Annotated in this window: 65 protein-coding genes, 1 tRNA gene and 1 other RNA gene; 45 read left to right on the top strand and 22 right to left on the bottom strand. The window is 54.0% G+C overall.

The annotated features are described in order from the left end of the window. Positions 1 to 16: 16 nt before the first annotated feature. The 4 genes from DESPIG_RS04820 to DESPIG_RS04805 all read right to left on the bottom strand — a co-directional run bounded on the left by DESPIG_RS04820 (position 17) and on the right by DESPIG_RS04805 (position 2754). Positions 17 to 388, bottom strand: coding sequence for a hypothetical protein (locus DESPIG_RS04820; RefSeq protein ID WP_006005696.1), 372 nt, complete (start codon positions 386 to 388; stop codon positions 17 to 19). Further along, positions 319 to 1584: a hypothetical protein gene (locus tag DESPIG_RS13660; protein WP_006005695.1), complete on the bottom strand. Its 1266-nt coding sequence runs from the start codon at positions 1582 to 1584 to the stop codon at positions 319 to 321. The genes DESPIG_RS04820 and DESPIG_RS13660 overlap by 70 nt, the downstream gene beginning before the upstream one ends. A 15-nt stretch (positions 1585 to 1599) precedes the next feature. Continuing rightward, positions 1600 to 2313: an ERF family protein gene (locus tag DESPIG_RS04810; RefSeq protein WP_006005693.1), complete on the bottom strand. Its 714-nt coding sequence runs from the start codon at positions 2311 to 2313 to the stop codon at positions 1600 to 1602. Between the two features lie 99 nt (positions 2314 to 2412). Next, positions 2413 to 2754 (bottom strand): helix-turn-helix domain-containing protein, encoded by a 342-nt coding sequence (locus DESPIG_RS04805; RefSeq protein ID WP_040369284.1) that lies wholly within the window; start codon positions 2752 to 2754, stop codon positions 2413 to 2415. Between the two features lie 140 nt (positions 2755 to 2894). Between DESPIG_RS04805 and DESPIG_RS12780 the strand changes: the two genes are divergently transcribed. Both DESPIG_RS12780 and DESPIG_RS04795 read left to right on the top strand, forming a co-directional pair. After that, positions 2895 to 3215 carry a hypothetical protein gene (locus DESPIG_RS12780; RefSeq protein ID WP_006005689.1) on the top strand — a complete coding sequence of 107 codons (321 nt, stop codon included), beginning with the start codon at positions 2895 to 2897 and terminating at the stop codon, positions 3213 to 3215. A gap of 93 nt (positions 3216 to 3308) precedes the next feature. After that, positions 3309 to 4019: a lysozyme inhibitor LprI family protein gene (locus tag DESPIG_RS04795; protein ID WP_040369282.1), complete on the top strand. Its 711-nt coding sequence runs from the start codon at positions 3309 to 3311 to the stop codon at positions 4017 to 4019. 52 nt (positions 4020 to 4071) lie between these two features. Here the strand turns inward: DESPIG_RS04795 and DESPIG_RS04790 are convergent, their stop codons facing one another. Next, positions 4072 to 4578 (bottom strand): MucR family transcriptional regulator, encoded by a 507-nt coding sequence (locus tag DESPIG_RS04790; RefSeq protein WP_006005684.1) that lies wholly within the window; start codon positions 4576 to 4578, stop codon positions 4072 to 4074. Positions 4579 to 4759: 181 nt separating this feature from the next. On the opposite strand from DESPIG_RS04790, the gene DESPIG_RS13175 reads away from it, so the two are divergent. After that, positions 4760 to 5002 carry a DUF4160 domain-containing protein gene (locus DESPIG_RS13175; protein WP_006005682.1) on the top strand — a complete coding sequence of 81 codons (243 nt, stop codon included), beginning with the start codon at positions 4760 to 4762 and terminating at the stop codon, positions 5000 to 5002. Next, positions 4986 to 5234 carry a DUF2442 domain-containing protein gene (locus DESPIG_RS04785; protein WP_006005680.1) on the top strand — a complete coding sequence of 83 codons (249 nt, stop codon included), beginning with the start codon at positions 4986 to 4988 and terminating at the stop codon, positions 5232 to 5234. The genes DESPIG_RS13175 and DESPIG_RS04785 overlap by 17 nt, the downstream gene beginning before the upstream one ends. A gap of 162 nt (positions 5235 to 5396) precedes the next feature. Here the strand turns inward: DESPIG_RS04785 and DESPIG_RS04780 are convergent, their stop codons facing one another. The 5 genes from DESPIG_RS04780 to DESPIG_RS04765 form a co-directional block, all read right to left on the bottom strand. After that, on the bottom strand, positions 5397 to 8042 hold the full coding sequence (locus tag DESPIG_RS04780) for a TnsA endonuclease N-terminal domain-containing protein (protein WP_006005678.1): 2646 nt from the start codon (positions 8040 to 8042) through the stop codon (positions 5397 to 5399). Continuing rightward, positions 8042 to 10045: a site-specific DNA-methyltransferase gene (locus DESPIG_RS04775; protein ID WP_040369281.1), complete on the bottom strand. Its 2004-nt coding sequence runs from the start codon at positions 10043 to 10045 to the stop codon at positions 8042 to 8044. Before DESPIG_RS04775 ends, DESPIG_RS04780 begins: the two co-directional genes overlap by 1 nt. Before the next feature lie 14 nt (positions 10046 to 10059). Then, the gene (locus DESPIG_RS04770) at positions 10060 to 10569 is read right to left on the bottom strand and encodes a hypothetical protein (protein WP_006005674.1); all 510 of its coding nucleotides are present in this window, start codon (positions 10567 to 10569) and stop codon (positions 10060 to 10062) included. 254 nt (positions 10570 to 10823) lie between these two features. After that, positions 10824 to 11123, bottom strand: coding sequence for a hypothetical protein (locus DESPIG_RS13655; protein WP_147589087.1), 300 nt, complete (start codon positions 11121 to 11123; stop codon positions 10824 to 10826). Between the two features lie 105 nt (positions 11124 to 11228). Further along, positions 11229 to 14120: an ATP-dependent helicase gene (locus DESPIG_RS04765; RefSeq protein ID WP_006005667.1), complete on the bottom strand. Its 2892-nt coding sequence runs from the start codon at positions 14118 to 14120 to the stop codon at positions 11229 to 11231. 184 nt (positions 14121 to 14304) lie between these two features. On the opposite strand from DESPIG_RS04765, the gene DESPIG_RS13170 reads away from it, so the two are divergent. Both DESPIG_RS13170 and DESPIG_RS04760 read left to right on the top strand, forming a co-directional pair. Continuing rightward, complete coding sequence (locus tag DESPIG_RS13170; RefSeq protein ID WP_147589085.1) at positions 14305 to 16503, top strand: AAA family ATPase; 2199 nt, start codon at positions 14305 to 14307, stop codon at positions 16501 to 16503. Positions 16504 to 16661: 158 nt separating this feature from the next. Next, a complete protein-coding gene (locus tag DESPIG_RS04760; RefSeq protein ID WP_006005662.1) occupies positions 16662 to 17234 on the top strand; it encodes a recombinase family protein in 573 nt (190 codons plus the stop codon). A gap of 126 nt (positions 17235 to 17360) precedes the next feature. On the opposite strand, the gene DESPIG_RS14230 is transcribed toward DESPIG_RS04760, so the two are convergent. From DESPIG_RS14230 to DESPIG_RS04735, 10 genes are all read right to left on the bottom strand, one after another. After that, positions 17361 to 17642 carry a hypothetical protein gene (locus DESPIG_RS14230; protein ID WP_081446821.1) on the bottom strand — a complete coding sequence of 94 codons (282 nt, stop codon included), beginning with the start codon at positions 17640 to 17642 and terminating at the stop codon, positions 17361 to 17363. Then, positions 17639 to 19129 (bottom strand): Y-family DNA polymerase, encoded by a 1491-nt coding sequence (locus tag DESPIG_RS04755; RefSeq protein WP_040369279.1) that lies wholly within the window; start codon positions 19127 to 19129, stop codon positions 17639 to 17641. The genes DESPIG_RS14230 and DESPIG_RS04755 overlap by 4 nt, the downstream gene beginning before the upstream one ends. A gap of 387 nt (positions 19130 to 19516) precedes the next feature. Continuing rightward, a complete protein-coding gene (locus tag DESPIG_RS13650) occupies positions 19517 to 20026 on the bottom strand; it encodes a hypothetical protein (protein WP_147589083.1) in 510 nt (169 codons plus the stop codon). Positions 20027 to 20036: 10 nt separating this feature from the next. Continuing rightward, a complete protein-coding gene (locus DESPIG_RS13160; protein ID WP_006005653.1) occupies positions 20037 to 20636 on the bottom strand; it encodes a YagK/YfjJ domain-containing protein in 600 nt (199 codons plus the stop codon). A gap of 689 nt (positions 20637 to 21325) precedes the next feature. Further along, positions 21326 to 22498, bottom strand: coding sequence for a HipA domain-containing protein (locus DESPIG_RS04745; protein WP_006005651.1), 1173 nt, complete (start codon positions 22496 to 22498; stop codon positions 21326 to 21328). Positions 22499 to 22975: 477 nt separating this feature from the next. Further along, on the bottom strand, positions 22976 to 23992 hold the full coding sequence (locus DESPIG_RS13645; protein WP_147589081.1) for a hypothetical protein: 1017 nt from the start codon (positions 23990 to 23992) through the stop codon (positions 22976 to 22978). Positions 23993 to 24901: 909 nt separating this feature from the next. Beyond that, positions 24902 to 26272: an AAA family ATPase gene (locus DESPIG_RS04740; RefSeq protein WP_040369277.1), complete on the bottom strand. Its 1371-nt coding sequence runs from the start codon at positions 26270 to 26272 to the stop codon at positions 24902 to 24904. A 240-nt stretch (positions 26273 to 26512) separates the two neighbouring features. After that, positions 26513 to 27043 carry a hypothetical protein gene (locus tag DESPIG_RS13640; RefSeq protein WP_006005643.1) on the bottom strand — a complete coding sequence of 177 codons (531 nt, stop codon included), beginning with the start codon at positions 27041 to 27043 and terminating at the stop codon, positions 26513 to 26515. A gap of 250 nt (positions 27044 to 27293) precedes the next feature. Continuing rightward, a complete protein-coding gene (locus tag DESPIG_RS13155) occupies positions 27294 to 27515 on the bottom strand; it encodes a helix-turn-helix domain-containing protein (RefSeq protein ID WP_081446820.1) in 222 nt (73 codons plus the stop codon). A 332-nt stretch (positions 27516 to 27847) separates the two neighbouring features. Further along, complete coding sequence (locus DESPIG_RS04735; RefSeq protein ID WP_040369275.1) at positions 27848 to 28507, bottom strand: XRE family transcriptional regulator; 660 nt, start codon at positions 28505 to 28507, stop codon at positions 27848 to 27850. Positions 28508 to 28794: 287 nt separating this feature from the next. On the opposite strand from DESPIG_RS04735, the gene DESPIG_RS04730 reads away from it, so the two are divergent. The 25 genes from DESPIG_RS04730 (at position 28795) to DESPIG_RS12770 (ending at position 44388) form a co-directional block, all read left to right on the top strand. Further along, positions 28795 to 29139: a hypothetical protein gene (locus tag DESPIG_RS04730; RefSeq protein WP_040369274.1), complete on the top strand. Its 345-nt coding sequence runs from the start codon at positions 28795 to 28797 to the stop codon at positions 29137 to 29139. Between the two features lie 67 nt (positions 29140 to 29206). Further along, complete coding sequence (locus tag DESPIG_RS04725; protein WP_040369273.1) at positions 29207 to 29632, top strand: hypothetical protein; 426 nt, start codon at positions 29207 to 29209, stop codon at positions 29630 to 29632. Further along, positions 29629 to 29877 (top strand): helix-turn-helix domain-containing protein, encoded by a 249-nt coding sequence (locus DESPIG_RS04720; protein ID WP_006005634.1) that lies wholly within the window; start codon positions 29629 to 29631, stop codon positions 29875 to 29877. Before DESPIG_RS04725 ends, DESPIG_RS04720 begins: the two co-directional genes overlap by 4 nt. A gap of 14 nt (positions 29878 to 29891) precedes the next feature. After that, entirely contained in the window at positions 29892 to 31985 is a 2094-nt protein-coding gene (locus tag DESPIG_RS04715; RefSeq protein ID WP_006005632.1) for a Mu transposase C-terminal domain-containing protein, read from the top strand. A gap of 118 nt (positions 31986 to 32103) precedes the next feature. Continuing rightward, on the top strand, positions 32104 to 32841 hold the full coding sequence (locus DESPIG_RS04710) for an AAA family ATPase (protein WP_006005629.1): 738 nt from the start codon (positions 32104 to 32106) through the stop codon (positions 32839 to 32841). A gap of 3 nt (positions 32842 to 32844) precedes the next feature. Further along, positions 32845 to 33384 carry a hypothetical protein gene (locus DESPIG_RS04705; protein ID WP_006005626.1) on the top strand — a complete coding sequence of 180 codons (540 nt, stop codon included), beginning with the start codon at positions 32845 to 32847 and terminating at the stop codon, positions 33382 to 33384. Next, complete coding sequence (locus tag DESPIG_RS04700; protein WP_006005625.1) at positions 33377 to 33694, top strand: hypothetical protein; 318 nt, start codon at positions 33377 to 33379, stop codon at positions 33692 to 33694. The genes DESPIG_RS04705 and DESPIG_RS04700 overlap by 8 nt, the downstream gene beginning before the upstream one ends. After that, positions 33688 to 33912 carry a hypothetical protein gene (locus DESPIG_RS04695; RefSeq protein WP_006005623.1) on the top strand — a complete coding sequence of 75 codons (225 nt, stop codon included), beginning with the start codon at positions 33688 to 33690 and terminating at the stop codon, positions 33910 to 33912. Before DESPIG_RS04700 ends, DESPIG_RS04695 begins: the two co-directional genes overlap by 7 nt. A gap of 15 nt (positions 33913 to 33927) precedes the next feature. Further along, positions 33928 to 34542, top strand: coding sequence for a DUF3164 family protein (locus DESPIG_RS14340; protein WP_006005621.1), 615 nt, complete (start codon positions 33928 to 33930; stop codon positions 34540 to 34542). An 11-nt stretch (positions 34543 to 34553) separates the two neighbouring features. Then, entirely contained in the window at positions 34554 to 34847 is a 294-nt protein-coding gene (locus tag DESPIG_RS14335; RefSeq protein ID WP_006005619.1) for an HU family DNA-binding protein, read from the top strand. Between the two features lie 2 nt (positions 34848 to 34849). Further along, the gene (locus tag DESPIG_RS04680; RefSeq protein WP_006005617.1) at positions 34850 to 35170 is read left to right on the top strand and encodes a hypothetical protein; all 321 of its coding nucleotides are present in this window, start codon (positions 34850 to 34852) and stop codon (positions 35168 to 35170) included. Then, complete coding sequence (locus DESPIG_RS04675) at positions 35167 to 35370, top strand: hypothetical protein (RefSeq protein WP_006005615.1); 204 nt, start codon at positions 35167 to 35169, stop codon at positions 35368 to 35370. The genes DESPIG_RS04680 and DESPIG_RS04675 overlap by 4 nt, the downstream gene beginning before the upstream one ends. Further along, positions 35371 to 35436: hammerhead ribozyme type II (locus tag DESPIG_RS13150), an RNA gene on the top strand. A gap of 8 nt (positions 35437 to 35444) precedes the next feature. Beyond that, a complete protein-coding gene (locus tag DESPIG_RS04670) occupies positions 35445 to 35639 on the top strand; it encodes a hypothetical protein (RefSeq protein WP_006005613.1) in 195 nt (64 codons plus the stop codon). Further along, positions 35636 to 36031: a phage protein GemA/Gp16 family protein gene (locus tag DESPIG_RS04665; RefSeq protein WP_006005611.1), complete on the top strand. Its 396-nt coding sequence runs from the start codon at positions 35636 to 35638 to the stop codon at positions 36029 to 36031. Before DESPIG_RS04670 ends, DESPIG_RS04665 begins: the two co-directional genes overlap by 4 nt. Before the next feature lie 32 nt (positions 36032 to 36063). Continuing rightward, positions 36064 to 36576, top strand: a complete 513-nt coding sequence (locus DESPIG_RS04660; RefSeq protein ID WP_169304809.1) for a Mor transcription activator family protein — start codon at positions 36064 to 36066, stop codon at positions 36574 to 36576. Between the two features lie 86 nt (positions 36577 to 36662). Further along, positions 36663 to 37187, top strand: coding sequence for a hypothetical protein (locus tag DESPIG_RS04655; protein ID WP_006005606.1), 525 nt, complete (start codon positions 36663 to 36665; stop codon positions 37185 to 37187). Positions 37188 to 37371: 184 nt separating this feature from the next. Further along, entirely contained in the window at positions 37372 to 38064 is a 693-nt protein-coding gene (locus DESPIG_RS12775) for a glycoside hydrolase family 108 protein (RefSeq protein WP_006005603.1), read from the top strand. Beyond that, entirely contained in the window at positions 38061 to 38441 is a 381-nt protein-coding gene (locus DESPIG_RS04645; RefSeq protein ID WP_006005601.1) for a hypothetical protein, read from the top strand. The genes DESPIG_RS12775 and DESPIG_RS04645 overlap by 4 nt, the downstream gene beginning before the upstream one ends. Then, positions 38428 to 38598, top strand: coding sequence for a hypothetical protein (locus DESPIG_RS13635; RefSeq protein WP_006005597.1), 171 nt, complete (start codon positions 38428 to 38430; stop codon positions 38596 to 38598). Before DESPIG_RS04645 ends, DESPIG_RS13635 begins: the two co-directional genes overlap by 14 nt. Beyond that, entirely contained in the window at positions 38591 to 39283 is a 693-nt protein-coding gene (locus DESPIG_RS04640) for a phage holin family protein (RefSeq protein WP_006005596.1), read from the top strand. The genes DESPIG_RS13635 and DESPIG_RS04640 overlap by 8 nt, the downstream gene beginning before the upstream one ends. Next, positions 39283 to 39792, top strand: a complete 510-nt coding sequence (locus tag DESPIG_RS04635) for a DUF1804 family protein (protein ID WP_006005595.1) — start codon at positions 39283 to 39285, stop codon at positions 39790 to 39792. Before DESPIG_RS04640 ends, DESPIG_RS04635 begins: the two co-directional genes overlap by 1 nt. 1 nt (position 39793) lies before the next feature. Next, on the top strand, positions 39794 to 41470 hold the full coding sequence (terL, locus tag DESPIG_RS04630) for a phage terminase large subunit (protein ID WP_006005593.1): 1677 nt from the start codon (positions 39794 to 39796) through the stop codon (positions 41468 to 41470). 4 nt (positions 41471 to 41474) lie between these two features. Then, complete coding sequence (locus DESPIG_RS04625) at positions 41475 to 43085, top strand: DUF935 domain-containing protein (protein WP_040369271.1); 1611 nt, start codon at positions 41475 to 41477, stop codon at positions 43083 to 43085. Continuing rightward, positions 43066 to 44388: a phage head morphogenesis protein gene (locus DESPIG_RS12770; protein WP_006005588.1), complete on the top strand. Its 1323-nt coding sequence runs from the start codon at positions 43066 to 43068 to the stop codon at positions 44386 to 44388. Before DESPIG_RS04625 ends, DESPIG_RS12770 begins: the two co-directional genes overlap by 20 nt. Before the next feature lies 1 nt (position 44389). Here the strand turns inward: DESPIG_RS12770 and DESPIG_RS13630 are convergent. Then, positions 44390 to 44470, bottom strand: a tRNA-Ala gene (locus DESPIG_RS13630). A 34-nt stretch (positions 44471 to 44504) separates the two neighbouring features. Between DESPIG_RS13630 and DESPIG_RS12765 the strand changes: the two genes are divergently transcribed. The 8 genes from DESPIG_RS12765 (at position 44505) to DESPIG_RS04575 (ending at position 50633) form a co-directional block, all read left to right on the top strand. Next, positions 44505 to 45053: a phage virion morphogenesis protein gene (locus DESPIG_RS12765; protein ID WP_006005585.1), complete on the top strand. Its 549-nt coding sequence runs from the start codon at positions 44505 to 44507 to the stop codon at positions 45051 to 45053. Between the two features lie 295 nt (positions 45054 to 45348). Beyond that, positions 45349 to 46404, top strand: coding sequence for a phage protease (locus tag DESPIG_RS04605; RefSeq protein WP_006005581.1), 1056 nt, complete (start codon positions 45349 to 45351; stop codon positions 46402 to 46404). Continuing rightward, entirely contained in the window at positions 46405 to 47358 is a 954-nt protein-coding gene (locus DESPIG_RS04600) for a Mu-like prophage major head subunit gpT family protein (protein WP_006005579.1), read from the top strand. A 12-nt stretch (positions 47359 to 47370) separates the two neighbouring features. Beyond that, on the top strand, positions 47371 to 47676 hold the full coding sequence (locus DESPIG_RS14030) for a hypothetical protein (protein ID WP_006005576.1): 306 nt from the start codon (positions 47371 to 47373) through the stop codon (positions 47674 to 47676). Continuing rightward, on the top strand, positions 47669 to 48265 hold the full coding sequence (locus DESPIG_RS13145; protein WP_006005574.1) for a DUF1320 domain-containing protein: 597 nt from the start codon (positions 47669 to 47671) through the stop codon (positions 48263 to 48265). The genes DESPIG_RS14030 and DESPIG_RS13145 overlap by 8 nt, the downstream gene beginning before the upstream one ends. A 15-nt stretch (positions 48266 to 48280) precedes the next feature. After that, positions 48281 to 48955 carry a phage protein Gp37 gene (locus DESPIG_RS04585; RefSeq protein ID WP_006005572.1) on the top strand — a complete coding sequence of 225 codons (675 nt, stop codon included), beginning with the start codon at positions 48281 to 48283 and terminating at the stop codon, positions 48953 to 48955. Positions 48956 to 48965: 10 nt separating this feature from the next. Then, the gene (locus DESPIG_RS04580; protein WP_006005570.1) at positions 48966 to 49172 is read left to right on the top strand and encodes a hypothetical protein; all 207 of its coding nucleotides are present in this window, start codon (positions 48966 to 48968) and stop codon (positions 49170 to 49172) included. After that, complete coding sequence (locus DESPIG_RS04575) at positions 49173 to 50633, top strand: phage tail sheath subtilisin-like domain-containing protein (RefSeq protein WP_006005568.1); 1461 nt, start codon at positions 49173 to 49175, stop codon at positions 50631 to 50633. It begins immediately after the preceding gene. Between the two features lie 97 nt (positions 50634 to 50730). Here DESPIG_RS04575 and DESPIG_RS13625 read toward each other — a convergent pair whose 3' ends face one another. Further along, positions 50731 to 51336 carry a hypothetical protein gene (locus DESPIG_RS13625; protein ID WP_147589077.1) on the bottom strand — a complete coding sequence of 202 codons (606 nt, stop codon included), beginning with the start codon at positions 51334 to 51336 and terminating at the stop codon, positions 50731 to 50733. A 173-nt stretch (positions 51337 to 51509) separates the two neighbouring features. Here DESPIG_RS13625 and DESPIG_RS13620 point away from each other — a divergent pair, with 173 nt between their 5' ends. The 6 genes from DESPIG_RS13620 to DESPIG_RS14025 form a co-directional block, all read left to right on the top strand. Then, on the top strand, positions 51510 to 51671 hold the full coding sequence (locus DESPIG_RS13620) for a hypothetical protein (RefSeq protein ID WP_006005560.1): 162 nt from the start codon (positions 51510 to 51512) through the stop codon (positions 51669 to 51671). 72 nt (positions 51672 to 51743) lie between these two features. Then, complete coding sequence (locus tag DESPIG_RS12760) at positions 51744 to 52424, top strand: Rha family transcriptional regulator (protein ID WP_006005557.1); 681 nt, start codon at positions 51744 to 51746, stop codon at positions 52422 to 52424. Continuing rightward, positions 52417 to 52617 carry a hypothetical protein gene (locus tag DESPIG_RS04560; protein WP_006005554.1) on the top strand — a complete coding sequence of 67 codons (201 nt, stop codon included), beginning with the start codon at positions 52417 to 52419 and terminating at the stop codon, positions 52615 to 52617. Before DESPIG_RS12760 ends, DESPIG_RS04560 begins: the two co-directional genes overlap by 8 nt. 233 nt (positions 52618 to 52850) lie before the next feature. Beyond that, a complete protein-coding gene (locus DESPIG_RS04555) occupies positions 52851 to 53228 on the top strand; it encodes a hypothetical protein (protein ID WP_006005549.1) in 378 nt (125 codons plus the stop codon). A 2-nt stretch (positions 53229 to 53230) separates the two neighbouring features. Then, positions 53231 to 53572 (top strand): hypothetical protein, encoded by a 342-nt coding sequence (locus DESPIG_RS04550; RefSeq protein ID WP_006005547.1) that lies wholly within the window; start codon positions 53231 to 53233, stop codon positions 53570 to 53572. Between the two features lie 168 nt (positions 53573 to 53740). Continuing rightward, the coding region (locus DESPIG_RS14025) for a phage tail tape measure protein (RefSeq protein WP_006005543.1) at positions 53741 to 55344 on the top strand (1604 nt) is incomplete at its 3' end.

Raw genomic sequence — 55344 nt, 5'->3', positions numbered from 1 at the left:
AGGAAAGGTGTACAGATCACGCTTCAATAGCTTCTCTCATGGAGATGCCACGGGACACCTCCATTTCAAAAGGATTCTCGCACCAGCTACCGTCTGTCTCCACATCATCGAATTCCTCTCCAATCCGAATGAAGTAGAAGTCCTGGGCATCGAGTTCGTTGAGCTGTGCTTGCAGCCAGTTGATCTCGGGAAACGTGCTGTACCACTTGGTCCAGTTCCAGAACCAGAGCTGATCGCCTTCTTTGCTCGTGTAGTGGGTATCCGCATGCGCCAACAGGTTTTCGACAACTGTGCGCAGTTCCGAATCTTCCAGCGTTGTCAGTTTTCCAGTGAGCTGCTTGTAGCCTGCGGCAGAAATGGTGAGGCCAACTTCAGAGTAGTATCCCATGATGTCTCCTTACAGAATGAGGGGTTGCAGTGGATGGAAGTGATGGACAAACGGGCAACAGGCTTTCCTTCCTGCTCATGCCGCTGGAACAATGCGTCCACATCGATATGATCAAGACCTTCCTCATGGAAGATATGCGCCAATTCCTGTGCCAAACCCTTGCGATCCAGAGTACGTCGGCCAGATGACATACCCAGACGAAAACGATGCTGTCCTGTACTTATCCAATCCGTAGTGGATGCGAGTTGATGCGCCTGTTTGAGAGCGCTTTCGATCTCCTTGATACGGATATCCAGGGTGGAACGTTCTTCCTTGAGCTGTTCAAGTCTGGTCACAGCAAGTTCCCATTGCGGTTGAAAATCCCCCTGACGGAACTTGGGACATCCCTCATTGAATGCGCAGGTAGCGCACAGAAGATGGAATCCCCTGGCATAACGGAGAGCATCCAGTTCACGCTGCTGTTGTCTGCATGAACAGGTATCCATCCAGAATTGTTCAGCTATTTTGCCTACAGCTTCCAGAGTCCCTTTCCCCGGAACAAATGGGCCAAATGCCCGACAATCTTTCATGGACAGGTAGAGCAACCAGCCTTCCAGATCGATTTCCTCTGGAGTATCCGGTATGATCAGTCCCCATTGCAGCTTGCATATCTCCGGAAAGGTTCGGGTATGGCATATCTGTTCCCCGGAAGTGTTCCTCACGGAGAAAACAGGTTGATGCCACAAGGCAGCCAGAAGGCTCGTTTGTCCTTTGACCTGGATCAGGTGTGATGGGTATGGTTCTGTAGGAATGTTTTCCGTACTTTTTACCTCCAGAATACGAACCGCCTTCCTGGGGGAATCCCATACCAGGGTGAAATCCAGATGTGCCCGGATGGGTGTATCCTTGTATATCCAGTCGATCTCCAGCTGAGGGAGAACACGCAGGCCAAGCGCAGATAATCCTTCCCCGATACCCTGTTCAAACCAGTGACCACGTTGCAGAGGAAGCAGGCGATCAAGGTTTTCCGGCTCAGGAAAGATCCTGGAAGCCACCGCAGCCCGGGGACATTCCAGATACTTGCCCACATCGCTCATACCGACATATGAGGTACGATCTCCAAGCATGGTATGCGTCTGGGAACGTGAAGAAACGAGAAAGCCCTGCCGAATCACTTCCAGCAGGGCTTTCTCTCGTACAAGAGATGAGGGGGTCATGTCCTCTCCTTCAGGTTAGGCAGTTCCGGCATACTTCCACCAGAACTTGCGCTGTGCGTTCCAACGAAAACCCGCTCCCGCTAATATTTCACTACGAGTCTGGGTATCTCCTGTAGCCACGATGCACTCCCTTCCATCCTGTGAGCTGACTATCTGATAGCTCACGCCATCCAGCTGGGGGAGATCAGCGAAATGTCCATATTGCCGTTTTGAGGTGCCTGAAACTTTATCCGCCTGTGTTCGTCTGTCCTGAAAGCTTTTTTGCACCTGAGCCCCATTTCTAGGCTGTTTCACGCGTCCAGATGTTTTCGGTTGCATTTTTGCGGCTTCTCCATCGTCATCCTCCTCTGTGATTATGCCCAGCATGGCTGTCAGAGCATACCGTCTGGCATAGGTGATGGCACTGCCCATCCCCTGCGGATCAGCTTTTGGCAGAGGAACGACTGCCAATGAGCTTTGCCACTGACCGGATTCCGCATGTGTGAGTTTCGTCAGCAAACCGATATGTCCCGGACCAAGCTCCACAGGTGCAGGAACAGGAAGCTGGGTCATCCAGATACCATGTGCGAGAAGGACATCACGGCAAGCCTCCATGACCGAGTTGAGCGTGGCGTAATTGCTTCGGGTGAAAGGATTGGTGCCATCTCTGGCCGCAGGCAACAATTCGCGCTGTACCGCGATAAGAGCCTTGGCCAGTTCCGATATTTCAGCAGAACAGTATTCCAGCATGAGACCTCCCTACGGAAAAAAAGAAGCCCCGGAAGATGAATCCTCCGAGGCCACATGTGTTTCTTTTTGATAATATATATGTGAAATTTTTTGATTTATTTATTTCAGACGCTGGATGATCTTTTCCGCAAGGAAAATGATTTCACTCCTAGTGACGGTCGGCAGTTCTTCCTGCTTTGGGGACGAAAAGTTGATCCGGTACTTCTCCAGATCTTCCTGGGTCATAAACAGCTCGGCGACAGAACATTCCAGGATTTCAGCGATCTCTTCCAACCGTTGAAAGCGAGGAGCGACAAGGCCACGTTCGATTCTGGAAAGCGAATCTGCTCCCATCCCCAAACGTTCGGCAAAGGCCGCCTGATTCCATCCCAGCAGTTTTCGTCGTGCGGTAATGTTCGCACCTACTATGACCGCGAGTCGCTGCTTTTTCGTCCCAGCCACGTATCCCTCCATTTTTGCGTACAAAAATAAGGGAAAGCGCTGGCTTCAAAAACAGCATAAAAACCAATTCTTGACATTTTATGCAATTATCACTACCAAAAATTGCTGGACCTCATTTTCCTCAATCAAAGGAGAAGTGTATGAAGACCCTTTACGCGATTCTCGCTGTCCTGTTTGCTTTTGTTTGTGCGTATGCTGGGGGGGATCACATGCGTCCCCCTGTTCATGTCAATATGCTTGGTCGCATCGGCATTTTTATCCTTGCTGCCCCCTTGGCCTACATCGGTGCCCTTATTGGCGATTTCATCAGGCAACTGGCAATACCCGACAGCATCATCACAACTGGTGGCATGGCCAGTATCTTAAAGGAAAAATTTTTCTGGTTCATCGTACCTCAATTGGTTGGATGTGTTATTGGTGGGGCTCTTGGCGGAGTGATCATCATCAAGGTTTTCTTTTAATAAATAAAAAAGGAAGCAGGTCAGCAGACTTGCTTCCTTTTTTTAACCTTGATATATTAATGATTACCATTTATCAGGCAAAAGGAGGTTACAATGAAACATCTATTTGCCATTTTGATTTTCTGTCTTTCGACAACGTTTTTTCCAACAAAATCGCATGCATTAACAGAAAATGAATACAATGATTTATTACAAGTTCCCTACTTCAAACAGGCAGACCAAGAGCTCTCAGCTGTTTGGAAAGAAGTCTATAATAAACTTAGCGGTGCGTATAAAAAACAAATCTTGAATGACCAGCGTCAGTGGTTGAAGTCTGGGCGTGACACTAGCGCGAAAGCCTTGATGGAGGAAGAAGGATTCACCGTAGAGGACGCCTATACCATAGCTGTTTATCTGAGAATAGGAGACTTGTATGTCATTCAACATAACAACTCCCTATCTCCAGACCAGTATGGCAGCGCAAAAGCTGATGGCTATTACTATGACACGATGTATGAAAAAGCAGTCAATTTAATCAAACAGCATAAAAATTCTGACAGTCAAATTTTGGCAATCCAAAGTACACAAGGGGAATATCTTGGTTTCGTGGAGGAAGAAGGCATGATGGTCGGCTTTACCATTCGGAAACCAAGCTATGCACAAGTTTTTATCAGCTGCCCAAAAGAAAAAACTCTTGATTTTTTTGGCTCGCTTTCGGCTGGTGGTAAGGTAGAGGCCACATACCAAATCACCTATGTCGAAGAAGGCCCTGACGGCCCAGAGGTATATCTTTCATGCAAGGCTGGCAGAAGACTGGCAAACTAATCCATCACTAAAAGAGCCCGACTGGTCATCCCAGCCGGGCTCTTTTAGCAACTTATCCTTCCTGCCCCTCTTTCTCCATACGCTTCGCAGCTCTGGCTTCCTGGGCACGTCTGGCATTATCCGTCATCTTTGCGAGATATTCCCGAGCCATGAGTTTTTGCGTCGGCTCATAGCCACAAAGTTTTTTGTAGTCCTCTACGCTGATCTCGTGGTGGGCCAAGTGACGAGCAGTCAAAGTCAGAGCTTGCTTACCGCAAAGGCAACAGGTGATGCTTTTATCCGTAATGGCCGTAGCAGGAGCGAACTTCAGATCCGCCTGCGTATACTGCTTCTTCTGAGGAACAGGCTTCTTCTCGATTTCAGGGATCAATGCCACCTGCTTGACCGGAGCAGCCACAGGCTTAACAGGCGCTACAGGTTCAGCCTGCTCCATGAGCCTTTTTTCGATCTCCATATTGAGACGTTTGGCCTTCTCGTATTCAGCCATGACGTATTCGATGGGTTGATTACCATGTTTTGCAAAAATCGCTGCAAAAATATCCTTATCATCGAGTGCCATTTTTGTCTCCTTCCAAGTAAAATAGAGCTGCCAGCTTTTATATAAAAATTTTAATAAAAATATACTAAGCGCAGACAATTAGCAATGAAAAAAGAAAGCTATCCCCTTGCTTAAATCTCTGAAGAGTAGGCAGTGGACGGCCAGAGAAAAAGTCGGTATCCTTGCAAAAACAGGAGAAAGGATGCCAGTTATTTTAAATATAGGAGCATATCGATTTTTCTTCTATTCGAATGAAGGAAATCCGACAAAAGCTCCGCATATCCATGTAAGAAGCCAGAATGGCGAAGCGAAAATTTCTCTTGTTGAGCCCTATGCTGTGATGCTTAATGCAGGATTTTCAGCACAGGAGCTGCGAAAAATTTGCAAGCTTGTCCAAGAAAAACAAGAGATCCTGAAGGGAGCCTACCATGACTATTTCGCCTAAAACAGTTTGGTTCGATGAGGATTCTATGTGGGTCGGCTTGAATGATGCCAGAGTAATCGGCGTTCCACTGGCCTGGTTTCCTCGTCTGCTTAATGCGACAAAGGCAGAACGGGACAAATATGAGTTAAGTGCTTTCGGGATTCATTGGGACCACTTGAATGAGGATATCTCTGTGGAGGGACTTCTTGCTGGGCAGGGTGATCTCACAAAGACTCCTACCAAAGTAGCTTAAGAATTCGCCAGGAACGACATTAATAAGACACCGGGATGAGGAGTCCTCAGCCCGGTGTCTTGCTTTATTTGTCTTGAAGCACCTTGTAGAGAGTAGTCTTGCTTACCCAAAAATGAGCTGCAACTTTCGTTTTACTACACCTCAGTAATGCGACGCCAACTATTATAGGTTGTGCTTCCACCTTGCCGCTTCAGTATGGGCAACCATATAGTATTTTATCTTGCTGGCCTTTAGCATACTTTCGGCAAAGGATTGCTTTGCCAGGACATCTTGGTCATCCATCTTGTTTTTAGCCTTAACCTCAACCACAAGCCAGTCGCCAGTTTTTGTCAGAATGAGGAAGTCCGGATAATAGCTCCGCACACCATGCGTATCGGGATCGATATAGTTGATGCGAAAATCTGTCTGACCATGAGTCAGCATTCCTGTGAAGTAAACTTCCTGAATGTCATCCTGACGGATGACATTCAGGAAGAAATCCTGTTCTGGGTCAGAGTCAAAACAGTATGTATCAAGATGGAAACTTTTGTCAGTTAGTGTACGACACTGATTATCGGCATTCCATACAGAGAAAAGCTGTGTCTTGTGTGGATCACCGTGTACAGTAAAGAATCCTTTTTCCGGCTCATTGATAAGATCAACGTCTATATGCTCCGGCTTATCGTAGTTTGTCACTTCATACAGAGCTTCAAACAATACAGGGATAACCTTATCATAAAGCAGCTCGTTGAATTGATTGACTTTGGCGACAAGGGCATCCAGACCTTCACGGCTATCCCGAAGCAATGCTTCAATCTTTAACGGAGAGGCACAAAGATACCTGGCGATCTCGGCAACCAGCGTATAGGGGCTCCATGTACGCTGTTCCCTGATGTAGCTGATATCTGTTGTTCTTTGCTGTGTCCCTTTTTTTCCTGGCTGGAGAACAGTTCGCTCCTCGGTGTGAAGGATGCGATAGCGCTCCACGTCCCAGCTATCCAGATTGAAATCAATGGGCTCTCCCAGTTCCTTTTCCTTGCAATCGTACAGGTGGCGAACACGAGTCAGGGAGATTTTTTTCTTCTTTAGGATGCGGACTTCGTATTCCTGACTATCTAGCTTGGAACGCTTCAGATCCTCTACAGTCAGCCGGAAGTTCTGCTGTAGTTCATCGTTAAGGATTTCAGCATTTTCATTGGTCAGATAGACCTGGCCCTCCTCCTGCTGGTCACCAATGGCCCGCAAGCAGCGCATCGATGCCTGAAGCACAAAAACACGAGACTTTGGCTGACGGAACATGGCTACGCCACAAAGAGAGCGACAGTTCCACCCTTCCTTGCCCTTGTTCACTAAAATAAGAAAACGTTTTTCAGATGCTGGACTATCAAGATCATTGAAAGCCCGGATATCATCATTGCTGGTAACTTTAGGGTCGCCAACATTGATAAGCATCTGGGAAGTGGCTATGCCGCGCTTGCTTAGCTCTTCTTCCAGAATGGGCCGTAGGGTTCCTGTAGCGTCCTCGATGCTGGGAGAAAAGAAGACCAGCTTAGGTTGCATGCCTTCGAGCTTGCGCCCGTCGAATTTTGTAAGGAAATCGTCCAACACCGCCCGTACGAATTCTTTGTCACGGGTATTGGAAAATTTATGCAGTAGTAGCGTTTTCAGATAACTGTTATCGATGGCAGCCTTGAGGCTATATGAATAAACAACTTCTGGAAGTACCTCGTTCTTCACATAGGGAGTCCCCGTGAAGTTGTAGCAGGCAACCATCGAACTACCTAACCGTTTGATGCCCTGGGCCAAGGCATTGATGGTGAAGCGCAGAGAAGTTTCCTTCTTGGGGTCGAGCAAATCCTTTTTCAGCGTATCTCCAAAGGCATGGTGAGCTTCATCCACAAATATACCCAATTGAGGAAGATTGCGCAGTTTGAGAAAACGCTGGTTGATGGTCAGATCGGCTTCATCTTCCGGGGAATCAAAACCATACAGGTCTGCGATATCGTCATATACGGACTTCGCATCGGCGCTTTTATTTTCCCCTGTCATCAGGAAAAGCTGTTCCGCACTGCTGGGAGCCTTGCTCTTGCGTTTGAGCAAAATTTTTTGGGTGTTGGAAATAATCAGATTATAATCGGAGTTATTGACGACATTGAGCGTAGCACCTGCTTCATCCAGATATTGCAATTTGAGATTTGCCTGAAGCCAATTGGCATGTTCTAGAGGGAGGACTTTGGCAAAGTCGAAGCTCTCGATTTCACGTAAAGATTGCAGAACAGTCTTGTCTGGTGCAAAAATCAGAGCATTATGGCAATACAACGAATCGTTGGGGAATTTACGGGCAAGAACAAAGTCATAAAAGATACAGGTGGCCATGAGCAGGGTTTTCCCTACTCCCATTGTCAGTGCAAAGATATAGTTGGGGTAGTCCTGGCGAGCTGCCTTCATACGTTTAAAAACGGCAGCATAGGCCTCGTCATTGAAGGTGAGCGACTCATCCAGGACATGCTGTTCTCCCATGCCCAGTACGTCAGATCGTTTTTCAAAGCCATTGCGACGGTTATACCAATCAGCAAAGATATCGTGCACCGGGCGCAGCTTGAGATATTCCTTAAGGAAAATATAGATCTCAAGAGCTTCAAACTGGGGACGCCGCAAAAATTGCCCCACACGAGGCTTGTCCGGGTCATTATAGTCCAGCAAGCTACGTGTCAGTACATGGTAGTGGGCACGAATCAATCCCTTGTTCTCACGGTAGAAACGGAACAGCTCCCGATAAAATGTCGTATCAAGGCCGACAAGGGACTGAGACTTCCTGCCTCTGGCCATTACTCTCCCTCCAGCGTCATTTCCAGACTCTCAGACAGCAAATCCGTAATCTTGACCCGTATGATGCCGTAATCTTCCGGAACAACATAACGCCCCTGAACAAGCTCATTCTTGCTAGGATTGTCGTAAACAGCAGGTTGCAGTACGTCACCATTATAATTCCAGTCGATAGCAATAGTTTCCACAAGCTGCCTCCAGTCTTCCACATTCTCGTCGAGGATAGAGAGCTTTTGCAGGAGATTGCGGGGATAGAACTGACGGATGACCAGCTCGCCCTTTTCTACAACAATGTCCGCCTCTGAATCATATTTGAACGTCAGATCGTTACGGTCGCGCAAAATATCCACGACCTTAACATCTATCCGGTACTGGCTACCGATATCCATTTTGAGACTGGCGGTCAGATCCGGCTCATGCCCCATGCATACCAGCATGATGCGCTCCGCCGGACTGCCCGGAGAGAGTTCCATCTGCCGGTCCAGTTCCCGATAATTGATACCGTTAAGCAAAGGATTGAGATCAGCTCGGGTGGCAATACGATTGACCGGCATAATTTTGACCTTATAGCCATCCTTCATACCATCAAATACGTCAGTGGATTCCAGCGGGTCGATCTCCAACGCCTGAAGTAGCAGCTCTCGAGCTTGCACCGGATTACGGAATACGTCGTAGTTGTTGACGTTGTAGACCTCAAAATTCAGATACAGCTTGCTGCCATCATCCAGCAGGGAATGCTGGGCCTGCTTTTTCTCGGCGATGATGCCGTTCAAGCGTTTTGTGGTCGTCTGAATGGCTCCTAGGTTGATGTCAGCCCCGATGAAACGCCGTCCCAGTTTCATGGCCACAGCCTGCGTAGTGCCGGAACCCATAAAGCAGTCGAATACTATAGAGCCAGGGTTGGAAGAGGATTTTATAATACGCTCAAGAAGAGCTTCTGGCTTTTGAGTAGGATAGCTTGCAGACTCTAAAGCATTACTAGATAGAGCAGAAAAATCATTCCATATGGATTGAATTTCAACACCTGGTAAATCATCGATATATTGTATGGCGTTTGGTCTTCCTTCTCCATTTTTTGCCCATACAATCCTATTAGACTGATATAACTCTTCAAGCGCACTGAGAGTAGATTTTTTTGAGTCTGCGGAAAGATATTTATCTAAAAAACTTGGAATTGCCCAATGTCTACCTTTACCAATCAATGAAGGATTCACCCCTCGCCACTCTTTTCCTGATTCACCTAAACGTAAACCTGGTGCTGTCAAAGGAGTTTCTCTGAACAATCTATTATTGTTATCACTTTTAAAATTAGCCCTTATATATTCTTCTGAATACTCTGTATATTGCTGATTCCATATAAAGTTTTTACTTTTTGTATAAAAAAGTATAGTATCATGAATGTGATTATAAGAAGCTGTCCCAGCTCTCGAAGTCGTTCTTTTCCATACAATCTCATTTTGGAAAAAATTTTTTCCTAATATTTCATCAGATATGCATTTTATATAATGAGACCTTTTATAATCGCAATGTATATATATTGAACCATTATCTGAAATAAGTTCTTTCAACAATATCAATCTTTCATAAACAAACTGAAGATATTCATCATTAGACCATATATCAGTATACTGCTTTTCTTCAAAACTTGTACTGTCAGAGTTTGCAGTTTTGCCATGTAAAGTAATCGTCTTTTTATAATCAGCCTTTGAATCAAAAGGTGGATCAATATATACTAAATCAACCTTTCCACGGAACTCCTTGAGTAGGTGACTCATGACCTGCAAATTGTCACCCCAGTAGATGCGGTTCATCCAGCCATCCACAGGATCCCCATAGCGTTCCTTCAACTGGGCCGGATAGTAATGCGTAGACGTGAAGGGATGCTTCCCTGTCCAGCGTAGCTCAGGAAAGCCTTTGATAGGCTCTGGCTGCGGGAGAGAAAAGGTCATATCTTCTACTTTCTCTTCCTTCGTGGGGGAAGTGCCGGGGAGGTTGTGCTGGGACATGGAAATTCCTTTCCTTATTTGATAATGCCAGAAAGCAGTCCACCAATAATCGTGTTCAGAAGCGGATTTTCAGTAACTTGTTGCAACAAACCCTTTGCTTTTTTCTTTTCAGCGTCAGAGACTTGAGAATTGTCAATCATACTTTCAATAGTTAAAAGATAATTTGCAAAGTTCTGAGTATTTCCATCTCCAATTTGCGTAGGGCCATTAATCGTTAATTGTCCTATATTCATACCAAACCCTCCTTGTTGCTTTTTCTTTGATAAGGCTTGCTCCTGCCCCTGCTGTGTGAGTGCAATATCATCAAAGCCTAGGCTAAGCGTTTTTTTGGCAATCAACTTTCTTGTCATACATCGGTTAAGGAGAGAACAAAAATATTCATACTCAAATCCGAGCGTAAGAATAATTTCATTTTCTCGATCGTCAAAGTTGAAATAGGGGAAATCGATAGGATATCCCTCCTGTTCCAATACTTCATTCATAGCTTCAAGCAATTTCTGTATATCTTGCTCTATCTGAGACATGCTCTAGTCTCCCATTGTAAAATCCTGTACGGCTAATTCTCTATTTTCCATGCAGTCCACACGTCACTGGGCGACATTCAGACTGCGAAGGCGCGCAACACAGCGATTCAGGCTGGGAGAACGCCGCATGGCAGCCTCAATATCCCAGCCTTCATTAATAAATTTTTCCATTTTTGACAGGTAGAGCGTGCTGCCTGCCAGTTGCGGAAATCAGATCCGCCTTGATGCCCTTTTGCGGAGAACGGCGCACCAATTCAGCAATATGCTTTTTGGGGTCCGGCAATATATCCGGCTGAGATGAAATTTTGTCCGCCCGTACTCCAAGCAGTCTGGCAAAATTCTTGTGATCCGCCAGCAACCGGACAAGGGCTCTTGCTATCCATGAAGTCCGTCAGGACAAGCACGGCTGTTTCGTTATCTGCAAGACAGGCATAGGTTGTGGCCGCTTTCCCGATGTTGCCGAATCCTTTTACCGGATAAACCATTCCCACGCCATCCTCCACAACGTCGCTCATAAACCGAAAGGCATCAAGAAAAGGATTTCCCGGCAGCATTGACGCCCACCAAAAACATATGGGAATGCAGCGCTACATCCACATCCTGAAAAATTTTTCCAGTTCTTGAGCTGAATTTTTGTTACCCGCATAGACAGTCCTGTTTCATTCGCACCTATCGCAAAATGATTGCAAATCGCATTCCTTGCATAATTTAGCAGGCCTCTCCTGTACGGCAAATTCCCTGCGCTCCATGCAGCCCACCACCGCATCCACGGCAGCAATGGTTTTATCTACAGACGTGCCATCATAGGGGAAACGGTAAGTAGGCACACCGGATTCTTCGCCTGTATAGTAGAGGTTCATGGCGCTGACCTCAAGCCCTTGGCGCTGCTCTACAAGGTATGCATAAATTTCCAACTGGCGCCGGTAGCGTTCCAAGAGGTGACGTTCAGCGTACTGGTTGGGTTTGGGCGTTGCTTTAAAATCCACGATCTCCACGGTATTTCCCTTGCCCTGAATAAGGTCGATTTTCCCTGTCAAAATGTATTCGTCCCGGATAAGGGATACGTCTACTTCCGTTCCGCGAATATCATCCCAGCGCCCCTGCTTGCGCTCAACATAGCGCAGTACATGTCCAAGGGCTACCTCCCGAATTTGCGGAGCCAAATAGACGCGCTCCTTCTGGCTCAGGTTGGCATAGTTCACGTCGAACCAGAGGCGGATATTGTCTTCTGTCACGGTTTCCGACTGTTCACGCAGTACTGCCTTATGGATATCCTCGATAGTTTGATGCACAAGCTGACCAAACAACATGGGACCTTCCCGCACAGGACTGAAGTCCCAGTATTTGAAAAACTGGTACTGTCGGGGACAGCCTTCATAGATGAGGATATGAGAGGTATAGGAATAATGTCCCTTGATGCCCCCAGGGCGAACGGTATCCACTTTCAGCTTCGAGAAATCAGCCTCTCTCCAAGAAGGAAGATTCGCATAGAAAGCATGGAAAGGATGAGAAGGTATTTTAAATTTTCCCCTTGCGGTGAGTTCTTCCTGGCAACTTAGAATCAGCAGATTCTTTGCACGAGAGAATGCGGTATAGTACAGACGCTTAAAATCAAATTCTTTAATCCGTTCCAACGGCTCAAAGGCTGGGCGCTCATAGTGCCTAGCCTCCAAAAGTTCGTCCAGATCTGTATGCTGCTTACGAGGAACAGCATGAAGAGAGCCGACAACAGTAATTGGAAACTCAAGCCCCTTTGCCTGATGTATCGTCATAAAGGAAACGGCTCCCTGAGGAGTGCTGTCCCCCGGGTCTTCAAACTCTGTTATACCGCCATCTACGATATAACGAAGGTAGTGATTGAAAAAATCCCCGATATTCTTTTCCAGATAGGCAGGATGCAAGACTTGAATATGATGCAGATATTCAAATTTTACAATAAGTTGTGAAAATATAGCCAAATTTCTTGCCGGGCGTTCATCTCTGGAGGACGTACCAAGTTCCAGGTAGTCTGAAAATAGCGGGAACTGAATCAGCTGATAAAACAGGCTAGAAAAACCCCAGTCCAGAGGCGTATTGCGAATGCGCATCCCTTGAACTTCCCGCACAAGACGTACACACCAGTCTTTTAATTCCTTGTTGTCTGGCTGGCGTAGCTTTTCCGCAAACAGAAGAAGGCAGGTATCATAAAAATCCCAGATTGCCAGAGCTCCAAAGTTCTTCTGCCACTGCTCACGTATGTCCCTGAAAACAGGAAAAAGGAAAAGCAGCGCCCCTATCATGAGACGGACCTCTTCCCTCTCAAAGTACAAATCAGAGCGAGGCGCATAGATCGGGATACCATGTTCTTCCAGATAGCTTGCCAGCGCCTTTGCCTTATCCCAGCGCACAGAGCGGAAGAGGAATGCCACCTGGTTCCAGTCTGTCAGATGCCGCTCCTTCATCTTTTTCAGAAACTCCAACACCTCTTCATGCCAGTTTTCCGTACTAGCACTGCCGGAAAGGCGCAGCACAGGCGTTTTCAGCGAGATCTTGCCCTCTGGAGGGCTAATCCGCTTGGGATGACGAAATACCGTACCACCATCTCCTTGCCAGGAGAAACCGTCCACACTACCGCTCATCCAGTCATTGTAAAAGGTGATGATACCCGGATCGGAGCGGTAATTGACCGTTAGCGTATACACAGCACAGCGGCCTTTAGGGAAACGCCGGGGAAATTCCAAAATATTGCGAATTGTTGCCCCTCGGAAGCGGTAAAGCCCTTGGTCATCATCGCCTACAACACAAATATTCTGCTTGTCGTCCAGCAATGTAAACAGCAGCCGCTCCTGAATGGTATTTGTATCCTGATATTCGTCCACCATCACATAACGGATCTTTTCCCTCAATGAAGTAAGTACCCTGGGATTGTTCTTCAGGAGCTTAAGCGCCTCAAGCTGAATAACGGAAAAATCCAGCAGGTTTTCCTTCTCCAACAGCGATAGATACAGGGCATACCATTTGCCGAGCGCCTGTATGACCTCGTCTGGGTCTGCTTGCAGCGCATCGGCAGAAAGCACTTCCTCTGAAAGTTTGTTCATCCAGCCACACAGCAGCGTCGCCCTTTTCCAGCGGCCGACATTCACATTCCCCCTAACAAGCAGCGACAGAGGAGCCAGCTCCTCAAACTGGCGTAAATGCTGGAAGAAAAAATAACTTTGATCGAACTGATCCATCAAAGTGAAATTCTTTCTCAACCTAGTGAACTCTCTGTGCTCTTCAAGTAAACGTAGGCAAATGGAATGCAGTGTACCGACGTACATTTCATCTACGTTGGCCTGAACGCCTTCCTGCATCAGACGACGAGCAATGCGTGAAGTAAGCTCATTGGCGGCTTTTTCAGTGAACGTCGCTACCAATAATTGCTCCGGCTGAATCCCCTTATGCGCCACAAGATGCACTATCCGCTCAACGAGGGTGAACGTTTTGCCTGCTCCAGGTCCGGCAATAACTAAAACCGGGCCTTCATCATGATTGATGACAGCTTGCTGCTGTTGAGTTGGCTGGAAGTCCATTTCTCCCTCCCATCAAAAATTGTCATATCTTACTGAGTGTTATATGCTGAATTTCAATTCTTCCCTCAATATTAGCAGTGGAATATAGTTAAAGCAATCCCATCAAGGTAGCTCCTTGGTGGGATTGACTTTTTTATACAATCGAGAATATTTACTATTTTTATGATATTTGATATGTAATAAATTGAAAGCCAAAAATAACCAACTTAAAACAAGTGAATTGACTATGCCAAACTTTCCTACATTGTTTTCCTCTGACATGATTCCTTTCTTAAAAGATATTTATACAGACACGCACAGGTATTTACATTTTAATATATACGATAATCTTAATATACGCTGTTTAAATTATATAGAATTTTATATTGACGTTCAAAACATAACTGCGGAACTTATTAATAAAAGGCAAAAAATTTGTGCCGAATTCGTATCTAATCCAATACAACTAATAAAGTCAATTACTCAAGAAGAATACATTCCCGAAAGTGCAAATAAAATTCAAATTAAGAATTATGAAATTTATATCAAGGAAAGCAAGTTTTCTTTTTTTGGAAACACACCAAATATTGGTTTCTGGATAGAAAAATTACAGACACCCTGCATATTCAATCAGAAAATATTTGGCTTTGATATTATTTCTCTTTATGCACAACTAAATTTAAAAAACTATAGTATGGCTATACAAGAATTATACGATCATATTAGCGCACATAAAAAAATCGAATCAGATACACATAGACCAAAGCCTTTTTATGTTCAAGAAAACAACCCAATCTCTATATACAAAAATACGATTGAGGATAGATTTTATTTTCATTTTCCCAGCATACATGAACGTTTATTTAACCATTATGGTAAATACATCGGTGATTTTTACGGAATTAGAACCTATAACAATGAATTTACATCCGCATATATTACGCTCTGGCGACATCACAACAGTCAAATATATTTAAAAATCCCCGTCCCCCCAGATCTTCCTCTTATTACATATCCCGCAGCAGAAGCCGCTAGTTTACAAAACAAAGATAGCATTTTAATTATAGATAGCAGTAATAATACTAATATCCAGTATCTCTTCGAAAATGAAAATCCTGATCCGAGCCAGAGAGATCATGCTGTGGCCCTATTGTATGGTGGGATAAATAACATTCCAGATGATGCAAAAGATATAGAAAATAAAAAAGTAATTTTTCTGTTTGACAGTAGCTTTAAATATTCACAGGTTTTAGAGGCATCAAAAAAACTAAAAAGGCTTCATCTCTCATGCCAGTTTATTGACATTAGGCCTGAAACTATAATGCCGACTATTTACTCAATGGATACTCTTCTACGAGAACTGGAAAAAAGTAAGTCAATTTCTCTACCTACAACACAAAACATGATAGCCTCTCCCAATGATACAATACCAGGTTCCACAAGAAAGACAGTTCCCCTGCTCAAACCAATCATTGATAGCTGTAGTATTACTTGGCTCTATGCAAAAGAAAAATCAGGAAAAACTATTTTAGCATTAACAATTGCACAAGCAATTGGTATTGGCCATAGAGCTATTGGCCCGTGGAAATCTTGCGATCCACAAAATGTTCTTTATATTGACGGGGAAATGGCTGGACAAAAAATAGAGGAAACTATAGCAAAAATTATACGCGCTCATGATACTACTGGTCATGAGAAAAGAAGTTTTTCTGTATACCCATTTATAGAAGAAAATACTAAATTTTCGACGATTCTAGATGAAGAATGGCAAGAAAAATATATTCAGCAACTAAAAAAATTTAAACTAATTATAATTGATAATTTTTACAGTCTAATCGCTGCACATGATCCAATTAATTTTATCAAGTGGATGAGAGAATTGACGAAAGAAGGAATCTCTTTTCTTGTGGTAGACCACACAAATAGTGAAGGAGAGCTACAGGGGAGTTCCAAAAAAAGAATGGCAATGGACTTAGGAATAAAATTAGAGGTACTCAGTAAAAATGAGATACTTGTCGAGTATGTCCTCGATAGACATAATAAAGGACATCATGAGGATTTTATTTTTATAAAAAAATTTACAGATTCCTCTATGGAATTTATCGAGAAGTCAGCTACTGATATTTGTACGAATGAAACAGAGAAAGATATCCTGCTAGCAGCAATTGTTATTTGTAAAAAGAACAAAAGAAAAAATAATGAGACAGCAAAAATACTTGGAATAAGCGAATCAAAAATATCAAAAGATTTAAAGGCACTAGGCTACAATTGCGACCTCAAAAGCCTGCAAAATATTAATGACAAGATTAAAGAACGAAGAAAATCAATCGAATTTATCCTGACAAAATATGATAATGACGAGGAAAGAATCCTGCAAGCCTATAAAAGCATAGCGAGTAGGTAGGGGATTTTTGTGGTTAGTGAGTCTGTGTATTTTTAAACTGTACCCCAAATGGACACCAACAAATGGATGGAAAGATGTCCATTTAGAGCCCATATTCCATTTAATTGACAAATACGTTTAGTCTCTATAACCTTATTTGAACAATTTGGAGGCTAAGCATGGAAGGAAAGCAGATCGGCTACATCCGTGTCAGCAGCACAGATCAGAACACAGCCCGGCAACTCGATGGTTTTCACTTGGACAAGGTCTTCACCGACAAATGCAGTGGAAAGGATGCTTCCAGGCCACAGCTGGTTGCTTGCCTGGACTACCTCCGTGATGGGGATATGCTGCATGTGCACAGCATCGACAGACTCGCTCGCAATCTTCAGGACCTTTTGCGGATCATCGAGAGCTTGAACCAACGGGATGTTTCTGTCTCCTTCCACAAGGAAGGACTCACCTTTTCAGCAGGCAAAGCGGAAGACCCCTTTCAGAAGCTCCAGCTCCAAATCATCGGCGCAGTCGCCCAGTTTGAACGAGCCATGATCCGGGAACGGCAGCGAGAAGGAATTGCCATTGCCAAAGCCGCAGGGAAGTACAAAGGACGCAAGCCATCCTTCACACCAGAGCAGGCAGAACTCGCTCGCAAGATGGTCGCTGATGGGCAGCGCAAAACGGAAGTCGCAGCTCATTTTGGGGTGAGCAGAACTACCCTTTACAAGGCCTTGCAGCACGTTGAGAGGCATTAGGTCCCACTCTCCTCCCTCAATTTGCCCTTGTAGACTGCCCACTAAACAGGCATCCTGGGATCTAGGGAAATATGGAAATTATTCCAACAACACACTTAAATATAATGATATTTTTTGAATTTCCCATCAATTTCCTAGAAAATTTTCTTTCCCAAAGTCCACATCATCCGCCCTTAGCGAAGTCCTCCCAGCAGAAGCATATCGACGACATGGCTCTCCCCCACGATCTATCGGTTCCTCTTGGCTGGAGAGCGCTTCTACCAGATAGGCTGTCTCTCGAATGGCTTCCTCGTGCCCTGTCAAGGCAGCAAAGGGAGAGAACTGGGCAGCTCTGTTGGCTCTGGGCATACGGGGATACTTGGACTCAGGGCGTGGCAGATTGATGATATCATCGTACTTGTTGCTCATGCCTTGTGCCCTCCTATCTGCTGGTTGCGTTCCCTGGTCGTAGCTCCTTCTTCCAGATTCATGCCCTTCAGCAGGGCATTTTTGCCATAGCGTTCACGGATTTTCAGGATAGCCTCCTGTCTCTTGCGTTCTCTTTGGAGCTGTCCCTGTTCCTGCTCTTCCCGCTTCTGCTTCGCAGCATAATCGGTGAACAAATCGAGTTGTCTGGGCTTTTTGTCTATCTGGCTTTCATGCAAGACATGGGCTGCTACCAGGTTGATACGCCTGACCAGCAACTTTTGATCCACAATGCGATCAAAAAGCTCCAGCACAGCATGTGTCATCCGTCTGCTGGAAGATGTGAACTGGCCTAGATTGACCGTACCATGTGCATGCTGAGGAAGCTGTCGTCCATAGCTGTCCGTAATCACCAGACCGGTATAACCACGCTCAGGGGACAGACTCTCGATATCATATCCCACCGTCAGTACCAGCTGATCCGTTACCAAACGCTTGCCCACCAGATCCAGAGCAAGCGAGTCCACCATTTCCTTGACCACCAGACGAGCTTTTTCCACCTCATAGGGAGAGTGCAGCACCTGTCCTGAACCTATGCTCCTGGAAGATGGCTGGTATGCCTTGATATCTGCCATCGTACACGGTTCATAACCCCAGGCATGATCTATCAGCAGCTCTGCATTCACCCCAAACAGACGAAAAAGTAAATCTTCGCTATGGATGGAATAGCGGGCAATATCTCCCATCGTTTTGATGCCGTACTTTTCCAGCTTCTGGACATATCCTCTGCCAACTCTCCAGAAATCCCTCAAGGGGGTGTGATGCCACAACTGCTGACGATACGACATCTCATCCAGACAGGCTATACGCACACCATCCTCATCTGCTGCTACTTTTTTTGCCATGATATCCATAGCCACTTTTGCCAGATAGAGATTTGTGCCTATACCTGCTGTAGCTGTGATACCAGTGCTGCGTAGCACATCAAGAATGACGGTCTTAGTGAGTTCATGTACGGATGTACGATAATTTTTCAAATAGGAAGTAGCATCGATAAAGACCTCATCGATGGAATAAACGTGGATATCATCAGGAGAGAAATACTTCAGGTATACGCTGTAAACTCTGGTACTGTACTCGATATAGAGAGCCATACGAGGCACAGCTGCCAGATAACTTATGGCTAGGGAAGGATCAGCAGCTAGCTCAAGAGCATCTGAGGATTCTCCCGTGAATCTCCTCCGTGGAGCTTTCTGTCTGCGCAATGCATTGGCTGCATGTACTTTCTGGATGACCTCAAAATAGCGTGCTCTACCCGGAATGCCATGAGCTTTCAATGAGGGAGAAACTGCCAGGCAAATGGTCTTCTCTGTTCTGCTGGGATCAGCTACCACCAGGTGAGTAGTCAATGGATCAAGACCACGCTCCATGCATTCCACAGAGGCGTAAAAAGACTTGAGATCGATGGCTATATAACTGCGTGCTGGCATATGAATCATGCTGCTCTATCTGTGCCTAGTAGTTCTTCGAGAAATTTCACCTATCATCTTAATATTTTTACTAGTCAACGGCAAAACTATAGCAAGAGCAAGAATGGGTTCCAAGGTGATAAAACATATCAATTTGATAAAGCATTCGTCAAGGAAATCTGATGATGTTTTTCTCTGACGATATAAAGACAAATAATATGAAAATATATTATACAGATGAATCCTCTTGCAAGGATAAAATTGATCTTATACAGATATTTTTCTCCACGCAATACTATGATGATAAAACTCAACAAAAATACGCTCTATCATTTTTGATGAATTTTACAGGGAAGGAGATAACCTATGAAAAGATCATCTCCTTCCCCTTTTTATACTATCAAACCTTTATGATCTTTTTAAATGCTTGATCATCTCGTTTGCCTCAGCACCTGTCATATTACTACTACCGTGGCTAAACATATCCATACACAACTGATCTATATGTATACGCTTTCTATCAGCCAACTGCTTTATAAAATCTTTCTGTTTCTCACTAGCCAGTTTGCTTCCACCTCCATGTTTATGCTGAGAAGGTGGCAACGCTGTTGTACTGGAATTGCTATTAACTGGATATGTAGAATCTTTCTGAGCCGTAGATACTGATGGATGATATGCTGCTTGAGACGACATGAAATTCATCTGATCTTGAATCTTTGCCTGAGCATCATTTCTAGCAGCATTGATAATATCGACTGTGTTGTAAGAATTCACTGTAGCCTGATTTGCACTACCAAAGTTGGATACTGTCATCGTACCATCACAGAGAGATACAGATACGATAGCAGTATGCTCATTTTCAGAATTTGGTGACTGCTGCACTGAAAAACTATAAGATTTTTTGTTTTGAGTATCCATGATAATCCCCTTAATTATTATCAGAATCATGAGAATCTATGTTTTTATTTTTAGGTAAACGTGACATACCAAAGTTTCTCTGTCCATCATGAATAGAACCTTTGGTATATGCTTTTGCTAAATATAAAGCCTGCTGTTTCACCTCATCTAATCTTGAATCAAATTTTTCAATATCAGATGTCCTGGTAATCATTTTTCCATTATAATCCCTATTGGATTTATTCGTGCAGTAGTCTATCAATCCTTTTGACTCTCTATCTATATCTAGAGTAGAATTCCAAATTGTCTCAACACTCTTAAAGACATGGTTATAAGTCTTAACTCTAGTACCGTCTAACAAGAACAAGCAATGGTAGTGAGGATGATCACTTTTGTTTTGTTCACGAACCCAAATATAATACGGATCACATTTACGACGTTTATACTTTTTGACCATATGTGCCATGCAATCAGATATATTTTTTGATGAGGTATCTCCAATATAATCTTGAGGATATCTAACATCAAACCTGATGGATAATGTTTTACGATGACTACCTGTATAGAAGTCTAACAACTCATTGACACTATTTTTGATATTATCCAGATACTGTACGTTTTTGTTTTTCATGTTTTCACCTCATATTTAGACAAAGAACATAAAACAATAATGAGCCAATACTCTGCAAATATGCTGATGACATGTTTGCAGTGTATTGGATAAATATACTTTCACATTCCATATTGTTTTTTTGTTAAATCAATTACTTTTCTATATTCAACATTCAATCAGCATATTTAGTTGTCGTTTTAATGTTTAAACAATTACTAACTATTTCCTATATAAAGTTACTATTTTAATATATTATATTAGTATTACATACCCCCTATATGGTTGAGTGTGACAAACCTTAAGAACAGAGACCATGAAGAGTAAAACTTCATATTATGTATGTCCGAATTATTTTATACATAAAAAAAGAGCATAGCTTAATACTATGCTCTTTTTTATTCTTATTTGACGAAAACTATATCACAAAAGTAACGCTCTTATATAAACAGAGATCCTTTAAAGCTTACCTATGCACCATAGCTGACTAGCAGTTTGAGGAGAGGAGACAGCATTTTTTATCCGATTTTTCCGCTAAAAATTCGCTCTACACCATTTTTTCCCTGATCGAGAGAAGATTTCCATAGTTTGAACTGTCTCTTTGGATCATAAAGAGCTTCTATGGAATCCTTGTAACGCTACTTGCATGTCTGCTTCTGAAGGACATTATTCTAATACAAACCTCAAAGGTTTTCTCATTCTCTATTCGTCTACCAGAAGCTCAGTTCACTCTCGCTATGAGTCTCCCCTTCAAGTAGCAGTGATGCCCTCTTCTGTACGGCAATTTCAATATACTTCAAACGCTTTGAAGAAAGGTTATAACGAGGATGTTTCTTCAGCTTAAAGTTTAGGAGATGCCGTAATCCTTCACGATGTCTTGACTTCATACAAGACTTAGCTACAGAGAAAAAGTTGCTGTAACACACTGGTGCTTGGACATCAGCAAAATTAATAAAAACATCCTTACTCTCTATTTCTATGGGAGAGGCAAAATTAAATAGTGAGTTCCCGTGATCAAACAATGGCGCAGGAGCTTTGAGAGTATTCGTTGCAGCATCCACAAGGAAACCAAAGTTTCCAAAGTGGCGATCAGTATTGGCAATGACAGCATCAAAGACGAACATATCCTCCAGCATGTCCCTATACTTAGAATCAAGCGTTCCATAGTAATCGATGACTGCCTGCATTCCTCCTTGCTTCACAATATTGCCCACAGGAACAAATGAAATATCCTTGCTGGTGAAAATTTCACACTTTGAACAAAGTCTCGATTTCCATTTGGCGATATTATACTCGATTGCATTCACACCGAGTATCTGGGCAATCTGCCATGCATAGTATTCTGAATAGGGCTCATTTCCTGTATTTGATGCCCCTACAGTACCACCTTTATAAAGGTATATTTTGCCAGATTGCCTGCGCCAGCACTTCGGAAGCATACCGTTCGTTGTAAATTCAGGACTCGATACTACAGATGTACGAACAGAGCTGCCATAGCCGGTAAAAGCAATATTGGCTAACAACTCGCTGAATTTATTGTCGTAAAGATTGCACTGGCCAAAGGTTTTGGAATCCCCTTCCCGTACAACCCAGTAGCTGTCGTTGAGAGAAAGCCCCTTGCTGACATCTATGATGCCCATTGTGCTATTCGCAGATAGACCGGTCTTTGCCAGAAACGAATGGATGTACGCTCTGTTCCTGGGAATCTTTCTGTGCTTCAGCCAACGGGCAAGGCCCTTATCCGACACTTCCATTCCAAGCGGCATGAGTGACAGAGCATCCTGATCTATGTGCGTTATGGAGATCTCAGGAATATCACCGGTATCCTTAGCGGAAAATCGAATCAGCTCCCTGTCGAAGAGCTTCAAGATATAATCAGCCATGCCTGCTCCGTTTTGGGCTACTCGCTTGCTTACCTGAAATTTTTTCCATGCGTCGGGCTGGGTGCAGATGCGAACAAAACACCTTTCTCCTCTCCGTCACCTGGATGAGGAAGCTCCGTGAACCATCCTAAAAATTAGGGGATACCACAAAATCCTACACTCTCTATGCCTCGGACATACCACGTTTTCCTTAAATCAAAAAGCGTGCTATTCCTCCCTCAATGCAATGGTTTTGTAGAATCCATTTCCAGGCATAGCCATTTTCTTTCCCGAATGTTCACCTCGAAAAATTTCTAGCAGGACACAAGATTTGAATAAATATATTATGTATTTTCAAATAGATGAATATAAAATATGAATCCCTCCCCCTCACAAAGTTGTGCTCACGAAAATTAAAAAAAGTCCACGCGGCCTTGAGCTGTTTCATATATTCAGCAGCATCCATCGTAAAAAAACGGAGGATTCTCGCCTGAATCATCAAGAGAATAGTGTAATATTCAATACAGAAAATACAAAAAAATATATAAGCACAAAAACCTTTATATTACTTACATAAAATTTTTTAATAGATACTGGATCCTTACCGTAGACTTCGCAGTATTTTTTATGGACAGAGCCAAACGGAACGCACCATAACATCAACTGTATACAGTATATAGATGCCAAAGAAAACTCACCTAAAAACTCCTGGATAAACATTATACACAGTCCAAATCCCCCAAGATGATTAGCCAGCCAATTAAAAAATACATCGAAAAAGACAACAATTCTTTTGATGAATATAATAAAAGACGATTTTTTAGGTAGCGTACACGCAGCAGTGCTAACATCTCCGAATGTTGTATAGTACGGATTGTACTTTCTTTTACCATCTTCAAGATCAGAATACCGTTTATAAACTTTTATATCGGAATATATTCCATAAAAAGGTATTACATTTGAAAGAATAGAAGAAAAACCTAAATCTCTTATAGTTTCATAAATAAGCGATTTTTCTTTCTCACTAAAGGATTCATTTATCTTATAAAAACTTGAAACAGATATACATGAGACAATCAAGGCACTTATACAGGCAATGGAAATTATTGATTTTTGAATAGCTTTTGACCGTTTTCCCCACTCTTTATAAAATTTGTGACATACCATTGTAGATACAAACAAAATAATTGGAAGACAAGCCGCCACACGCCAATCATCAACAACATTGCATGAATACAAAGAAATATTTACACAGTAAAAAATAGCAGTAACACTTGATACACAGGCTAAAGCAATAATTTTTATCGTGCTAAAAAATCTTACCTTCGTTAAAGATGAATAACAGATTGCGCGCACCTCTGAATAGTGCCGATACATCATAAATATAGATATCGAAACAAGACTTATATACAAACTCATTATAAAAATATTTATCGAGAAAAAGTCACTATTCATTAGAATATAATTAAATATATATACAGCTATGACATAAAGCAATCCATACAAGTAGTTCACTATATCCTCCATTATTACATAAAATATACTAGGCTCTACACCAGCAATAGTGAGAGATATTTCTTAACTCCCCCAAAACTCTACCTTCCCTCGGAGGGGATTACGCTTTTCCCCTTCTTCCCTGTACAAAGTTTGAGGGATCTCCGTATCCCTAGCGGAAAGCTAAATCACCCCTTCTCAAAGAGCTTCAAGATATAATCAGCCATGTCTGCGCCGTTTCAGACTACTCGCTTGCCTACCTGAAATTTTTTCCATGTGTCGAGCTGGGTGCAGATGCGAACAAAATACCTTTCTCCTCTCCGTCTCCTGGATGAGGAAGCTCCGTGAACCATCCCCCCAATTAGGGGATACCACAAATCCTGCACACTCTATGCCTCGGGCATACCACGTTTTCCTTAAATCAAAAAGCGTGCTATTCCTCCCTCAATGCAATGGTGTTGCAAGTCCCGTTTTAGCAATATTTCTCTCGTGCTCCTCCGGAGGAGTCTGGTTAGTGTTGGTTGAGGGAGTAGAGAGAATCCAGGAAAGCACATGGCCAGGAAAAGTCGCTATCCTCCCAAGGCATCGGAAGGGTAAAAGACCAGCCTATCTCAGCAGCAGATGGAATACAGGAGCACCAGGCGAAGAGGAGTTTCAGAAGTGTCCTTTACAGAAAATTATTTCTCCCCAGGCATACTAGATTATCATATTGAAATATATCATCTTTTTTAGAAAATAGAAAATTATTCGCTTGATTTACGACGCATTGGGCACGCAAACGAAGCGTAAACGGAGACAGCATCTCCAAATTTTCGCCACAGTTCGGCCTCATTCAGGCGAAATTGGTACGGAAGAAACCAGAAAACCCCCTTGGGGGCTCTAACCTCCCAAGGGGGTTTTATAGCTCAACTGCGCTGTTTCCCAGTGGGGTTAGCGGGTAATCGGGGTATAGTAGGTCCCCTTGCCTTGACCGCACTTTGCCAGTCTTTTCTCTGAAACCAGCTTGCTGAGGCACTGAATCGTTTTGCTCTTGCTCAGTCCTGTGACATCCTCGATCTCCTGCCTGCTCACGGATATCCCTTCTTCAACTGCCTTCAGCACCTTGTTGGCATCAGGGGAAAGAGAGGCATCCTTGCCCATCTCCTGCTGAGTTTTGACTACCTGCTCACGGGAATTGGGAGTGCTTTCCGTATCAGGGTTTATCGGCTGCTCGAAGTGCCCAGGAGCTCTTTTTTCCCATGTGCCTGCAAGCAGCTCAAAGCGCTGTGTGTTCTCATCATGTTCCAGCATCAGAGTAGGATGCCATGCCCCCTGCTTCCATTTTTTCACGGACAACTGGACCACAGCATTTCCTTTTTGAAGAGCCTGCCTTACTGGATTCGAGAAACAGTCGTCAACATTCTCCAGGTCGCCTTCACCGACAGTCTTGACGTAGAAAATCGTCTTGCACAGATTTTCCAGCGTGTTGTCTCCACGAGCTTGCCCTGTTTTGTTGGCATGGTGGACGAGCAGCATCGCAATCCCCAGTTTCTTCAGCTCTTCGGCAAAGTCAGTGTAAAATCCTGTTCCTCCATGTGTCGCCTCAGGAATTAGCGAGCTGACGTTGTCGATAATGACGATATCAACGTTCTGCCTGCGTAAGTCCTCAAAGATTTTCTCCTTGTTCTTGAGGAGGTTCATATGGGCTTTCTGGAACAGGAGATTTTCGAGAGAGGAGTTTTCTCCGACCCTGGCAATGATTTCGCACAGTGCCTCTTCATCGTTTTCTCCATCATAGTAGGCTACCCTGTGTTTCCCCATTGTGCTGAGGCCAAACACCTCATGTCCTCCAGCAAGCCCACAGGCGATCTTGGCCGTAACGTGAGATTTGTAGGAATTGGTTGGCCCCCACAGCATGACATACGACGACTGAGAAAACAGCCTCTCCCAAGACAGTGGCTGTTTAGGCATCATCTGTCTCGTAGCCATTATTTCGCTCATAGAGGCCAAGCAGAGTTCCCCAGAAGCCCCTCCGGGAGCTACCTCAGGTGTGGTGATGGCCTTTCTCCATTTCTTGTACTCATCTACGGAGAGAGCCTCCCTCTCGATTTTCTTCAGCAGCAGGGCTGGATCTTCCAAATTTGAAAAGTAGTCGTTCTTTTCAGCTCTTGCGTACATGATGCTGTTACTGTGGAAATCCTCTCTTGAATAGGGCAATTCTGTAATGAGCCAAGGGTAAATATACAAGTAAGTTGAGTCCTCAAGTACCTTGATGATATTTTTCAACCCATCAAGACGCTCATCTTCATGAGAAGCAACCAAAACAACTTTCTTCCCGCGCAGAATATTTTTCAGATCTACATCCTCATAGTGCCTGTCATCGAATATACCAGAGACTATACATTTACCGTCATCGAGTAACTTATATTTTTTATCAATGAGGCACCATTCTAACGCAACTTCACTAGAAGCAAAAAATATGATTGTCTGAGTATCATTTTTTTCAATCTTTTCTTTATTGAGGCAGGTTGCTGGTAGAGGAAGTAGACCTATAACTTGCCTTTATAATGCATGCATTGCTGGAATCCACAAGCGCTTTATACTATTTTCACTTTTATATTCATACTTAACATAGTATATTTTTATTTTTCCAAATATAGTATCTTCGATCTCATCAGAATACTGCATTAGTTTATTTTTATATTCAAAACAGCCTATCTTTTTAAGGCTATAAGGTTTGTATCGATATGCATCATAATTCCTAGTTAAGATGTCATCGATTACAGCAGTTCCTTTTATTTTATGAACATCGAATATTGAGGAACTGCTAATCCCCATTGACTTAAGTGCTTCAAGTAATGCTTGATACAATTCACATTCATAATAAGCCATACAGTTATTGTAGAAATTTTTTTCCTTATCATAACCATTCATGTAATGCACATAGGAAAAAGCATTTTTACGCCAATAGGTTATATCATCAAAAACAGTACGATACGGATTGCAAGTAGACTCAATATGTCTTGCGGAATCTAGAATAAATTCCTTTAAAAAGGCAAACTTCAGAAACTCATAATCCTTATCACGCAGCATTGTATTCTCCTATAGGTAACTATAATTTATTTCTTACTAAAACAGTTCCTTGAAATCCCTATTCAATTTTTAAAGAGCAGCAGTCAGGACTCAATCCGTGCTAAAGAGTGAAAGGGGAAAAATTTCTTACGATATATGTAGGATAGCTATCCAGAGACTCGAGTGGTGGGTTAAGGGGGGTACAGATCTCTCATGATGGTTTCTCCTTCGCTGGGCTAGTTCACCGTTCACGACTCAGGGGGATCTACAACTATGGATTTCCAGTTGCAGGAAAAATTTTGTGCTCCGTCATGAATGCCTCGACATCAGCTAGGGCATAGCGAACAGATTTCCCAAATTTCGTGTAGGGTAAACCACACCTCTTAAAACGGTGGGCACGGAGTGTCGAAAGGCTCATTGCCGTCAAAACACTTACCTGCTTCTCGGTCAGCCACTTTTGCGCAATTTGTTCGGTATCCACTTCATCTCTCACCTTAGGACTCCTTCAGGCTAAGAACCTTTTTCCTGATGACTACTTGTACTGAATGTACCCAAAATGACCAGACTCCCTTTTGATGAAAAAGGGAGTCTGGTGGAAATGAGGCAGACCAGGTGCTCTAGGGAGATAGCGAGAAACGTAGAAGGACTAGGGGAGCGATAATATTGGCAGTGGGGACCAAGGCCGTCACCTGGGCGTAAGGCCGCGAAGGTCAAGGAGTTTCGGGCGCAGAGGCCCAAAAACGAAAACGCGCGAACGTGCATCATTTTTTGCACACGTTCGCGCGTTTTTTGCGCTTTTATTGGCAGCTGGCGAACAGCTTTCTATCAGTATTCCCGGCCGCTCCAGAGAACTTGCCCGATGACGCGGAAGGCGTCGCGCTGCTGATCGCGGATATCCAGCTCCACAGGCGGATATGCCGGATTGGCGCTTTTCAGGATGACCTTGCCAGGCAGCATGTCCACCCGTTTGAGGTAGATCGCCTCCTCGAACCCCACCGCATAGATACGGCCAGGAAGAATGTCCGTCTTCGACTGGTCCAGCAATACTACATCATTGTTCAATATCTCCGGCTGCATGGAATCACCGGACACCCGCATGAGCACCATGTTGTCCGGGTTCCCCTTCCTGTGCAGGAAGTCCGAACGGAAAGCATAGGATCGCTCACTGTTGCCGTCTGTTTGCAGGCTTCCCTGCCCCGCAGAAAGCCGGGCCTCAACCATCGGGATCATAATCAGATCAACATCACAGCTAGATTGAGCGGGAGAATGCCCCATGCTTTCTTGTTTGTCTCCCGTCCCAAAAAGAAGCCATTCGACATTTATTTCAAAACGAGAGCAAACTTGCTTGATAAAATCAAAACGGGGCTCATTCCTTCCCCTTTCGTAATTTCCCAATGTTACTTGCGGAATGCCGAAAAGGGCCGCAAATTCGGCTTGTGTCAGCCCTCCCCGTACTTTTTTTAACCGTTCGCCAAAGCTACTCATAGGTAAAACTTTCTCTTAAGAACTTTTACCCCACGACTTGCCATCCCTGTTTCTATAACCCATTAGGAAATAATAATATTTCATAAAGAAGTAAAACTAAGAAGTTTTACCTTCATTTTGGGTTGACTTTTCTTTCAAAAAGAAAGAAAAAAGGGGCGTGGGAAGTTATATTTGCACGCACAAATGAAACTAACGCCCTGCGGGCTCCCGGTCAACGTCTCGGTGGACGTTGAAAATGGACCGAAGCATCAACCTCAAGCCACGTCATGGACGGAAAAGGAAATGCCATGAGCGCAATCAGCTCCACGGACCTGCTGTCCGACCACCCCCTCAGCCATTGTCCTGACCATATTTCCTCGCCCTTCGGCCTTTTCTACACCCACGCCAGCCGCGTGCAGAAGTTTTTTGACAGCGCCCGCGAAGAGCTGAGGGCCTACTTCGGGGACTATGACTACACCATCATGCAGGTCCCCGGCGCGCCTCGGAGCGGCAAGTACGAGATTCACGCCCACTTCGACCTGCGCGGCGAGCGACGCTTCTTCGTAGACGGGCGCGGCAGCACGCCTGCGGAGGCCCTGCTTTCGGTCAACCAGATGCGGCAATTCCTCCGCAAGCTGGCCATCCTTGCCTGAGCTGATTTCCCACCGGCGGCCAGTGACGCGCTGGCTGCCGGAAACGAAAACGGACCACGAGGACAGCATGAAACAAGCATCACTTTTTGACGGTTACGCCTCGCTGGCGGGGGCCATTCCGGCCATCAAGGCCGCCATGCGTGAGGCCGCTAAAGCCCCGGGCTGTGACGGCCGTAAGGCGCTGCCGGACATGATGAATGAGCTGGCCGTGCTGGCGGGCGTGAAGCTGACCAAGGGGAACGCGGCGGCCTTCGGCAAGGCGACGCTGGACAAGATGCTCTCGCCCTCGGATTCCTCGCACCCGCCGTCCATCCTGGCGCTGCTGGCCTTCTGCGCGGCGGCGCGCAACGCGGAGCCGCTGCGAGTCATGCTGCGCTGCGTAGGCATGGACATCATGACCGAGGAAGACCGCAAGCTGGCAGAATACGCCCGCACCCTGATCCAGCAAAAGAAGATGAAAAGACAGCTGCGTAAGCTGGAGGACGAGCTATGAGCCTGACCTATGCCCAAAAGATGGCCCTGGGGGCCAAACGAGCCACCTACCGCCGCCGTTTGCAGGAAGTGCTGGACGCGCAGGGCCTGAGCGGCGCGGCACTGGCCCGGCAGCTGGGCATCTCTAGTGTGGCTGTCTACCGGACGCTGTCGGGGCAACTGCACAGCCCCAAGGTGCTGGACTGGCTGCGTACCCACGGCGCGCCGGAAAAATACCTGTGTGACCCCAGAACCTCTGATAACTAACAGGGACATACCACGTGAACACCATTGCCACCACATACAGCACGCAGGAGCTGGCACACTATTTAGGGATTACCGTTAAAAGTGTGCATATTCGCGCCAAGCGTGAGGGCTGGCAGGCCCTGCCCCGTGCTGGCCGGGGCGGCGGCAAGTTGTGGGTGGTGTCCTCCATGCCTGCGGAGATACGGGACAGGTTGGCCTCGGCGCTGCTGCGCCAACCTGCTGCCATCATAGAGGAAAGCGCGGCTTGCGCTTCTATTGGCAGCAATATTTGTGCCCCTATTGGCACCGCCGGGAACGGTCCGGCCCTCTCCGACCGGGAACGTGCCATCGTGACGGCCCGTCTGGCCTTCTGCCGCGAGCTGGACCGCATCGCGCCTCTGGTAGGCAAAAAGGCCGCCGTGGCGCACCTAGTCACGTCGTCCCGGATGGGCGAGCTGTCGCCCGTCCTCACGGAACAGCTGGCTGTGGCCTTTGCCCGCCGACGTGGTGACAGCCTGACCACGCGCACGCTTTATCGCTGGTATGCCGATTATCTGGCTGGCGGCGAGGCGGCCCTTGCGCCCAAGCGCACGGCAGCCAAGGCCCCCGCGTGGGCCTCCGAATTTCTTTTCCATTACCAGAAACCGCAGCACCCCACCGTGGCGCTGGCCCATGCCGAGCTGTGCCGGGCCATGCGCCAGCGCGGCGAACTGCCACCCAGCGTCCATGCCTGCCGCCGCCTGCTGGCCAAGATGAGCCAGCCTGAGCGCGAAGCCGGACGGGCCACGGGCAATGCCCTGTTGAAGCTGCGTCCCTACCAGCGCCGCGACACCTCTGAGCTGTGGCCCACCGATGTTTATACGGCGGACGGCACCACCTTTGACGCGGAGGTGCTGCACCCTGACCACGGCCAGCCCTTCAAGCCGGAAATCACGGCCATCCTGGACGTGGCCACGCGCCGCTGCGTGGGCATCTCCGTGGCCCTGTCCGAAAGCGCCCTGACCGTGCTGGACGCCCTGCGCATGGCCTGCTGTTACGGCGGCGTCCCGGCCCTGTTCTACAGCGATGGCGGGCCGGGCTACGTCAACCGTCTGTTGCTGGACGACCGCACGGGCATGATGACTCGTCTGGGGATCACGCCCACCAATGCCATACCGGGCCGCCCGCAGGGCAAGGGCCTTATGGAACGAGCGGTCAAGACGCTCTGGGTACGGGCGGCGCAGGGGCTGACCAGCTATACCGGCGCGCTCATGGACGGGGACGCGGCCCACCGCAATTTCAAGCTCTCGCGGGCCGCCCTCAAGACGGGCAAGCGGGCCGTGCTGCCTAGCTGGGAAGAGTTCAAGCGCCACATCCTGGCCCGTGTGGAGGAATACAACACCACGCCGCACCGGGGACTTCCCCGCTACCGGGACGCGCAGGGCCGCCTGCGCCACTACAGCCCGGAGGAATACTGGCAGACCTTCACGGCGCGGGGCTTCACACCGGTGCGCGTACCGCAGGGAATGGAGGCCGAGCTGTTCATGCCGGGCGCGCGCCGCGTCACCCGCAACGGCTGGCTGCAATTCTATTCCGGCCGCTACTACGCGCCTGAGCTGGCGGAGTTCCACGGGGAGGCCGTGGAAGTCCGGTACGACATCTGGGATGCCGGTCGCGTCTGGTGCTGGACGCTGGACGGACGGCCCATCTGCGAGGCCACGCTGGAAGGCAACTCGCGCCCCTATTTCGAGCAGAGCCGCGTGGAAGCCGCCCGCGAGAAGCGGGCACGGGCACAGGTCAAGCGGCTGGACGCCAAGCTGCAACGTGTGGCCCCCGGCGCGACCATCGTCCTGCCGGAAAGCAGGGACAACGGGCCGGACACGGCCACTACCGTCAGCTGTGCCGACAGCACGGCCCCGGCTCTGGCCCCGGCCGCCGCCGTGGAGACCATCACCATCACGGACGTGACGCCCACGCCGGAACCCGTACCGGTCCGGCCCCTCTTTGCCTGTACGCATGAGCGCTACCGCTGGCTCATGCACAACCCCGATGCCCGGACGGATGCCGACAGCGCCTGGCTGCGCGACTACCGCCGGGGCGAGGAATACGCCGATTTGAAAGACCTCTATGCCGCCGAGGGCATAGCCTAGAGCGGTCCGCAAGAAAGGGCCGCAGGTGGACGCGAGAGCGGACACCCGCGCCCAAGCAGGCGGGGAAACCGCGTTTTTCCCGCCATGCGCGGGCAGCGCAACCTATTGGGAGGATGGAATGAAAAAAGCCTTCGTCAAAACAGAAAACTACGCCCGTTTCGCCGCCGGTGTGAAAGCCGTGGAGCAGCGCGGGGCCGCCGAGGCGGGCATGATGCTGGTGCATGGCCAGCCGGGCTATGGCAAGTCGCACATCGTCTACCGCTGGGCCGAGGAAGCCGGGGCCGTGTATCTGCGCGCCAACGTGGACTGGACGCCCAAGTATTTTCTGGTGGAGCTGTGCAAGGCCCTGAACATCGACGGGCGCGGCACGGCGCAGGCCCTGTTCGAGCGCTGCCTGCGCGTGCTGGTGGAACGTCAGTGCCCCATCATCATCGACGAGGCCGAGTTCACCCTGTCGTCCAATGCCGCCGTGCTGGAAAAGGTGCGCGACTTCTCCGACCGGGCCGAGGTGACGGTCATCCTCATAGGCATGGAACAGATCCAGCGCTCCATTGCCCGGCACAAGCAGATCAGCAGCCGCATCGCGCAGGTGGTGGAGTTCGGCCCCTGCTCGGCGGCGGACGTGGCGCTGGCCTGCAAGCAGCTGTGCGACTACCAGCTCTCGCCCGGCATGACGGCCGAGGTGCTGCGCCTGTCCGGCGGACGCATGCGCGAAGTGCTGAACATCCTGGCCAATATCGAGCGCATCGCCGCCACCAACGGCCTTTCCGGCCAGCTGGACGTGCCGCAGTTCGCGGGCGTGGCGCTGACCCATGACTGGCAGAGCCGCACGGCCAAGACCGTGAAAGCGAGGTAGACCATGCAACTGGCCGAACGAATCCTGCGCGAGCTGACCACCGCTCCCCTGCTCACCCGGCAGCTGGCGGCAAAACTGGATGCCCGTACCCCCGGCGTCATGGTGGCCTGCCGCTGCCTGCGGCACAAGGGCCTGATCCACACGGAAAATGGCCTGCATGCACTGACCAGGGCCGGGAAAAATCTTCTGGCGGACGGTGGATTCATCCCCTGTCAACGCAAGGGGCGCAATGCCACCAGCGCCGGGCGCACCCTGCGGCAGCGCGCCTGGAGCGTCATGCGCATGGCCGACCATTTCACCGTGGACAGCCTGATGCAGACCGTGTGCGACGGCGACGAGGGCAATGCCGGGGAGAACCTGCGTAATTACTGCCGTGCCCTGTTCCGGGCGGGCATCCTGGGCCGGACGGCCCGCACCCGCGCCTATTTCTTGCGGGACGAGGCCAACACCGGCCCCCTGGCCCCGGCCTACAACCGGGCGGAAAAGTGCGTCACCGACCGCAATACGGGCAAGATCTTTCCGCTGGAGGCCGCCCATGCGTGAGGAAGCCCGCCATCTGCTGCACGAGGCCATAGCCGCCCACGGAGTGGCCGCCACGGCCCGCCGCCTGGGCGTGGCCAGGGCCAGTCTGTCCCTGCTCTACCATGACAAATATCCGGGCAGCACGGCCCGCATGGAGGAACGCATCCTGCGCGTGCTGGCCAGCCCCTGCCCGGTCTACGGCGGCCCCTGGGGGCAGGACATATGCGCCGGGCGGCGCGCCACCCCCATGCCCACATCCAACCCCTACGCGCTCCGCCAGTGGCGGGAGTGCCGGAACTGCCCAAATTTCACGGAGGAAACGACATGTTGAGTCAGGACATCGAATCGTGCGCCGCCAGCATCGACGTGCTGGCCGGGCAGGTCAGCGAGGAACAGCGGGCCTTCCTGCGTATGTTGCAGGAAAATCTGCGGGCGCATGCCGCGCAGGCCCGCCATCTGGAACAGGAACTGCTGCCGCCCGCAGGGGCCGGGGCGTTGCCGCGCTTCCATGTGCATGACCTGCCTAACACCCCCCATTTCCCCGGTTAAACAAGGAGAAACGACATGGAACAGATCACCATCCCCGACGGCTATTGGGAAGACGCGCGCGGCTGCCTGATCCCCGTGGAGCAGATCAAGGAAATCGACAAAGCCCGCGACGAGCTGGTGCGGGAAAAGGTGGCCAAGGTCAAGGCCATGCAGCGGGAGCTCAAGGCGCTCAAGCTGGAGCTGATGGGCGACATCGCCGCCTTCGTGGAACTGTCCGCCGAACGTTACGGCGCGAAGCTGGGCGGGGACAAGGGCAATATCACGCTCCAGTCTTTCGACGGCCGTTACCGCATCAAACGCCAGTACAATGAGAGCATCGGCTTCGACGAGGGGCTGCGGGCGGCCAAGGCCCTTATCGACGAATGCCTGGAGGAATGGAGCCGCGACAGCCCCTCCCCCTTGCGGGTCATCGTGGAGGCCGCTTTCCAGATCAACAAGGAAGGCCGCATCAACACCAACGCCATCCTGGGCCTGCGCCGCCACAAGATCGAAGACGACCGCTGGCAGCGGGCCATGCAGGCCATCGGCGACAGCCTGCAAATCCTGGACAGCAAAGCGTATGTGCGCGTGTACGAGCGCGACGCCCACGGCAAATATGTGGCCATTCCGCTGGATATGGCCGCTCTGTAGGAGGTGAAAACATGACGAAGGAAGATCTGGTCAGGAACGTGACGGAACGGAGCCGTATCCATCTGGGCCGCTCCCTGTGTCAGGCAGACGTGGAGGCCGTGCTTCAGGCCCTGAAGGACGTGACCGCCCAGGAACTGACGGCAGGCGGCGAGGTGCCCCTGCCCGGCCTGGGCAAGCTCAAAACAAAGGATCGCGCCGCCCGCATGGGACGCAATCCCCGCACCGGCGAGGCCGTGACCATCCCCGCCCGCCGGGTGGTGGTCTTCGCCCCCAGCGAAAAACTGGATCGCGACATAAGGGCCTAGCCATGAGCGGGGCCATATCCTTCTGGTGCAACGCCATAGCGTTGTCCGCGGTCGTCGTCGTTATCAACTGCCTGCTATCGTCCGTGTTCCACAAACCCCTGTTGTTCGGCATTGCCGCGACCCTAAGCGTTGCCGGTGCCTGCTGCGCTTCCTTCCTGCTGGGGGCTGTGGGCATCCTGTGGGCACTTGAACGGGGCGAGGCCGTCCACATCCCCGACGGCAAAGACGACGTGACCGTCACCCTTAAGCTGGGGGCCTTCACCTACAGCCGGACGATCCCCGTGGAGAAACGGCAGAGCGAAGACGTAAAGGATAGAAAATGAAAATAAAACTCACCGTAACGAATGTGCCGGACGATCTGGTGCCCGAGGCATTCAGCGGCCTGGAGATGGAAGAGCTCGGGGCCACGTCCGAGATCGTCGATCCCAAAGCGGTCATGACGGATAATGCCGTGTTCGGGCTCTGCGTCGCACTCCTGGCCGCCCGCCTGTGGCAACAGTGGGAGGCCCTGCGCAAGATCTAATCGCGAAACGCCCCCGCGTGGGGCGTCGTCCGGCGGCGGCGCGCCGGGCCTGATGAGCAGCCGAAGGAATACCTATGGAACAGCAACGCTTTGTCCTGCTGCCCACAGTGGGCGGCGCATGGGTCATCCGTGACACTCAGGACGGGAGCCCCGTCTGCGTCCTGTTCCACGGCGGACGGGGCATAAAGAAGACCAGGGCCATGGCCGACGTGATGCTGGATGCCCTCAATGCCGCAGTGGGACGCCATGCCCAAGGAGGGAAACGATGACGGAAAGCAAACTGCGCGCGGGCCTCATCGCCAGCGTCAAGATCGCCCAGAAAGACCTGGGCCTGGATGATACCACTTACCGCTCCCTGCTCCAGGGCGTCACCGGGATGGACAGTGCCGCCCGCTGCACCGTGCCCCTGCTGAAAGCCATGCTGGCCGAGCTGCGGGCCAAGGGCTGGACCCCGCGCCCGCGCAACGTCCCACAGGAACTGCGCCCCCTGCACGCCAAGATCACGGCCCTGTGCGCCTCGCTGGAGCGCCCCCTGTCCTATGCGGACGCCATCATCCGCCGCCAGACACGGAACACGGCCAGCCTGCGCACGGCCAGCCGCGCCCAGCTGACGGCCTGCGTGGCGGCCCTGGTACGCCAGCAGGGACGTGAGGACGCATAGCTCAGAGAAAAGTGCAATAAATGGAGTTAATTATGCAGGATACGAACATCACCACGGCGGACTACTTCGACGCCATGCGCACGACGGAGGCTTTCCTGCCGTCCCTGCGCAGTCTGGATATTTCCCTGCTGCCCGCCGCCGTGCAGGCCATCGCCCGGCTGATCGGCCTGCCCGCCACCCTGCAACTGGTGGAGAACTTCGGCGGCCTGACCCTGCGCCTGCCCGTGGGCGCACGGGAGGCCGGGCAGCAGATGCTGGCGGACCTGGCCCGGCGCATCGGCCCGGAGGCCGCGCAGATACTGGCCCGGCACTATGCCGTGACCCCGCTCTATGTGCCCAACTGCAAGCCCGTCCTGCTGCGTGCCCGCGACGCTGCCCTGCTGAAAGACCGGCAACAGCTGGCCAGGGAAGGATTGACGGAACGGCGCATCGTGCAATGCCTGGCCCTGCGCTACCACATCACGGAGCGGCATGTATGGACCATCTTCAAAAAGCCGCCGCCACCGGACCCGGACAGACAGCCCCGGCAGGGGCGCTTGCTGTGATCCCCAAACAGGCCCCGCACCACGCGGGGCTTTTTTTTCGCGTTTTCTTCCTATAGGCTAATAAATAAAAAGTAACGGGGGACAACATGAAAAAACTTTTCCTGACGCTGGCCCTAGTAGTGTGCTGGGCAGTGACCGCCTTTGCCGCAGGGCAGATCAACGGCCTGACCCTGGACAATATCGAAGAAAAGCTCATTGCCTTCAACAAGCCGTACAATGGCACCTGGTTGCCCCAGCTGGCCAAAGAAGACCCCACCGCCGCGTGGTACAGTCTGAGCCCCACCACGGCTGTTGTCGCCGGGCATGAGGCCGGAGCCAAAAAGGTCAACCGGATACAGTTCTTCGTTAGCAAGGACGAACGCATCCCCAGCGAGGACGGACGCAGGACGCGGTATATCGACGATATGATGTACGCTGCGCTTGCGGCGGCAAGCCTGTGCATGCCCGGCTTTGGCAAGGATCAAGAACGGGTTGATGCCCTGTACGATGCTGCCACCTATTCAAATCAAGCGATCCTGCATGGCGAAAAAAATGTCTTCACCTTGGGAAAATACCAGTTTTCTGCCGTGATCATCGATGGCATTTATACCATTTGGGCCGAAAAAAAGTAGCGGGCATCATCGCACGGCACCTTTTTTTGCACTGCTTCCTGAATAGCTGCCAATAGAAACGCAAAAACGCCTCCGACATACTGAACCGCTGAACACCTTCGACCTTTTTTGCAGCCCCGTGTCGCCACATAGTGGCGGCACGGGGCCTTGCTTTTTCAGGGCCGCCGAAACCCGAGGAGACCATATGCCCAAGGAAAGCACTCTCATGCGGTCCTTCCACTTCACGATGGATGAGGAGGGCGGCGAGACGTACACCAACGATCCTCGCGACCCCGGAGGCCCCACCAAGTACGGTGTGGCCTTGAACTTCAACCTGGGGACCATCCCGGACAAAAACGGCGACGGGAAGATCACCGCGCTCGACGTGCGGATGATGGAAGAGGCCGATGCCCTGGTCATTTACCGGGACCGCTACTGGCGGCCCGGCAAGTGCGACGCGCTGCCCGACGCCCTGGCTCTGGCCCATGCCGACACCCTGTACAACATCGGTCCCGGCGCTGCCCCCCGCATCCTGCAACGGGCCGTCAATGCCTGCGGCCTGGGCATCGCCGTGGACGGCAAGATCGGCCCGGCCACTCTGACGGCAATCCGTCATCTGGAACGTGAAGGCAGGCTGGGCGACCTGCTGCGGGCACAGGCCGCCGAGCGCCTGTACTACTACAAGACGCGGCCGGGCTGGCCCGTCTATGGCCGTGGCTGGCAGGCCCGCACACAGCGCTGTTTCGACACCTGCATGGCTTTAGCCGTTGCGACGCAGGAAGCTACGGATAAAGACAGCAATTCGTCACACGGCAAGGCAGCCAGTGAAGGCGCTGTCGCTATCCGTAAGCCCGACAAGCGGGCTAACGGCTACCGCGCCATGCTGGGCGGTGAATGATGCCTGGACTGCCCCGGCTGTCCGTACTGGCCCTGGGCTGCTCCCTGCTGGTCTGCCTCCTGCTCTGGCATTTGTGGCGGGATGCGGACCGGCGGGCCGACGAGGCAGAGCGGGCGGCGGCCCTTACCCGGCAGGAGAGCGCCGCCACCCGTGCCGCCGTGGATCTGCGCGACCGTCTGCACGCCGCCGCACAACGCCAAGAGGAGGACACACGCCATGCCCTGGAACATCTGGCACAGGATGACGGCCTGCCTGCTGCTCTGCGCTGGGATGAGCTTGACCGGCTGCTGCGGACCGTCTCGCCCGGAGCCGATCCGGCCACCGGCAAGCCTGCTGCGGGAAGGCCCGCCCCTGCCGTCCCCGGTGCCGGTCTATGAGGCCATCAAGGCCGCTACGGACGAAGAGGGCCGCCTGCGGGCGGCCCTGCATTTCGTGGGCTACGTCAACGAGGTGACGGCCCGCCACCGGGCACAGGAAGCCGACAAGGCGGCCCTGCGCGACTTTTATGACCATCTGGAGGAAATAGGTGAATGACATCAACTGGCTGCACGCCATCCACTACTACTGCGACCGGCTGCTGGAACTGTGGCCGGGCAAGGTGGCCCTGGGCACGGCCCTGGCCGCCATCCTGACGGCCCTGGGCATCGATCATGTGCTGTTCGGCGTCCTGCTGGCCAGCGTCATGGGCGAGATGCTGACCCGTATCATCGTCCACTGCAAACGGGGCAAAAGCCTGTGCCGGGGCCTGCATCACGGCCTGGTGCGCTACAGCTGCTACTTTTTCTTCCTGCTCATGGCCGTGGGCGTGGATATTTCCCTGCGCCGTGCCCTGGGCTTTGCCCTGCCGGTGACGGACGTTTTCATGGCTTATCTGGTACTGACGGACTGCGCCTCCATCATCGGGCACCTGGTCTGGCTGGGCGTGCCCGTGCCGCCCCTGCTGGTGGTGCTGGTCACGGGCGGCCGCACCCGTCTGGAAAAAACGGTAGAGGATGCCGTGGAAGGCCGCCGCCCCCGTCCCCCCTACCGGGACGACTTCGCGCCTCCCTTCCGCTCCGGACAGCCCCTGGACGATCTTTTTATGGATACGCCCCAAGCCCCCCACAGGGAGCCGCGTCCCTGTCCGCCACCTCGTCCCTGCGCCCCCGGCCGGGACGATGCCCTGATGCCCCATACCGGTGGAGACGGCGGCCATACGGACTGCGGAGGCGGCGAATAATGGCCCACAGCGCAAGCCTGAAAGCCGCCTGTCGCGCGGCCTATATCGACAACATGCCGCTCACGCAGATAGCCAAGGCCCAAAACGTGCCCCTGGCCACCCTGCGCAGCTGGAAGCGCCGCGCGCTGGAGCAGGGTGACGACTGGGACAAACTGCGGGCGGCCAACCTGCTGGCGGGCGAGGGCATGGAGGCCGTGGCCCGCCAGACCCTGAGCGACTATGTGCTGCAACACAAGGCGCTCATGGGCGAGATCATCGAGGCCCAGGACATGACGGCCCGCGAAAAAACGCAGGCCCTGGCCAGCCTGGCGGACAGTTTCAATAAAATGGTCAGCGCCAGCCGCCGCGTGCTGCCGGAGACCAACGAGCTGTCCGTGGCCCTGCGCGTGATCCAGATGCTGACCGAGTTCGTGCGGCGGCAGTTCCCCCAGCATGCGGCGGCGCTGCTGGAAGTGCTGGAGCCCTTCGCGGACGAAGTGGCGGAAAAACTGGGAGGCCATCGTGGCTAGGATGACAGCGGACGACTTTCGGGCGGAACTTGCGGCCCTGGCCAATGGCCTGCGCCGTACCATCGAGGCGGACTGCGCCAGCTTCCCGGCCGACGCAAAGGCCAGTGCCCAGCGTGTCCGGCGTGTGCAGGGGGACTTTCCCTTTTTCCGGCGGACGTATTTTCCGCACTACACACGCCGCAAGGACGGCACGCCCACCGGCGACAGCGCTCTGCACCTGTGGCTGGACACGGCCCTGCCCGCCGCCGTGGACAACCCGGAAGGCATCCGGCAGGCCTGCGCGGCCCCGCGCGGCGAGGCCAAGACCACCTTTGTGGACGTGTTCTTCTCGCTGTGGTGCGTGGTCACGGGCCGCAAGCGCTATATTTTGCTGGTAGCCGATGCCTTCGAGCAGGCGGCCAGCTTCCTGGAGGCCATCAAGGTGGAGCTCGAAAGCAACCCTCGCCTCATGGCCGATTTCCCCGGCCAGTGCGGCGAGGGGCGCGTCTGGAACGTGGGCACCATCATCACGGCCAGCAACGTCAAGATACAGGCTTTCGGCGCGGGCAAGCGCATGCGCGGCCTGCGGCACGGTCCGCACCGCCCGGACCTAGTGCTGCTTGACGATCTGGAAAACGACGAGAACGTGCGTTCTCCGGAGCAGCGCGACAAATTAGAGAACTGGCTCATGCGCACGGTGCTGTCCCTCGGCCCGGCGGACGACAGCATGGACGTGATCTACATCGGCACCATCCTGCACTACGACAGCGTGCTGGCCCGCACCCTCAAAAAGCCGCAATGGCATGGCCGCACGTTCCGCGCCGTGGAAAAGATGCCCGACGATCTGGCCCTGTGGGACATATGGGAGCGCTTCTACAAGACGCCCTCGGTCGGCCCGGAAAAAGCGCGGGCTTTCTATGAGCAGCACCGGCAACGCATGGACGCCGGGGCCGTGGTCAGCTGGCCGGACTTCCGGCCCCTCTACACCCTGATGTGCAAAAGGGCTGAGGATCGGGCCGCTTTTGACAGCGAACAGCAGAACGACCCCCTGGTGGGGGATGCCGCGCCCTTCGCGGAGGCCATGCAGTTCTGGAGCGAGCTGCCGCCGGGCCTGATCTTTTTCGGGGCCTGTGACCCCAGCCTGGGCAAGGCCGGGGCAGGGCGCGACCCTTCGGCCCTTCTGGTGGGCGGCCTGGAACGGGAAAGCATGCGCCTTTATGTGGTGGCCGCCGACATCAAAAAACGCCACCCGGACCGCATCATCCAAGACCTGATCGCCCTGCAACGGCAATGGCATTGCGTGCTGTGGGCCGTGGAGGCCGTGCAGTTCCAAGAGTTTTTCGCCGAGGTCCTGGTGCGCGAGGCCGCCAGGCAGGGCCTGCCCCTGCCGGTATCGCCCGTCAAGAACTGCACGGACAAAAACCTGCGCATCGAGAGCCTGCACCCCTATTTCTGCCAGGGCCGCATCCTGCTGCGTCCTGACCAGCGCGCCCTGGTGGACCAGTTGCGGCATTTCCCCCTGGCCGACCATGACGACGGCCCGGACGCTCTGGAGATGCTCTGGCGTGCCGCCTCGCAGGGCTACGTCTCTCTGCGGGACGCCTTCGTGCGCGTGCCGCGTGCCCGCTCCCCCCTCGAGAGCGTCCCGCAAGATGATGCCCCTATGCCCGATGACCCGTTAGAAAATGGATGGATATGACGCCATGCGATACAAAGCCAAACGCCCTCCGCGCAACCCGCGTCCCTCCCCGGAGGCCCTGCGCGGGGCCGTACAGACCGAAAGCGGCGACACCGCGCCCCTGCTGTATCTGGAACAACTGCCCAACCTGACCAACGGCCTGACGCCGGGCAAGCTGCGCCGCATCCTGGCCGACGCCGAACAGGGCAATATCGTGGAGCAGCACGCGCTTTTTGCCGACATGGAGGACCGCTGCGAGCACCTGGCCTGCGAGATAGGCAAACGCAAGCGGGCGCTGCTGACCCTGGAATGGGACATCATCCCCGGCAGCGATGACGCGCGGGCACGCGAGGTGGCGGAAAAGGTCCGGGCCATGGTGGACATGCTGCCCGGCGTGGAGGACATGCTGCTGGACATGGCCGATGCCATCGGGCATGGCTTCGCGGCGCTGGAGCTGGAATGGGGCATGGTGGACGGCTGGCATATCCCGCAGGCCCTGACCTTCCGCCCGCAGTCCTGGTTCCAGTGCCTGTGGACGGACCGCAACCGCCTGCGCCTGCGCGACGGCAGCGCCGAGGGCGCGGAGCTGTGGCCCTGCGGCTGGCTGGTCCACACCCACAAAAGCAAGAGCGGCTGGCTGCCGCGTGCGGGCCTGTTCCGCACCGTGGCCTGGGCCTACCTGATCCGGGCCTATGCCCTGAATGCCAATATCGCCTATACCCAGATCCACGGCCTGCCCCTGCGCCTGGGCAAATACCCGCCCGGCTCCACGGCGGAGGACAAAAGCGCGCTGCTGCACGCCCTGCGCTGCCTGGGGCAGGATGCGGCGGGCATCATCCCGGCGGGCATGGAGGTCATCTTCCAGACGCCCACGACCACCACCCAGGACATCCCCGGCCAGCTGGTGACGCGCTGTGAACAGGGCATGAGCAAGGCCATCCTGGGCGGGACCCTGACCACACAGGCCGACGGCAAAACAAGCACCAATGCCCTGGGCACCATCCATAACGAGGTCCGGCGCGACCTGCTGGCGGCGGATGCCATGCAGCTGGCCGCCACTCTGACCAGCCAGCTGCTGGCCCCGCTGTGCCTGCTTAACCTGGGCATCACGAACCGCAAATTGCTGCCCTACTGGCGTTTCGACACGCAGGAGGCCGGAGACCTTTCCCTCTATGCCGATGCCCTGCCCAAACTGGCTCCGTACATGAGGATCAGCCGCCAGTTCGTCCACGAGCGCCTCAAGCTCCCCGTGGCCCTGGACGAGGACGACGTTTTCCGCGCCGACGGGCAGGACGGAGACGGCAGCGATGACCGGCCCGGCAGGCAAAATGCCACCACACACCTGACGGCCCCCGTCGGGGATGATGCGAACAAAGACGGCGAAGGAACCGGCGCCGGGCAGGACGCTCTGGACGACATGGGCGACAGCGCGGACGCCGCTCTGGCCGAGGCCGCCGGTGCCCTGCTGGGGCCGCTTTTTGCCGAGGTGGCCGCAGGCCTTCCCCCGGAGGCGCTGGAAAAACGGCTGGCGGACCTGTATCCCGCCATGGACGCCACACAGCTGACGGACATCCTGTCCCGCCTGCTGTTCGTGGCACAACTGGAAGGACGCAGCCGTGAAGAAGCACGCCATTGATCTGGCCTACGCCCTGACCCTGCCGCCGGAAAAGGCAGTGGCCTATTTCCGGCGCAAGGGCCGCCGCGTCTCATTCGACTGGCACAGCATGTGGAAGGAGGCCCACGCCACGGCCTTCACCGTGGCCAACTGCGCCAAACTGGACGTGCTGCGCGATTTGCAGCTGGCTATCCGCACAATGCTGAAGGAAGGGAAAAGCGAGAAGTGGTTCATCCAAACGCTGGAGCCGGTCATGCGCGCCAAGGGCTGGTGGGGACCGCGTGACGAGGTCAACCCGCGCACGGGCGAGATCATCAACGTGCAACAGGGCAGCCAGTGGCGTCTGGGCCTCATCGCCCGTCAGAACGTGCAAAGCGCCGTCAACGCCGGGCGCTGGCAGGAGCAATGGGAGAACAGGGAAGACCAGCCGTTTTTGCGTTATGTCTCCCTGAATGACGCCCGCACCCGGCCCGATCACCGGGCGCTGCACGGCAAGATCTTCCCCCTGGAAGACCCCTTCTGGCAGAGCCATTACCCGCCTAACGGCTGGAACTGCCGCTGTTATGTGCAGGGCGTGAGCGAGGCCCGCCTTAAACGCCGGGGCTGGAAAGTCGAACGCTCGGAAGGAAAGATGGTCTCGCGTGAGATACGCATACGCGACCGGCGCAGTGGCGAGGTAACGCCCCGCAGCGTCACCGGCTATGAGCTGGGGCCGGGGCGCGTGGTCTGGACGGACGCGGGCTTCGACTACAATGCCGGGGCCGTGTCCCTGGCGGACAACATCCTGCGCGAACGCATCCGGGGACTGAAAGACCCGGCCCTGTACGAGCAGGCCCGGCAGGCCTTCAACAACAGTACGGCCCGGCACGAGGGCTTCGCCGCCGTGGTGGAGGGATGGCAAAAGGACAAGCCCCCTCGCAAACGCACGGCCATCCTGGGCCTCATGCGCTGGCAAGAGCTGCTCCATGCCCGTGCCCAGGGAGCGGATGCCAGCGGTGTAGTGGTCTTTGCCGATGACCGTCTGCAACATGCCGGGCGCGGTATCCATCAGACCAAGGGCACCGCCGTACCGGATGCCGTCTATCCGCAGCTGGCCGCCCTTTTTTCCCGGCCCGAGGCCGTCTATTGGGACGAGACGCACGAGAACCTGCTCTATCTATTCCCCGACCCGGAGGACGGCTGGTGCCGCATCATGCCCGTCAACGTGCCGGGCACAGACAAAAAGAAACAAAAAAAGCTGGGCCGCCATGATGGCGTGGCCAGCTTCTACCGCCTGGAACGCAGTAACCTGCATCGCGGGCGCAAACTGCAAAAAATCCGCTGACCGTTGCCGCCGGGATTTGAACCCGGATACCGGCCCCCTTTTGCAAGGAGGGCGCGCGTTACCAGCTTACGCGTACAGCAGCAGTCAGCGGAAAATCTCTGTAGCACAGGATAGCCATGATCCGCATAGATGTAAACATCGACGACGACCAGCTTGTGGAGGGCCTGGCCGCCCTGGCCCGGCAGGGCGAAGACGCCAGCCCCATCATGCGGGGCCTGGCCGGTATCATGCGCTCCGCCGCCGAGGACGCTTTCGACCTGGAGCGCGACCCCGTCACCGGGGCCGCCTGGCCGCCTCTCAACGCGGCGTACAAAAAAAAGCGGTACGAGGACGGCTATACGGGCAAGATCTTGAGCCGCACGGGCAGGATGCAACAGACGTTGAGCGTTCGCTACGGCAGGGACTTTGCCCTTGTGGGCGTGAGTGCCCCCTATGCCGCCGCGCACCAGTTCGGCGCGCGTACCAGGGCGCACATCATCCGCGCCCGCTTCAAAAAAGCCCTGTCCTTCTATGGACGCAACGGGCGGCAGATCCTGCGCAAGGCCGTGCACCACCCCGGCAGCGTCATCCCCCCGCGCCCCTTCCTGGGCGTAGGCGAGGACCACAAGACCGAGATGCGCCGGCTGATCGTGCGCCACCTGCGCAAGGCCGTGCGGGGAGCATGACCGCGCTTCAGCCGTTGCGACGAAGGAAGCTACGGATGAAGACAGTAATGCGTTACGCGGCAGGACAGCCAGCGAAGTCGCTGTCGCTATCCGTAGGCTACCGCAAGCCGTCCGTGTGCCGTGTTTTTCTTCCGGGCGGGCCATCGTCCACGTTTTCCTGTTTCTGAAAATCTAACGCCCCTCTAACGCCCACCACACGCCCGTAAGGCATCCCCTTCCAACCAGCCACGGGGATAGTTGAAGCGCTGAACAGCTTCGACCTTTTTTCCCCGCATGCGTCCCGTACAAGGGACACATGGAACGCCATCATTCCCCCCTCCTTGCTACCGGTCTGGCCATTGCCCTGTCCCTGTCTGATGACACGGGGCAGGACAAGGCCGCCGGTCGCATCCAGCTTTTCCCTGCGGGCACGTTCGCTGCCCGCGACGGACGGCCCGGCAACCTGCGGGGCGTCAACGCCACGTCCTGGCGTCTGACGGCCCAGGATGCCGAGGCTGTCATCGCCCACTGGCAGCGCACCGCCACGCCGCTGGTGGTGGACTACGAGCACCAGACCCAGCTTGCCGCGCAAAACGGCCAGCCAGCCCCGGCGGCGGGCTGGATCACCTCCCTGGAATGGGAAGAGGGGCGCGGCCTGTTCGCCGGTGTAGACTGGACGGACAAGGCCCGCGCCCACATCCGTGCCGGGGAATACCGCTATATCAGTCCCGTTTTTGCTTTCGACCGCCAAAGCGGCGCGGTGCTGCGCCTCATTTGCGCGGCCCTGACCAACCATCCCGCCCTGGACGGCATGGACGCCGCCAGCGCAACCTTTACCCCCTACGAGGAACCGCCCATGAAACAGATCCTTGCCGCCCTCGGCCTGCCGGAAACGGCGGACGAGGCTGCCGCCCTGGCCGCCCTGACCACGCTGCGACAGGAGCGGGACAGCGCCAAGGCCCAGGCCGAGGCCGCTCCCGATCCGCAAAAATTCGTGGCCATGGCCACCTTTTCCGCCGTCCAGAAGGAGGCTGCCCAGCTGCGCGACGAAGTGGCGAAACTGAAAAACGAGGCCCAGGCCGCCGCCCTGAAGGACGACATCGAGGCCGCCCTGAAAGACGGACGCCTGACCGCCGCCACCAAGGGCTGGGCCGAGAGCCTGGCCAAAACGGCCCCCGATGCCCTGAAAGCATTCCTGGCCACCCAGCCGCCCGTGCAGGCCCTGACCGGCACCCAGACCGGCGGCAAGACCCCGGCGGGCGACAAGCCCGGCACGGTATCCCTGACCGCCGAGGAGCTGCATATCTGCGAGCGCCTCGGCCTGACCCACGAGGAGTTCATCGAGGCCAGACAGGCCACGAAGGAGGAATAAATGCCCATCGTCACCGACAGCATCCTGTCCGGTCTGCGTACCGGATTCAATGCCGCGTACAAACGCGGCGCGGGCCGCGCGCCCGGCCACTGGCAGAAGGTCGCTACCCGAATCCCCAGCACCAGTGCCAGCAATACCTACGGCTGGCTGGGCCAGTTCCCCAAACTGTCCGAATGGGTGGGCGACCGCGCCGTCAAGGACATGAAGGAGCACGGCTACGTCGTCACCAACAAGCTCTATGAAGGCACCGTCGGCGTGAAGCGCACCGACATCGAGGACGACAACCTGGGCATCTACGCGCCCATGTTCGAGGAAATGGGCTACGCCGCCGCCACCCATCCCGACGAGCTGGTCTTCGGCCTGCTGGGCAAGGGATTTTCCACCAACTGCTACGACGGTCAGTTTTTCTTCGACAAGGACCACCCCGTGGCCGTCAACGTGGACGGCACCGGCGGCAATGCCACGGTGTCCAACCTCATCGACGCAGCGGAAAGCCCGGAGAGCAAGACGCCCTGGTATCTGCTGGACGTGTCCCGCACCCTCAAGCCGCTGATCTTCCAGGAGCGCACCAGCCCGGAACTGCAAGCCATCACGGACGGCAAAAACGACACCGTGTTCATGAAAGACCAGTACCTCTACGGCGTGCGCTACCGCTGCAACGTGGGCTTCGGCTTCTGGCAGCAGGCCGTGGCCGTGCGTGACGACCTGACCGCCGCCAATTTCGAGAAGGCCCTGGGCCTGATGCAGTCCTTCCAGGCCGACGGCGGCCGCCCCCTGGGCCTGGGCACCGGCGGCAAGGCGGGCACCCTGCTGGTGGTGCCGCCCACCCTGTACGCCGCCGCCCGCAAACTCATTGCCGTGGAACTGGTCAACGGCGGCGAGAGCAACCCCTGGTACGATGCCGCCACCATCGTCAACGTGCCCTGGCTGATGCCCGCCGTGGTGGCCGCGTAAAGGAGGTGCCCCATGGACGTGCATGTGAAAGTCAAAAAGCCCCTGGCCCGGCGCTGCCGCTGCGGCATGACCTTTGATGCCAGCGGCTGCCTGATGCAGGTAACGCCGGAGGAGTACGCGGCCCTCAAGGCCGACCCCTGGCTGGATGTGGCCATCATGGACCCCGAGGACACGGAACTGTCCCCCGACCCGCAGCCCTCTCCCGCCGTGTCGGCACAGGCGGCTCCCACGCCGGAAAGCTCCACGGGCTCCCCCTCCGGGGAAACGCCGCCCACCGCCCAGCCCGCAGCCCACACGACCGAGGGCACCCATGCCTGACGCCTTCCCGGCAAGCGCTGCTGTCGATGCCCGTAGCTCGCTGCGCTCGGACGGGCACGCTCCTGCGGAGCGCCTTCGGTCGCACTATGCCAGCCCGGCGGACATGACGGCCCGTTTCGGCCTGCAAGAGCTGATCGGGCTGGCCCCGTTGCCGGAAAGCGATGCCCTGGACGCCTGCGGCCCGCCCGTGTTCACGGATGACTGGCCGCAGGCGGATAATCAGGGGGAAGGCGACCAGCCCCCGGCCTATGACGTGGAGCGCGTGGCCACGGCCCTGGACCAGGCCAGCCGCGAGGCGGACAGCTACCTGGCCGTGCGCCTGGCCGTGCCGCTGGACACCACGGCGGGCGTGCCCCAACCCCTGCGGGCTTTCGTCTGCGACATGGCCCGCTACCACCTGACGGCCGGATTCGGCATGCAGGTGCCCGAGGATGTGGAGGCCCGCTACAAGGCCGCCCTGGCCTGGCTCAAGGACGTGGCAAAGGGCGCGGCGGAGATCGTCGTGCCCACGCCGCCGGACGCTCCGGAGCCGCAGCCCCCGGAAACGGGCGTGGAGTTCGCGCCCGGATGCCATGACCGTTTCTTCTAGTCGCAAGGAGCCCCCGTGTACCCCATTGCCGCCATCGAAAGCGCCATGATCCGGCGTATCCATGAGGCCCGCCTGCCGTACCTGCGTTTTGTGGGCAGCTATGGCGGCGAGCTGCTGGGCGACTGGAAAAACGTCTATCCCTCCGTCCCGGCCATCTGGGTGACGTTTGCCGGTGCCACGGAGGCCAAAGCCCTGGATACGGCCCGCACCCGCTTTGAAAGCGTGCTGACCTTCACCAGCATAGCGGCGGCCTACAGCCCCCGCACGGAAGGCCCGCGCACGGGCGGCCCGGCCACGGCGGGGGCCTATGCCATGCTGACCGACGTGGCCCGTCTCACCGCCATGCAGGACTATGCCCTGGACGGTGTGGACTACCTGCGCCCCGGCCGCATCCGCAGCCTGTTCTCCGGCCAGGTACAGGCGGGCAGCCTGGCCGTCTTTGCCCAGGACTGGCTCTGCCGTGTACAGGCCAGGCTGCGAGCGCCCTGTGAGCGCCCCCTGGGCACCGATGCTGGCGGCTACCTGCCGCCCGACGGCCAGCCCCTGCCGGGCAAGGCGCATGCCGGGGACGATCCCTGGCTGCCGCCGCTGGAAGGGCTGGCCCTGCGCTACTGGTGCAAACCGCCGCAGGACCCGGCCACTGATCCGCCCCTGCTGGAAGACCACCTGACCCTCAATATCCGCATATAAGGAGAGCCCTATGGGCGTTGAACTCTACGTCAAAGCAGCCCCCGGCCTGCGCGTCCCCCGCGAGGACGCCCCGCGCCGCTACATCACCGACGATCAGCCCGTGTCCGTCCCGGCCACGGCCTACTATCTGCGCCGCCTGCACAGCGGCGAGCTGGTGAGCGCCCCCCAGAGGGTCGCCCACCTGGCCGTTGTGACGCCGGACGCTGAGGAGGCATAAATGGCCAGCACGAACATCTCTTTCGACCAGATCCCGGCCAGCATCCGCAAGCCGGGAAAATATTTCGAGTTCAATACCACCAACGCCGTGCGCACCCTGGCCGCCAACAGCCAGAAAATGCTCATCATCGCCCAGAAGGCCGAAGACAGCGACGCCCCGCTGGTTCCTGTCCAGATCTACGATGACGCCACGGCGGGCGCGCTGTTCGGCTACGGCAGCCAGGCCCAGCTCATGGTGCAGGCCGCCATCCGCGCCTACCAGTACCTGGACCTGTCCGTGCTGCCCGTGCCCCCGGACGAGGCGGGCGTGGCCGCCAGCGGCAAGCTGGAGCTGACAGGCACGGCCACCGGCGCGGGCGTGGTCTCCCTGACCATCGCCGACACCAGCGTGGCCGTGGCCGCCGCCTCGCAGGATACGGCCCAAAACGTCCTGGACGAACTGGCCGCCGCCCTCAATGCAGAGCAGTCCCTGCCCGTTTCGGCCACGGTGGTCACGCCCGAAGACCCGGACGGCGAAGGCGAGCAGGTCGCTCCGCCCCCCTATCTGACCCTGACCGCCAAAAACAAGGGCACCATCGGCAACAAGATCACGCTGTCCGCCAGCTGCACGGCTCCCGGCCTGACGGCTACCGTCACAAAAATGAGCGGCGGCCAGAAAGACCCCGACATCACCGAGGCCCTGGCCGCCGTCTTCGGCGCGGATTATACGCTGTACTGTCTGCCCTGGGCCGTGCAGGAACAGCTCACGGCCCTGCGTGAGCACCTGGACAAGGTGAGCGGCCCGCTGGAGCAGCGCCGGGCCACGGCCTGGCTGGGCAGTACGGATACCCTGTCTCTTTGTACCACCCTGGCCGGTCAGCTCAACAGCGGCCGCATCTCCCTGGCCTGCCTGCCCGGCAGCCCCAGCCTTCCGGAGACGCTTTCCGCTGCCTACTGCGCCGTAGCCGCCAGCGAGGAGGACCCGGCCCGGCCGCTCAATACCCTGGTCCTCACCGGCGTGGCCGTGCCCCCGGAATCCTCCCGCCTGTCCCGTACCGAGCAGGAGGTGGCCCTCAAAAATGGCGTGACCCCGCTGGAGGTGGGGCCGGGCGAGGTGGTGCAGATAGTGCGCGCCATCTCCACCTATACCCGCAATGCCGCCGGGGCCACGGACATTTCCCTGCTGGACATGACCACCATCCGCACTCTGGACTATGTGGCCCGAACCGTGAAGGAGCGCATTGACCTGCGCTTCCCGCGCGAAAAACTGTCCACCCGCACGCCGCCCAAGGTCCGCAGCGAGGTGCTGGACGTGCTGCGCCAGCTGGAACAGCTGGAGATCGTGGAGGAAGTGGAGGCCAACGCCGCCGGGGTCATCTGCGAACGCGATCTGCAAGACCCCAACCGCCTGGACTGCCGCATCCCGTCCGACGTGGTCAACGGCCTGCACGTCTTCGCGGGCGTCATCGACCTGCGGCTGTAGGGGAAGGAAAGAGGAAGGGCAAAAGAAAAGGCCGGGAGGTGATCCCGGCCTTTTCCGCTTTTTAATCCCTTCCCCACCTAGCGGTATGGGGCGTTTCTTATGACAGCACCCTAAAATCTTCTGGGTGGAGAAAGGGGCAGTTGACATAGCCGCTTACTACGGCCTCTGCTTGGAATAAATCCTGCAAAGAACTCGGATGCCCTGCGTGTTCTTCAGGGAAGAAGCGCATTTTTCTGCAAGGGAGCAAATAGCGACGCGGAGCGATTTCGATTTCTGGAGAATTATTCCTTTCCTTTTCGCCGCCAAGGCAAACGTGGATATACATGTCACGGTGAACGGGTTTTGGTTCGCTGTAGATGGTATGGCAGTAGGCCCTGTAGTCATTGCAGCGAACAGCCTCATGGTAACAAGATATCCACGGTAAAAGGTAAAGATGGTCAACCCTGCGTCCTTTCACAAAGTAGTGAACCGTTTTCCATCCGCATGTAATGTCTTCGATTGCAAATAGGTATTGTATTCTTGGTGAAAATTCTTTGAAACAGGCAGCCGTATACCCACCTTGCTCATAAAACCAGTCCGCTTTTTGGCAATATTGCCGCACAAGCGGCCAGGACTTGGATTTGGGCTGCATAAACAGAACAACGATATGAAATTCTTCCGAGAGTACCAGATCCACACATGGCTGCGGATAATTTTCCATCATACGAACACCTGTCTGTCGCGAAATTGGCTGTCCCAGCTACCTTTTTCGGGAGAGTCAAGGCCGTAGGCCCTTGTTTATTACAACAGTTTCCTGCTTTGCTGCCAATAGGCGCGCAAATTTTTATTGACGTTTTGACTGCAATTTGTCATTTTTTCAAAAAATGAGGAGGTGAGATGCGCAAGGCTGAACCCGAAAAATATGCGGTCACTGTGACCGTGCGGGTGTCAGAGGAAGAACGCCACAAGCTCAAATTGTTGGCGGTCAAAAACAAGAAGACCCTCAAGGCCGTCTTGTTCGAGGCATTGGACAAGGCTTTTCCGGGCTGGAGAAGCTAAAAAAATGGCGTTGCCAAAAGCTGGAACCTTTTGACAACGCCTAACCATAACCACCTTTCACGGAGGTGTATCATGGCTGAAAACAGCATATCGCAAGCTGCGTCATTCATCAATGACAACTCCACCATCTGCGTCGACCTAACAGAGCAAAACAAGCCTGCCGTGCGTTCGGACGTGCTGGCGCACCATTTCAACCGTAGCCACAAAAATGTCCTGCGCGATATTGCCAAATTGCGTTCCAAGTGCCCGGAATCTTTCTATCGGCTCAATTTTGAGCCCATAGAAATCGATACGTTTTTGCCTCATTCCGGGGGCATTCGCAAAGACCGTGCCTACCTTCTTACCCGTGACGGTTTCTCCTTGCTGGTCATGGGCTTCACAGGAGCCGAGGCCGTCCGCTGGAAGCTGCGCTACATCGAAGCCTTCAATATGCTGGAGGCGGCGGCTCTGGAAGACAGGGCCGAACGTATCCGCGAAGCCGCTTACCAGCAAGGACTGGACGAGGCCCGAACCGAGACCGCCCAGCTTTTCTGGCGTCTCGGCCCTGCCCAGAAGCGCCGGGTACGCCAGGCCGTGCGCTACCACGCTATGGGGCTTGGCAAGCACAGCATTGCCAAACTGCTGGACGTGAACGGGCGCGAGGTCTCCCGTCTGCTCAAGGCCGCACAGGCGCTGGGCTGGCTGGAAGAAAGAGCGTCCGAGCGCCCCGCCCTGCCCGTGCAGGGGAATTTGCTGGAGGTGTGTCATGGATAACGCGCGCCTTCCCGCTGACCTGCTGCATGACGCCGCCGCCCGTATCCGCTGGCAACAGCGCCTGCTGTGCTCCCTGCCCGTGGATGCGCGGGTGGACATGGATACCCAGGATGTGCAGGGCCTATACCTGAGCCTTGAGGACATCTATCAGGGCATCATCGAGGCCCTGAGCCGGATGGAGTCCCCCGCCTAACCTGAACCGCTGAACACCTTCGACCTTTTTTCCGGCCCCGTGTCGCCACATAGTGGCGGCACGGGGCTTTCGTATTTCCTGAAGGCCCCCATCCAACACACGCGGTAGCCGTTGCCCGCGCCAGCGGGCTTACGGATAGCGACAGCGCCTTTCGTTGTCTGTCCTGCCGTGTAACACATTACTGTCTTCATCCGTAGCTTCCTTCGTCGCAACGGCTGAAGCAAGGAGCAAACATGGCCATTCAGGAATATGTGGGGGCCGTCGTCCTGGAGGTGGACGGCAAGGAGATCGAATGCGTCTCCGTCTCCAATGACAGCAACACCGGTTACATGCCGGTCAAGACCATGCGCCGCAAGCGCACCATCAGCGGCTACTGCCTGGGCATCGTCACGCATGAGCTGTCCGTCACCGTGCCCATCCCCGTGGACGGCGATCCGCTGGACTGGTGGAAGGTCTTCGATGCCAAGCTGACCATCTACCCCGTCTCGGGCAACGGCAAGCGCGTCTCGTACACCGGCTGCTGCGTGCAGAGCGTGAGCGACCAGTACGAGGCCGAAGGCGAGGCCCGACGCGATCTGAAACTTTTTGCCGTTGAGCGTGTGGAGGAATAGGTATGGAAATCAAGGGAATGTTTGCATGCGGTCTGGAATACGAAGGCCAGCGCCACAGGTCTTTTACCCTGCGCCTGCCCACCATGGCGGACGTGGAAAATGCCATCGAGGCCGCCCAGGCCGAGGCCGGGGCCAATGCCTGCGCAGCCCGCATCGACCGTCACAAGTGGGCCGCCTGCCTGAGCGTGGACGGCATCCCGGCGGAAAAAATGAGCGCCCGCCTGCTGGCCGGTCTGGCCGCCAGGGAATGGGGCATCCTGAAAGACGCCGAGGACGAGCTGGTAAAAAAACTCGTGGCCGCCGGCGCGGCCCCGGCGGAGAACTGCGCCGAACCCTCCGCCTAGCCCAGGCCGCGCTGGTCCGGCAGGGCTTCACCCTCGCGGAGGCGCGGGGCCTGACCCTGCCGGAGGCCGAGGCATTCCTGGAGATATTCTATCCCCCAAAAGCACAGCCCGCCGGGCGGCGTACTTGTGTCAGCAAGCGCCAGGACTGGCGGCAATGGAAAAAGCAGCATGGCCGATCTTGACGTACAGGTGCAACTCTCCCTGCGGGACGACCTCTCCCGCCCGGCCAAAAAGGCCATGGATGCCGTGCGTGCCGCCTCACGCACGGCAGAAGGCGGCATGGGCGGTGTGGCCAAACAGGCCGCCAAGGCCGGGGATGCCGTGGAAGGCATGGGCCGCGCTGCCCGTGACGCGGGCGAGGCCACCGATGCCCTTGCCCGCAGCAACGGCCCGCGCAGCGTCAAACAGCAGGCCGACGGCGCCACCCGCAGCCTGGAGAACATGGCCCGCAGCGGCCAGCATGCCGGACAGTCCCTGTCCCAGGCCGATGCCCAGGCCGGGCGCTTGCGCCGCACGCTGGACGGCGTCTCGTCCCGCATGCAGGCCGTCACCCGACAGGCCGCCCGTCTGGGGCAGGGGCTGGGCAACGGCATAAACGGGGCCGTGGATGCCGGGGCGGGCATCATGGCGGCCGGGGCCGTGGGCCGCACCGCCCTGGCGGCTCCGATGGCCCGCGAACGGCAGTATCTTCAGGACGCGACCGTGGCCTTCAATGAGCGTACCGAGGCGGGCATCAAGGCGGGTGTCACTGAATTGCGGGCACTGGATCAGCAGATCGTGGCCCGTGGCGGCGGCACGCTGGACAGCGCGCGGGCCATGCGCGGGGCTTTCCTGGCCGGGGGGATGTCCTTTGAGGATACCCAGGCCCTGGCCCCCTTGACCCAACGGGCCGCCACCGCCGCCGGGGCCGAGGGCGCGGACTTCGCCAACACCCTGCTGTCCGGGACAAAATCCGGCCAGTTCACCAAGGCCGACGCGGAAAAGGTCTTCGGCATGATGCTCACGGCCGGGGCCGAGGGCAGCTTTGAAACGCGCGACATGGCCCAGTACCTGCCAAGCATCTTCAACGCCACGGGCGACATGCGCGGCCTGCGCGGCACAGCACAGCATTTGACAGGTCTGGAAATAGTCCGCGACGCCGCAGGCGACAGCGCCGAGGCCGCCAACCGCTACCAGAACCTGCTCTCGTTCCGCAACAGCAAGGAAGCCTACAGCAACCTGTCGAAAAAGGGCATCAACCTGGCCCACGTTTACCGCGATGCCGCCAAACGCGGCGAGGACATGAACCTGGCTTTCGTGGGGGCCATCCAGGGCCTGGTGGAACGCAACAAGGAATACAAGCGCCTCAAGAAAGAGCTGCCGGGGGCCACGGGCGCACGGGCCGACGAGATCCGCAACCAAATGGGTGCCATCCAGAACCGCATTTTTTCCGAGATCATCGGGGACATGCAGGCTCGTGAAGGTGCCATCGCCCTGGAAAAAGCCAGGGGAGGCCGTTACAGCGAGGTCTACGCCGGTGTCACCAACAAGCCCGAGGCCATGATCGACAAATTGTTTTCGGTCATGACCAGTTCCACGCAGGAGAATCTCAACCGGCTGGCCAACGAGTGGGAAAAGGGCATGGACCGCGTGCTGGACGTGGTCAAAGGCCCGTTGCAGGATGCCATCCAGTGGGCAAGCGGCCTCATGGCCGACAACCCGGAACTGACGGCCCTGGCCGGGGCCACGGTCACGGCCGGGGCCATGTGGGGCGCGGGCCGGGGCCTGGCAGG

This window comes from Desulfovibrio piger ATCC 29098 (genome assembly GCF_000156375.1).
In the GTDB taxonomy this organism is placed as follows: Bacteria; Desulfobacterota; Desulfovibrionia; order Desulfovibrionales; family Desulfovibrionaceae; genus Desulfovibrio; species Desulfovibrio piger.
The sequence above is the reverse complement of the archived record's forward strand: the minus strand, read 5'-3'. Positions and strand labels throughout refer to the sequence as shown.

What these genes read in the sequence shown, in the direction of transcription:
- DESPIG_RS04765 (WP_006005667.1), bottom strand. Translation starts at nt 14,120, where the DNA reads ATGGACTTCCAGCCAACTCAACAGCAGCAAGCTGTCATCAATCATGAT.
- DESPIG_RS04720 (WP_006005634.1), top strand. Translation starts at nt 29,629, where the DNA reads ATGAGCCTGACCTATGCCCAAAAGATGGCCCTGGGGGCCAAACGAGCC.
- DESPIG_RS13620 (WP_006005560.1), top strand. Translation starts at nt 51,510, where the DNA reads ATGCGCAAGGCTGAACCCGAAAAATATGCGGTCACTGTGACCGTGCGG.
- DESPIG_RS14030 (WP_006005576.1), top strand. Translation starts at nt 47,371, where the DNA reads ATGGACGTGCATGTGAAAGTCAAAAAGCCCCTGGCCCGGCGCTGCCGC.
- DESPIG_RS04555 (WP_006005549.1), top strand. Translation starts at nt 52,851, where the DNA reads ATGGCCATTCAGGAATATGTGGGGGCCGTCGTCCTGGAGGTGGACGGC.
- DESPIG_RS04580 (WP_006005570.1), top strand. Translation starts at nt 48,966, where the DNA reads ATGGGCGTTGAACTCTACGTCAAAGCAGCCCCCGGCCTGCGCGTCCCC.
- DESPIG_RS04775 (WP_040369281.1), bottom strand. Translation starts at nt 10,045, where the DNA reads ATGTCCCAGCACAACCTCCCCGGCACTTCCCCCACGAAGGAAGAGAAA.
- DESPIG_RS13640 (WP_006005643.1), bottom strand. Translation starts at nt 27,043, where the DNA reads ATGCTGCGTGATAAGGATTATGAGTTTCTGAAGTTTGCCTTTTTAAAG.
- DESPIG_RS04625 (WP_040369271.1), top strand. Translation starts at nt 41,475, where the DNA reads ATGCGATACAAAGCCAAACGCCCTCCGCGCAACCCGCGTCCCTCCCCG.
- DESPIG_RS04660 (WP_169304809.1), top strand. Translation starts at nt 36,064, where the DNA reads ATGCAGGATACGAACATCACCACGGCGGACTACTTCGACGCCATGCGC.
- DESPIG_RS13160 (WP_006005653.1), bottom strand. Translation starts at nt 20,636, where the DNA reads ATGAAAAACAAAAACGTACAGTATCTGGATAATATCAAAAATAGTGTC.
- DESPIG_RS04700 (WP_006005625.1), top strand. Translation starts at nt 33,377, where the DNA reads ATGCGTGAGGAAGCCCGCCATCTGCTGCACGAGGCCATAGCCGCCCAC.
- DESPIG_RS04785 (WP_006005680.1), top strand. Translation starts at nt 4,986, where the DNA reads ATGACTATTTCGCCTAAAACAGTTTGGTTCGATGAGGATTCTATGTGG.
- DESPIG_RS04745 (WP_006005651.1), bottom strand. Translation starts at nt 22,498, where the DNA reads ATGGCTGATTATATCTTGAAGCTCTTCGACAGGGAGCTGATTCGATTT.
- DESPIG_RS04560 (WP_006005554.1), top strand. Translation starts at nt 52,417, where the DNA reads ATGGATAACGCGCGCCTTCCCGCTGACCTGCTGCATGACGCCGCCGCC.
- DESPIG_RS13660 (WP_006005695.1), bottom strand. Translation starts at nt 1,584, where the DNA reads ATGACCCCCTCATCTCTTGTACGAGAGAAAGCCCTGCTGGAAGTGATT.
- DESPIG_RS04790 (WP_006005684.1), bottom strand. Translation starts at nt 4,578, where the DNA reads ATGGCACTCGATGATAAGGATATTTTTGCAGCGATTTTTGCAAAACAT.
- DESPIG_RS04665 (WP_006005611.1), top strand. Translation starts at nt 35,636, where the DNA reads ATGACGGAAAGCAAACTGCGCGCGGGCCTCATCGCCAGCGTCAAGATC.
- DESPIG_RS04770 (WP_006005674.1), bottom strand. Translation starts at nt 10,569, where the DNA reads ATGTCTCAGATAGAGCAAGATATACAGAAATTGCTTGAAGCTATGAAT.
- DESPIG_RS04795 (WP_040369282.1), top strand. Translation starts at nt 3,309, where the DNA reads ATGAAACATCTATTTGCCATTTTGATTTTCTGTCTTTCGACAACGTTT.
- DESPIG_RS04605 (WP_006005581.1), top strand. Translation starts at nt 45,349, where the DNA reads ATGGAACGCCATCATTCCCCCCTCCTTGCTACCGGTCTGGCCATTGCC.
- DESPIG_RS14340 (WP_006005621.1), top strand. Translation starts at nt 33,928, where the DNA reads ATGGAACAGATCACCATCCCCGACGGCTATTGGGAAGACGCGCGCGGC.
- DESPIG_RS13175 (WP_006005682.1), top strand. Translation starts at nt 4,760, where the DNA reads ATGCCAGTTATTTTAAATATAGGAGCATATCGATTTTTCTTCTATTCG.
- DESPIG_RS04550 (WP_006005547.1), top strand. Translation starts at nt 53,231, where the DNA reads ATGGAAATCAAGGGAATGTTTGCATGCGGTCTGGAATACGAAGGCCAG.
- DESPIG_RS12775 (WP_006005603.1), top strand. Translation starts at nt 37,372, where the DNA reads ATGCCCAAGGAAAGCACTCTCATGCGGTCCTTCCACTTCACGATGGAT.
- DESPIG_RS04705 (WP_006005626.1), top strand. Translation starts at nt 32,845, where the DNA reads ATGCAACTGGCCGAACGAATCCTGCGCGAGCTGACCACCGCTCCCCTG.
- DESPIG_RS12760 (WP_006005557.1), top strand. Translation starts at nt 51,744, where the DNA reads ATGGCTGAAAACAGCATATCGCAAGCTGCGTCATTCATCAATGACAAC.
- DESPIG_RS04755 (WP_040369279.1), bottom strand. Translation starts at nt 19,129, where the DNA reads ATGCCAGCACGCAGTTATATAGCCATCGATCTCAAGTCTTTTTACGCC.
- DESPIG_RS04820 (WP_006005696.1), bottom strand. Translation starts at nt 388, where the DNA reads ATGGGATACTACTCTGAAGTTGGCCTCACCATTTCTGCCGCAGGCTAC.
- DESPIG_RS04645 (WP_006005601.1), top strand. Translation starts at nt 38,061, where the DNA reads ATGATGCCTGGACTGCCCCGGCTGTCCGTACTGGCCCTGGGCTGCTCC.
- DESPIG_RS14230 (WP_081446821.1), bottom strand. Translation starts at nt 17,642, where the DNA reads ATGAGCAACAAGTACGATGATATCATCAATCTGCCACGCCCTGAGTCC.
- DESPIG_RS04810 (WP_006005693.1), bottom strand. Translation starts at nt 2,313, where the DNA reads ATGCTGGAATACTGTTCTGCTGAAATATCGGAACTGGCCAAGGCTCTT.
- DESPIG_RS04730 (WP_040369274.1), top strand. Translation starts at nt 28,795, where the DNA reads ATGAGCGCAATCAGCTCCACGGACCTGCTGTCCGACCACCCCCTCAGC.
- DESPIG_RS04655 (WP_006005606.1), top strand. Translation starts at nt 36,663, where the DNA reads ATGAAAAAACTTTTCCTGACGCTGGCCCTAGTAGTGTGCTGGGCAGTG.
- DESPIG_RS13650 (WP_147589083.1), bottom strand. Translation starts at nt 20,026, where the DNA reads ATGGATACTCAAAACAAAAAATCTTATAGTTTTTCAGTGCAGCAGTCA.
- DESPIG_RS04735 (WP_040369275.1), bottom strand. Translation starts at nt 28,507, where the DNA reads ATGAGTAGCTTTGGCGAACGGTTAAAAAAAGTACGGGGAGGGCTGACA.
- DESPIG_RS14335 (WP_006005619.1), top strand. Translation starts at nt 34,554, where the DNA reads ATGACGAAGGAAGATCTGGTCAGGAACGTGACGGAACGGAGCCGTATC.
- DESPIG_RS04635 (WP_006005595.1), top strand. Translation starts at nt 39,283, where the DNA reads ATGGCCCACAGCGCAAGCCTGAAAGCCGCCTGTCGCGCGGCCTATATC.
- DESPIG_RS13145 (WP_006005574.1), top strand. Translation starts at nt 47,669, where the DNA reads ATGCCTGACGCCTTCCCGGCAAGCGCTGCTGTCGATGCCCGTAGCTCG.
- DESPIG_RS04760 (WP_006005662.1), top strand. Translation starts at nt 16,662, where the DNA reads ATGGAAGGAAAGCAGATCGGCTACATCCGTGTCAGCAGCACAGATCAG.
- DESPIG_RS13625 (WP_147589077.1), bottom strand. Translation starts at nt 51,336, where the DNA reads ATGATGGAAAATTATCCGCAGCCATGTGTGGATCTGGTACTCTCGGAA.
- DESPIG_RS04600 (WP_006005579.1), top strand. Translation starts at nt 46,405, where the DNA reads ATGCCCATCGTCACCGACAGCATCCTGTCCGGTCTGCGTACCGGATTC.
- DESPIG_RS12780 (WP_006005689.1), top strand. Translation starts at nt 2,895, where the DNA reads ATGAAGACCCTTTACGCGATTCTCGCTGTCCTGTTTGCTTTTGTTTGT.
- DESPIG_RS04695 (WP_006005623.1), top strand. Translation starts at nt 33,688, where the DNA reads ATGTTGAGTCAGGACATCGAATCGTGCGCCGCCAGCATCGACGTGCTG.
- terL (WP_006005593.1), top strand. Translation starts at nt 39,794, where the DNA reads ATGACAGCGGACGACTTTCGGGCGGAACTTGCGGCCCTGGCCAATGGC.
- DESPIG_RS04575 (WP_006005568.1), top strand. Translation starts at nt 49,173, where the DNA reads ATGGCCAGCACGAACATCTCTTTCGACCAGATCCCGGCCAGCATCCGC.
- DESPIG_RS04710 (WP_006005629.1), top strand. Translation starts at nt 32,104, where the DNA reads ATGAAAAAAGCCTTCGTCAAAACAGAAAACTACGCCCGTTTCGCCGCC.
- DESPIG_RS04675 (WP_006005615.1), top strand. Translation starts at nt 35,167, where the DNA reads ATGAAAATAAAACTCACCGTAACGAATGTGCCGGACGATCTGGTGCCC.
- DESPIG_RS13655 (WP_147589087.1), bottom strand. Translation starts at nt 11,123, where the DNA reads ATGCTGCCGGGAAATCCTTTTCTTGATGCCTTTCGGTTTATGAGCGAC.
- DESPIG_RS04725 (WP_040369273.1), top strand. Translation starts at nt 29,207, where the DNA reads ATGAAACAAGCATCACTTTTTGACGGTTACGCCTCGCTGGCGGGGGCC.
- DESPIG_RS12765 (WP_006005585.1), top strand. Translation starts at nt 44,505, where the DNA reads ATGATCCGCATAGATGTAAACATCGACGACGACCAGCTTGTGGAGGGC.
- DESPIG_RS04670 (WP_006005613.1), top strand. Translation starts at nt 35,445, where the DNA reads ATGGAACAGCAACGCTTTGTCCTGCTGCCCACAGTGGGCGGCGCATGG.
- DESPIG_RS04780 (WP_006005678.1), bottom strand. Translation starts at nt 8,042, where the DNA reads ATGGCCAGAGGCAGGAAGTCTCAGTCCCTTGTCGGCCTTGATACGACA.
- DESPIG_RS04680 (WP_006005617.1), top strand. Translation starts at nt 34,850, where the DNA reads ATGAGCGGGGCCATATCCTTCTGGTGCAACGCCATAGCGTTGTCCGCG.